The 57,671-nt window shown below is 73.2% G+C and carries 43 protein-coding genes (2 of these 43 only partly in view); 18 read left to right on the top strand and 25 right to left on the bottom strand.

Annotated features, from left to right (window positions below):
* The 4 genes from ABT048_RS01660 to ABT048_RS01645 form a co-directional block, all read left to right on the top strand.
* Nucleotides 1-5,568, top strand: part of the annotated coding region (locus tag ABT048_RS01660) for an amino acid adenylation domain-containing protein (RefSeq protein WP_502893951.1) (this coding region is incomplete at its 5' end). Its footprint begins 2,931 nt before the window's first position; 5,568 of its 8,499 annotated nt are in view.
* A complete protein-coding gene (locus tag ABT048_RS01655; RefSeq protein ID WP_350519261.1) occupies nt 5,568-12,776 on the top strand; it encodes a non-ribosomal peptide synthetase in 7,209 nt (2,402 codons plus the stop codon). The genes ABT048_RS01660 and ABT048_RS01655, both read left to right, overlap by 1 nt.
* 55 nt (nt 12,777-12,831) lie before the next feature.
* Complete coding sequence (locus ABT048_RS01650) at nt 12,832-13,056, top strand: MbtH family protein (protein WP_350519260.1); 225 nt, start codon at nt 12,832-12,834, stop codon at nt 13,054-13,056.
* Between the two features lie 183 nt (nt 13,057-13,239).
* Entirely contained in the window at nt 13,240-14,049 is an 810-nt protein-coding gene (locus ABT048_RS01645) for an alpha/beta fold hydrolase (RefSeq protein WP_350519259.1), read from the top strand.
* 181 nt (nt 14,050-14,230) lie between these two features.
* On the opposite strand, the gene ABT048_RS01640 is transcribed toward ABT048_RS01645, so the two are convergent.
* The gene (locus tag ABT048_RS01640) at nt 14,231-16,636 is read right to left on the bottom strand and encodes an MMPL family transporter (RefSeq protein ID WP_350519258.1); all 2,406 of its coding nucleotides are present in this window, start codon (nt 16,634-16,636) and stop codon (nt 14,231-14,233) included.
* A gap of 312 nt (nt 16,637-16,948) precedes the next feature.
* On the opposite strand from ABT048_RS01640, the gene ABT048_RS01635 reads away from it, so the two are divergent.
* Entirely contained in the window at nt 16,949-17,977 is a 1,029-nt protein-coding gene (locus tag ABT048_RS01635; protein WP_350519257.1) for an ornithine cyclodeaminase family protein, read from the top strand.
* 145 nt (nt 17,978-18,122) lie between these two features.
* On the opposite strand, the gene ABT048_RS01630 is transcribed toward ABT048_RS01635, so the two are convergent.
* Genes ABT048_RS01630 through ABT048_RS01620 form a run of 3 tightly spaced genes read right to left on the bottom strand, consistent with a single transcriptional unit; the run spans nt 18,123 to nt 20,733 of the window.
* Complete coding sequence (locus ABT048_RS01630) at nt 18,123-18,767, bottom strand: response regulator transcription factor (RefSeq protein WP_350519256.1); 645 nt, start codon at nt 18,765-18,767, stop codon at nt 18,123-18,125.
* On the bottom strand, nt 18,758-20,074 hold the full coding sequence (locus ABT048_RS01625; protein ID WP_402809836.1) for a sensor histidine kinase: 1,317 nt from the start codon (nt 20,072-20,074) through the stop codon (nt 18,758-18,760). Before ABT048_RS01625 ends, ABT048_RS01630 begins: the two co-directional genes overlap by 10 nt.
* Nucleotides 20,071-20,733, bottom strand: coding sequence for a DedA family protein (locus ABT048_RS01620; protein ID WP_350519255.1), 663 nt, complete (start codon nt 20,731-20,733; stop codon nt 20,071-20,073). Before ABT048_RS01620 ends, ABT048_RS01625 begins: the two co-directional genes overlap by 4 nt.
* Before the next feature lie 328 nt (nt 20,734-21,061).
* Between ABT048_RS01620 and ABT048_RS01615 the strand changes: the two genes are divergently transcribed.
* The 6 genes from ABT048_RS01615 to ABT048_RS01590 all read left to right on the top strand — a co-directional run bounded on the left by ABT048_RS01615 (nt 21,062) and on the right by ABT048_RS01590 (nt 25,748).
* Nucleotides 21,062-21,187 (top strand): lasso RiPP family leader peptide-containing protein, encoded by a 126-nt coding sequence (locus ABT048_RS01615; RefSeq protein WP_350519254.1) that lies wholly within the window; start codon nt 21,062-21,064, stop codon nt 21,185-21,187.
* A gap of 115 nt (nt 21,188-21,302) precedes the next feature.
* Nucleotides 21,303-23,225 carry an asparagine synthase-related protein gene (locus ABT048_RS01610; protein WP_350519253.1) on the top strand — a complete coding sequence of 641 codons (1,923 nt, stop codon included), beginning with the start codon at nt 21,303-21,305 and terminating at the stop codon, nt 23,223-23,225.
* Nucleotides 23,206-23,463 carry a lasso peptide biosynthesis PqqD family chaperone gene (locus tag ABT048_RS01605; protein WP_350519252.1) on the top strand — a complete coding sequence of 86 codons (258 nt, stop codon included), beginning with the start codon at nt 23,206-23,208 and terminating at the stop codon, nt 23,461-23,463. Before ABT048_RS01610 ends, ABT048_RS01605 begins: the two co-directional genes overlap by 20 nt.
* The gene (locus tag ABT048_RS01600; RefSeq protein WP_350519251.1) at nt 23,460-23,882 is read left to right on the top strand and encodes a lasso peptide biosynthesis B2 protein; all 423 of its coding nucleotides are present in this window, start codon (nt 23,460-23,462) and stop codon (nt 23,880-23,882) included. Before ABT048_RS01605 ends, ABT048_RS01600 begins: the two co-directional genes overlap by 4 nt.
* Nucleotides 23,879-24,796 carry a TauD/TfdA dioxygenase family protein gene (locus ABT048_RS01595; RefSeq protein WP_350519250.1) on the top strand — a complete coding sequence of 306 codons (918 nt, stop codon included), beginning with the start codon at nt 23,879-23,881 and terminating at the stop codon, nt 24,794-24,796. Before ABT048_RS01600 ends, ABT048_RS01595 begins: the two co-directional genes overlap by 4 nt.
* A gap of 289 nt (nt 24,797-25,085) precedes the next feature.
* A complete protein-coding gene (locus ABT048_RS01590) occupies nt 25,086-25,748 on the top strand; it encodes an NADH oxidase (RefSeq protein WP_350519249.1) in 663 nt (220 codons plus the stop codon).
* Nucleotides 25,749-25,762: 14 nt separating this feature from the next.
* On the opposite strand, the gene ABT048_RS01585 is transcribed toward ABT048_RS01590, so the two are convergent.
* From ABT048_RS01585 to ABT048_RS01565, 5 genes are all read right to left on the bottom strand, one after another.
* Nucleotides 25,763-26,374: a response regulator transcription factor gene (locus tag ABT048_RS01585; protein ID WP_350519248.1), complete on the bottom strand. Its 612-nt coding sequence runs from the start codon at nt 26,372-26,374 to the stop codon at nt 25,763-25,765.
* A 92-nt stretch (nt 26,375-26,466) separates the two neighbouring features.
* Nucleotides 26,467-27,741 carry a sensor histidine kinase gene (locus ABT048_RS01580; protein ID WP_350519247.1) on the bottom strand — a complete coding sequence of 425 codons (1,275 nt, stop codon included), beginning with the start codon at nt 27,739-27,741 and terminating at the stop codon, nt 26,467-26,469.
* Between the two features lie 240 nt (nt 27,742-27,981).
* Nucleotides 27,982-30,381 (bottom strand): TOMM precursor leader peptide-binding protein, encoded by a 2,400-nt coding sequence (locus tag ABT048_RS01575; RefSeq protein ID WP_350519246.1) that lies wholly within the window; start codon nt 30,379-30,381, stop codon nt 27,982-27,984.
* A gap of 29 nt (nt 30,382-30,410) precedes the next feature.
* Nucleotides 30,411-30,596: a hypothetical protein gene (locus tag ABT048_RS01570; protein ID WP_350519245.1), complete on the bottom strand. Its 186-nt coding sequence runs from the start codon at nt 30,594-30,596 to the stop codon at nt 30,411-30,413.
* Between the two features lie 197 nt (nt 30,597-30,793).
* A complete protein-coding gene (locus ABT048_RS01565) occupies nt 30,794-31,789 on the bottom strand; it encodes an ArsR/SmtB family transcription factor (protein WP_350519244.1) in 996 nt (331 codons plus the stop codon).
* Nucleotides 31,790-32,057: 268 nt separating this feature from the next.
* On the opposite strand from ABT048_RS01565, the gene ABT048_RS01560 reads away from it, so the two are divergent.
* Nucleotides 32,058-32,729 (top strand): DedA family protein, encoded by a 672-nt coding sequence (locus ABT048_RS01560; protein ID WP_350519243.1) that lies wholly within the window; start codon nt 32,058-32,060, stop codon nt 32,727-32,729.
* 78 nt (nt 32,730-32,807) lie between these two features.
* Here the strand turns inward: ABT048_RS01560 and ABT048_RS01555 are convergent, their stop codons facing one another.
* The 4 genes from ABT048_RS01555 to ABT048_RS01540 form a co-directional block, all read right to left on the bottom strand.
* Nucleotides 32,808-34,028, bottom strand: coding sequence for a hypothetical protein (locus tag ABT048_RS01555; RefSeq protein ID WP_350519242.1), 1,221 nt, complete (start codon nt 34,026-34,028; stop codon nt 32,808-32,810).
* Nucleotides 34,029-34,117: 89 nt separating this feature from the next.
* Nucleotides 34,118-35,317 (bottom strand): M20 family metallopeptidase, encoded by a 1,200-nt coding sequence (locus ABT048_RS01550; protein ID WP_350519241.1) that lies wholly within the window; start codon nt 35,315-35,317, stop codon nt 34,118-34,120.
* On the bottom strand, nt 35,314-36,528 hold the full coding sequence (locus tag ABT048_RS01545; RefSeq protein ID WP_350519240.1) for an acyl-CoA dehydrogenase family protein: 1,215 nt from the start codon (nt 36,526-36,528) through the stop codon (nt 35,314-35,316). Before ABT048_RS01545 ends, ABT048_RS01550 begins: the two co-directional genes overlap by 4 nt.
* A complete protein-coding gene (locus ABT048_RS01540) occupies nt 36,525-37,271 on the bottom strand; it encodes a sugar phosphate isomerase/epimerase family protein (RefSeq protein ID WP_350519287.1) in 747 nt (248 codons plus the stop codon). The genes ABT048_RS01545 and ABT048_RS01540 overlap by 4 nt, the downstream gene beginning before the upstream one ends.
* A gap of 94 nt (nt 37,272-37,365) precedes the next feature.
* On the opposite strand from ABT048_RS01540, the gene ABT048_RS01535 reads away from it, so the two are divergent.
* Nucleotides 37,366-38,013, top strand: a complete 648-nt coding sequence (locus ABT048_RS01535) for a dTMP kinase (protein WP_350519239.1) — start codon at nt 37,366-37,368, stop codon at nt 38,011-38,013.
* On the opposite strand, the gene ABT048_RS01530 is transcribed toward ABT048_RS01535, so the two are convergent.
* The 9 genes from ABT048_RS01530 to ABT048_RS01490 form a co-directional block, all read right to left on the bottom strand.
* Nucleotides 37,968-38,741, bottom strand: coding sequence for a class I SAM-dependent DNA methyltransferase (locus ABT048_RS01530; RefSeq protein WP_350519238.1), 774 nt, complete (start codon nt 38,739-38,741; stop codon nt 37,968-37,970). The genes ABT048_RS01535 and ABT048_RS01530 overlap by 46 nt on opposite strands.
* Before the next feature lie 77 nt (nt 38,742-38,818).
* Nucleotides 38,819-40,021, bottom strand: a complete 1,203-nt coding sequence (locus tag ABT048_RS01525; protein WP_350519237.1) for a hypothetical protein — start codon at nt 40,019-40,021, stop codon at nt 38,819-38,821.
* Between the two features lie 117 nt (nt 40,022-40,138).
* Nucleotides 40,139-40,303, bottom strand: coding sequence for a hypothetical protein (locus tag ABT048_RS01520; protein WP_350519236.1), 165 nt, complete (start codon nt 40,301-40,303; stop codon nt 40,139-40,141).
* Between the two features lie 73 nt (nt 40,304-40,376).
* Nucleotides 40,377-41,123 carry an SDR family oxidoreductase gene (locus ABT048_RS01515; RefSeq protein ID WP_350519235.1) on the bottom strand — a complete coding sequence of 249 codons (747 nt, stop codon included), beginning with the start codon at nt 41,121-41,123 and terminating at the stop codon, nt 40,377-40,379.
* A gap of 254 nt (nt 41,124-41,377) precedes the next feature.
* Entirely contained in the window at nt 41,378-42,337 is a 960-nt protein-coding gene (locus ABT048_RS01510) for a fatty acid desaturase family protein (RefSeq protein WP_350519234.1), read from the bottom strand.
* 70 nt (nt 42,338-42,407) lie between these two features.
* Nucleotides 42,408-43,673 carry a lysine N(6)-hydroxylase/L-ornithine N(5)-oxygenase family protein gene (locus ABT048_RS01505; RefSeq protein WP_350519233.1) on the bottom strand — a complete coding sequence of 422 codons (1,266 nt, stop codon included), beginning with the start codon at nt 43,671-43,673 and terminating at the stop codon, nt 42,408-42,410.
* A 132-nt stretch (nt 43,674-43,805) separates the two neighbouring features.
* Complete coding sequence (locus tag ABT048_RS01500; protein WP_350519232.1) at nt 43,806-45,008, bottom strand: ATP-grasp domain-containing protein; 1,203 nt, start codon at nt 45,006-45,008, stop codon at nt 43,806-43,808.
* Nucleotides 45,005-45,769 (bottom strand): hypothetical protein, encoded by a 765-nt coding sequence (locus ABT048_RS01495; RefSeq protein ID WP_350519231.1) that lies wholly within the window; start codon nt 45,767-45,769, stop codon nt 45,005-45,007. The genes ABT048_RS01500 and ABT048_RS01495 overlap by 4 nt, the downstream gene beginning before the upstream one ends.
* Nucleotides 45,770-45,804: 35 nt before the next feature.
* Nucleotides 45,805-47,097: an argininosuccinate synthase-related protein gene (locus ABT048_RS01490; RefSeq protein WP_350519286.1), complete on the bottom strand. Its 1,293-nt coding sequence runs from the start codon at nt 47,095-47,097 to the stop codon at nt 45,805-45,807.
* A gap of 687 nt (nt 47,098-47,784) precedes the next feature.
* Between ABT048_RS01490 and ABT048_RS01485 the strand changes: the two genes are divergently transcribed.
* Nucleotides 47,785-48,996, top strand: coding sequence for an MFS transporter (locus ABT048_RS01485; RefSeq protein WP_350519230.1), 1,212 nt, complete (start codon nt 47,785-47,787; stop codon nt 48,994-48,996).
* A 64-nt stretch (nt 48,997-49,060) separates the two neighbouring features.
* Nucleotides 49,061-50,026, top strand: a complete 966-nt coding sequence (locus ABT048_RS01480; RefSeq protein ID WP_350519229.1) for a GNAT family N-acetyltransferase — start codon at nt 49,061-49,063, stop codon at nt 50,024-50,026.
* A gap of 163 nt (nt 50,027-50,189) precedes the next feature.
* On the opposite strand, the gene pstS is transcribed toward ABT048_RS01480, so the two are convergent.
* A complete protein-coding gene (gene pstS, locus ABT048_RS01475) occupies nt 50,190-51,326 on the bottom strand; it encodes a phosphate ABC transporter substrate-binding protein PstS (protein ID WP_350519228.1) in 1,137 nt (378 codons plus the stop codon).
* A gap of 372 nt (nt 51,327-51,698) precedes the next feature.
* Here pstS and ABT048_RS01470 point away from each other — a divergent pair, with 372 nt between their 5' ends.
* A complete protein-coding gene (locus ABT048_RS01470) occupies nt 51,699-53,150 on the top strand; it encodes an APC family permease (RefSeq protein WP_350519227.1) in 1,452 nt (483 codons plus the stop codon).
* A gap of 144 nt (nt 53,151-53,294) precedes the next feature.
* Nucleotides 53,295-54,932, top strand: a complete 1,638-nt coding sequence (locus tag ABT048_RS01465) for an amidohydrolase (RefSeq protein WP_350519226.1) — start codon at nt 53,295-53,297, stop codon at nt 54,930-54,932.
* 129 nt (nt 54,933-55,061) lie between these two features.
* Here the strand turns inward: ABT048_RS01465 and ABT048_RS01460 are convergent, their stop codons facing one another.
* Nucleotides 55,062-55,796, bottom strand: coding sequence for a TetR/AcrR family transcriptional regulator (locus tag ABT048_RS01460; RefSeq protein WP_350519225.1), 735 nt, complete (start codon nt 55,794-55,796; stop codon nt 55,062-55,064).
* Between the two features lie 65 nt (nt 55,797-55,861).
* Nucleotides 55,862-56,950 carry a branched-chain amino acid aminotransferase gene (locus ABT048_RS01455; RefSeq protein WP_350519224.1) on the bottom strand — a complete coding sequence of 363 codons (1,089 nt, stop codon included), beginning with the start codon at nt 56,948-56,950 and terminating at the stop codon, nt 55,862-55,864.
* Nucleotides 56,951-57,223: 273 nt separating this feature from the next.
* Between ABT048_RS01455 and ABT048_RS01450 the strand changes: the two genes are divergently transcribed.
* On the top strand, nt 57,224-57,671 hold the 5' portion of the coding sequence (locus ABT048_RS01450) for a lipase family protein (protein WP_350519223.1). 374 nt of this gene lie beyond the right edge of the window; only the first 448 of its 822 coding nucleotides appear in the window; the start codon lies at nt 57,224-57,226; the stop codon falls past the right edge of the window.

Raw genomic sequence — 57,671 nt, 5'->3', positions numbered from 1 at the left:
CCGATCGCGAACACCCGGGTGTATGTGCTGGACGGTGGTCTGCGTCCGGTTCCGGCGGGTGTGCCGGGTGAGTTGTACATCGCGGGTGAGGGTGTGGTGCGGGGGTACTGGCGTCGGCCGGAGCTGACGGCGGGGCGTTTCGTCGCGGATCCGTTCGGTTCCTCGGGTGCGCGGATGTATCGCACGGGTGACCTGGTGCGGTGGACGCGGGGCGGGGAGTTGGAGTACCTGTCGCGGGTCGATGACCAGGTGAAGCTGCGTGGTTTCCGGATCGAGCTGGGCGAGATCGAAGCCGTTCTGAGTGGTCACGGGCACGTGGCGCAGGCGGCGGTGCTGGTCCGCGAGGACCGGCCGGGGGACAAGCGCCTGGTGGCGTATGTCGTGCCGTCCGGGGAGGGCCGTCCGGTGGCGGCGGAGCTGCGGGCGCTGGCGGCGGGCCGGCTGCCGGAGTACATGGTGCCGTCGGCGTTCGTCGTGCTGGACGTGTTCCCGTTGACGCCGAACGGGAAGCTGGACCGTCGTGCGCTGCCGGCGCCGGAGTACGGGGCGGAGTCCGCCGGGCGGGCGCCGCGTTCGCCGCGTGAGGAGATCCTGTGCGGTCTGTTCGCGGAGACGCTGGGCGTGGAGTCGGTGTCGATCGACGACGACTTCTTCCAGCTCGGTGGGCACTCCCTGCTCGCCACTCGCCTGGTGAGTCGGATCCGGTCGGTCCTGGACGTGGAACTCGCCGTCCGGCAGGTCTTCGAGGCCTCCACCGTCGCCGAACTCGCCACCGCACTGGATGCGGGAGCCGGTTCGCGCAGTCGGGTGGTCCGCGCGGTCAGGCCGGCCAGGGTGCCGCTGTCGCACGCCCAGCAGCGGCTCTGGTTCCTCCAGCACCTGGAGGGCCCGAGCGACACCTACAACATGCCGGTCTCGCTGAGCCTGACCGGTCCGGTGGACGAGCAGGCGCTCCGTGGCGCGTTGGCCGACGTGGTCGCCCGTCACGAGAGCCTGCGGACCGTCTTCGCCGAGGACGCCGACGGCGCCGCCTACCAGGTGGTGCTGGAGCCGGAGCAGGCGCAGGTGCCGCTGGCCGTCGAGCAGGTCGACGACGATGACGCGGTCGTGGACCGGATGATGCGGCGCGCGGCCGGGTACGTCTTCGACCTGGGCCGGGAAGTACCGCTGCGGGCCTCGCTGTTCAGGCTCCCCCCGGAGCCGGACGGCGAGGGCCGGGAGCGCAGCACGCTGCTGCTGCTGACCCACCACATCGCGGGCGACGCCTGGTCGCGCGGCATCCTGGTCCGCGACCTGACCGCCGCCTACTCGGCGCGCGTCCTCGGGGCGGCCCCGGCCTGGCAGGAACTGCCGGTGCAGTACGCCGACTACGGTCTGTGGCAGCGCGAGCTGCTCGGCTCCGAGACCGATCCGGAGAGCGAGGTGTCGCGTCAACTCGCCTACTGGCAGCGGACCCTGGACGGCCTGCCGGAGGAGCTGGCGCTGCCGTTCGACCGGCCGCGGCCGGCCACCGCCTCCTACCGGGGCGACCGGGTGGCCTTCGCGTTCCCCGAGGGCCTGCACGAGCGCCTGACCGCGGTGGCCCGCGAGCAGCGCGCGAGTGTGTTCATGGTGCTGCAGGCGGCGCTGGCCGCGCTGCTGACCAGGCTCGGCGCGGGCGAGGACATCCCGCTGGGTACGCCGATCGCGGGCCGCACCGACGATGCGCTGGACGACCTGGTCGGTTTCTTCGTCAACACCCTCGTCCTGCGCACCGACACCTCCGGCGACCCGACGTTCGCCGAGTTGATCGAGCGCGTCCGCACCCGGGACCTGGAGGCGTACGCGCACCAGGACCTGCCGTTCGAGCGGCTGGTCGAGGCGGTCAACCCGGAGCGCTCGCTCGCCCGGCACCCGCTCTTCCAGACGGCGCTCAGCTTCGACAGCGGCGCCCGCGCCGCAGCTGCCGGTCCCGCCGGTCCTGCCGGTGCCGGTCCCGCCGCTGCGGGCCCGGCCGGGCTCACGGTCACCGGGCGCCCGCTCGGCGCGCCCTCCGCGAAGTTCGACCTCTCCTTCGAGCTCGTCGAGCACGGTGCGGCGTCCGGTCGCACGCCCGCCCTGGACGGCGCGCTGGACTTCAGCGCCGACCTGTTCGACCGGGCCACCGCGCAGGGCATCGCGGACCGTTTCGTCCGCGTCCTGTCGGCCCTCGCGGAGGACCCGCACGGCCGGATCGGCGACGTGGAGGTCCTGGACGCCGACGAGCGGCACCGGATCCTCGTGGAGTGGAACGCCACGGCCGTCGAGCACCGCGACCGGACCCCGGTGCACGTGCTCTTCGAGGAGCACGCGGCGGCCCGCCCCGACGCGGTGGCCCTCGCGGGCGCCGACGGGACGGTCACCTACCGGGAGCTCAACGAGCGGGCCAACCGGCTCGCCCACCTCCTGATCGGCCGGGGCGTGCGCGCCGAGAGCCGGGTCGCCGTGCTGCAGGAGCGGTCGGCGGAGCTCGTCGTCTCGACGCTCGCGGTGCTCAAGGCCGGCGGCGTGTACGTGCCGATCGACCCGCACCAGCCCGCCGCCCGTTCCGAGTTCATCCTGCGGGACACCGCGGCGGTGGCCCTGCTCACCGACCGGGCCCCGGACGCCGTCGGGTTCGCGGTGGACGTGCCGGTGCTGCGGGTGGGGCCGGGCGGCGTGCTCGACCCGGCCTCCGGACCGGCCACCGATCCGGGCGTGGCCACGGACGCCGAGCAGCTGGTGTACGTGATGTACACCTCGGGCTCGACCGGGACCCCGAAGGGCGTCGGCAACACCCACCACAACGTGGTGCACCTGGCGGCCGACCGGTTCTGGCGCGACGGCAACCACGAGCGCGTGCTGATGCACTCGCCGTACGCCTTCGACGCCTCCACCTTCGAGATCTGGACCCCGCTGCTGACCGGCGGCACCGTCGTCGTCGCCCCCGCCGGGCGGATCGACGCCGGTGACCTCGCGACCGCGATCGCCGAGGGCGGGGTGACCGGACTGTTCGTCAGCGCCGGCCTGTTCCGGGTGCTCGCGGAGGAGCGGCCCGAGGGCTTCCGGGGCGTCCGGGAGGTCTGGGCCGGTGGTGACGTGGTGTCCCCGGCCGCCGTGCGGCGCGTCCTGGAGGCCTGCCCCGGCATCGTGGTGGCCAACGAGTACGGGCCGACCGAGACCACGGTGTTCTCCACGGTCAACCGGCTGCGTTCGCCGCAGGAGGTGCCCGAGGCGGTCGTCCCGATCGGCCGGCCGCTGTGGAACACCCGGGTGCACGTGCTGGACGCGCGGCTGCGGCCGGTGCCCTCGGGCGTCGCGGGCGAGCTGTACATCGGCGGCGCCGGTGTCGCCCGCGGCTACCTGGGCCGGGCCGGGCTGACCGCCCAGCGCTTCGTGGCCGACCCCTTCGCGGGCGGCGGCGAGCGGATGTACCGCACCGGCGACGTGGTGCGCCGACTCGGCGACGGGCGGCTGGAGTTCCTCGGCCGCGTCGACGACCAGGTCAAGCTGCGCGGCTTCCGGATCGAGCCCGGCGAGGTCGAGGCGGTGCTCGCGGCGCCCGACGAGGTCGCCCAGGCCGCCGTGGTCCTGCGCGAGGACCGGCCCGGCGACAAGCGCCTCGTGGCGTACGTCGTCGCGGCCGCCGGGGCGCCGGTCGACACCGACGCCCTGCGCGCCCGGGTCGCGGCCGCCCTGCCCGACTACATGGTGCCCTCGGCCGTGGTCGTGCTGGACGCGCTGCCGCTCACCCTGAACGGCAAGCTCGACCGGCGGGCCCTGCCCGCTCCCGTCTACGGGGCGGACCGGGACGGCGCCGGCGGGCGCGGGCCGCGCACCGAGCGCGAGAAGGCGCTGTGCGCGCTGTTCGCCGACGTGCTGGGCCTGGACGAGGCCGGGATCGACGACAGCTTCTTCGACCTCGGCGGCGACAGCATCATGTCGATCCAGCTGGTCAGCCGGGCCCGCCGGGCCGGACTCGAACTGTCGGTCCGCGACGTCTTCGAGCAGCGGACGGTGGCGGCCCTGGCCGAGGTCGTCCGGGAGACCGGGGGCGCGAGCGCCGAGGAGCCGGGCGCCGGGGTCGGCGAGGTGCCGCTGACGCCGATCATGCACTGGTTCCTCGAACGTGGCGGCCCCGCCGACCAGTACAACCAGTCCCGGCTGGTGCAGGTCCCGGCGTCCGTGACCCGGGAGCACCTGGCCGCGGCCGTCGGGGCCCTGCTCGACCACCACGACGCCCTGCGGGCCCGGCTCTCCCCGGCGCCCGAGCGGCGGCTGGAGGTCCGCGCCCCCGGCGCCGTGGACGCCGCCGCGACGGTCCGCCGCGTCGACGCGGCCGGGCTGGACGAGCAGGCGCAGCGGGAGCTGGTCGGCCGGGAGACGCGGGCCGCCCGCGAGCGGCTCGACCTGGCCTCCGGGAGCGTGTTCCAGGCCGTCTGGTTCGACCGCGGCCGCGACCTGCCCGGCCTGCTGCTGCTGATCGTCCACCACCTGGTCGTCGACGGGGTGTCCTGGCGGATCCTGGTGCCCGACCTGGCGGAGGCGTACCGGGCGGTGGGCGGCGGGCACGAGCCCCGGCTGCAGGCCGTCGGCACCTCGCTGCGGCGCTGGTCGCAGCGGCTGTCCGACGAGGCGGCGAAGCCCGCCCGGGCGGCGGAGGCCGGCTGGTGGCAGCAGGTGCTGCGGCCCGGCGACCCGCGGATCGGCCGGCGGGCGCTGGACCCGGAGCGGGACACCTACGCCACGGCGGAGCACCTGACGGTGACCCTGCCGACGGAGGTGACCGAGCAGGTGCTCACCCGGGTGGCCTCGGTGTTCAAGGCGGAGGTCAACGACGTGCTGCTGAGCGCGTTCGCGCTGGCCTGGGCACGCTGGCGGGGCAGCCCGGCCGGCACGGCCCTGATCGACCTGGAGGGCCACGGCCGCGAGGAGGACGTGGTCGGCGGAGCGGACCTGTCCCGGACGGTGGGCTGGTTCACCAGCCTGTACCCGGTGCGGCTGGACCCGGTCACCGCCGACCTGGCCGACGCGTTCGCCGGCGGCCCGGCCGCCGGGGCCGCGCTCAAGGCGGTCAAGGAGCAGCTGCGGGCGGTGCCGGACAAGGGCATGGGGTACGGCCTGGTGCGCCACCTCAACCCGGCCACGGCCCCCGGCTTCGCCGGACTGCCCCGACCGCAGGTGGCGTTCAACTACCTGGGCCGCTTCACCACGGCCGGGCCGCAGGGCGCGGGGAGCACCGCCGTGCCCGACTGGACCGTGCTGTCCACCGCGGCCGGCGCCGGCGGCACCGACCCGAGGGTGCCGCTCGCGCACCCGCTGGAGCTCAACGCCCGTACCAACGACGGGCCCGCCGGGCCCGAGCTGGCCGCCACCTGGACGTGGGCGCGGGACATCCTCGGCCGGGCCGAGGTCGAGGAACTGGCCGACCTCTGGTTCCAGGCCCTGCGGGCGCTGACCGAGCACGCCGAACGCCCCGACGCGGGCGGGCTGACCGTCTCGGACGTGTCCCTGAGCCTGCTGAGCCAGGACGAGATCGAATCGCTGGAAGACGAGTGGAGGACCTGGTAATGGCGACGCAGTCCGGACTGCAGGACATCCTGCCGCTGGCCCCGCTCCAGGAAGGACTGTTGTTCCACAGCGTGTACGACGAGGCGGCACCGGACGTGTACCTCGTGCAGCAGGCCATCGACCTGGAGGGCGCGCTCGACACCGAGGCGCTGCAGGCGGCCTGCCGGACCCTGCTGCGGCGGCACGGCAACCTGCGCGCGGCCTTCCGCTACACGGGCGTGCAGCGCCCCGTGCAGCTCATCCCGTACGAGGTGCGGCTCCCCTGGGAGGAGCTGGACCTGACCGGGCTGCCCGAGGGGGAGCGCACGGCGGCCGCGGACCGGGCCGTCGAGGAGGACCGCACGCGCCGCTTCGACCTCGGCCGCCCGCCGCTGATGCGGTTCACCCTGATGCGGCTCGGCGAGCGGCGGCACCGCTTCGTGCTGACCAACCACCACATCCTGCTCGACGGCTGGTCGCGGCCGATGCTGGTGCGGGAGCTCCTGGCGCTGTACGCCACCGCGGGCGACGACGGCGCGCTGCCCCGGGTCCGGCCGTTCCGCGACTACCTGCAGTGGCTGGCCGGCCAGGACAAGGCGTCGGCGCTGGGCGCCTGGCGCGAGGCCCTGGCCGGGCTCGACGGTCCCACGCTGGTCGCGCCGCACGCGGGCGAGCGGGCCCCGGTCGTACCGGGCCGGCTGGAGACCGAGCTGGACCGGGCCACCCACGAGGCGCTCACCGCGCTCGCCCGCGAGCGGGCCCTCACGCTCAACTCGCTGGTCCAGGGCGCCTGGGCGGTCGTCCTGAGCGGGCTGACCGGGCGGGACGACGTGGTCTTCGGCAGCACCGTCTCCGGCCGGCCGCCGGAGGTCCCCGGGATCGAGACCATGGTGGGGCTGTTCATCAACACCCTGCCGGTGCGCGTCGTCCTGCGGTCCGACGAGTCCCTGGTGGACACCGTCCGCCGGGTGCAGGACGAGCAGACCCGGCTCCAGCCGTACCAGCACACCGGTCTGGCCGAGGTGCAGCGGCTGGCCGGGGCCGGCGAACTCTTCGACACCACCATGGTGTTCGAGAACTACCCGGTGGACATCGGGGCCGAGAACGACCGGCCCGGCGGCATCCGTGGGGTCACCGTCACCGGCAGCCGCAACCGGGACGCCACCCACTACCCGCTCGCCCTGGTGGCGGTCGGCCGCGGCGGACTGCGGCTGCGCCTGGACCACCAGCCCGACCTCATCCCCGACGCGACCGCCCGGGCCGTGCTGGACCGGCTGGTCCGGGTGCTGCGCTCGGTCGCCGCCGAGCCGGGCCTGCCGCTGGCCCGGCTGGACCTGCTCTCCGACACCGAGCGCCGGGCCGCCCTGGTCCTCGGCCGCGGCGCGGACACCCCGGTGCCCGCGGGCGGCCTGCCCGAGGCGTTCCGGGCCCAGGCCCGGCGGACCCCCGACGCCGTCGCCGTGCGGTGCGGCACCGCCGCGTACGACTACGCCGCGCTGGACGCCCGCTCGGACGCGCTGGCGCGCCGGCTGGTCGGGCTCGGCGTGACGGCCGAGACGCCGGTGGCGCTGCTCATGGAGCGCTCGGCGGAGCTGGTGGTGGCGGTGCTCGCCGTCCTCAAGTCCGGCGGGGCCTACGTGCCGCTGCGCCAGGGGGACCCGGTGGACCGGCTGCGGCAGGTCGCCTCGCTGGCCGGGACCGGCCTCGTGCTGACCGACCAGGAGAACGCCGGCCGGGCGTCGGAGCTCGGCACCGGCCCGGTGGTCGCCGTCGACGACGACGGCCCGGAGCCGTCCCCCGCCGGGGCGGCGCTGCCGCGGCACGTCCCGGGGGAGCAGCTCGCCTACCTGATGCACACCTCCGGGTCGACCGGCACGCCCAAGGGCGTCGCCGTCACCCACCGCGACGTGCTCGAACTCGCCCACGACCGGTCGTTCGCGGGCGGCGCCCACCGGCGCGTCCTGGTGCACTCGCCGCACGCCTTCGACGCCTCGACGTACGAGCTGTGGGTGCCGCTGCTCTCCGGCGGCACCGCCGTCGTCGCCCCGCCCGGCGACCTCGACACCGAGGTCCTCGGCAAACTGGTCGCCGAACACGGCGTGACCGGGCTCTGGCTGACCTCCGGCCTCTTCCAGCTCGTCGCGGACGAGGCCCCGGACGCCCTCGCCGGCGTGCGGGAGGTCTGGACCGGCGGTGACGTGGTGCCCGCCGCGTCGGTCCGCCGGGTGATGGCCGCCTGCCCCGGGACGGCCGTCGTCGACGGCTACGGGCCCACCGAGACCACCACCTTCGCCGTCCGGCACCGGCTGCCCGCCGGCGGCCCCGTCCCGGACGCCGTCCCGATCGGCACCCCGCTGGACAACACCCGGCTGCTGGTCCTGGGCGCGGGGCTGCGGCCCGTCCCGCCCGGCACGGCCGGCGAGCTGCACATCGCCGGGGCGGGCCTCGCCCGCGGCTACTGGCGGCGCCCCGGACTCACCGCCGAGCGCTTCGTCGCCGACCCGTACGGGCCGGCCGGCTCCCGGATGTACCGCACCGGCGACCTCGTGCGGTGGACGCCCGAGGGCACCCTGGACTACCTCGGGCGCGCCGACGAACAGGTCAAGCTGCGCGGCTTCCGGATCGAACCGGGCGAGATCGAGGCCGTCCTGGGCCGCCACCCGGACGTCGCCCAGGCCGTCGTCACCGTCCAGGAGCCGCGCCCCGGCGACAAGCGGCTGGTCGCCTGCCTCGTCGCCGAACGGGGCACCGAGCCGTCCCCGGCCGCGCTGCGCGCCCACGTCGCCGCCGAACTGCCCGACTACATGGTGCCCGGCGCGTTCCTCCTCCTCGACGCGCTGCCGCTCACCGGCAACGGCAAGGTCGACCGGCGGGCCCTGCCGACGGTGGACGCGACGCAGCCCGTCACGGCGGACCGGCGCGCGCCCCGCACCCCGCAGGAGTCCATCCTGTGCGGGCTGTTCGCCGAACTCCTCGGCGTGCCGCAGGTCGGCATCGACGACGACTTCTTCGACCTCGGCGGCCACTCGCTGCTCGCCACCCGGCTGGTCGGCCGGGTCCGCTCGGTCCTCGGCGCCGAACTCGCCGTCCGGCAGCTCTTCGAGCACCCCACCCCGGCGGCCCTCGCCCGGGCCCTGGACGCGGCCGGCGACGCCCGGCCGGCCCTGGAGCGGGCCACGCCCCGCCCGGAGCGCGTCCCCGCCTCGTTCGCCCAGCGCCGGCTGTGGTTCCTGCACCGCTTCGAGGGGCCCGGCGCGACCTACAACATCCCCTTCGCGCTGCGGCTCACCGGCGACCTCGACCGGGAGGCGCTGCGGACCGCCCTCGCCGACCTCGCCGAGCGCCACGAGTCGCTGCGCACCGTCTTCGCGGAGGACGCGGAGGGCCCGTACCAGATCGTCCGCGAGGGCGCGGCCGGCCGGCCGGAGCTGACCTACGTCCCCGACGTGCCGGCCGGGCGCCTCGACGCGGAGCTCGCCGCGGCGGCCGGGTACGGCTTCGCGCTCGACCGTGAACTCCCGCTGCGGGCCTGGCTGTTCGGCACCGGCGCCGGGGAGCACGTGCTGCTGCTGCTGGTGCACCACATCGCGGGCGACGGCTGGTCCGTCCCGCTGCTCGCCCGGGACCTGGTCACCGCCTACACCGCCCGGCACGGCGGCACCGCCCCCGCCTGGCGGCCGCTGCCCGTCCAGTACGCCGACTACAGCCTCTGGCAGCGCACCGTGCTCGGCGCCGAGGACGCCGAGGACAGCCCGGCGGCCCGCCAACTCGCCTACTGGAAGCAGGCCCTGGCCGGCCTTCCGGAGGAGCTGGCACTGCCGGTCGACCGGCCCAGGCCCGCGGTCGCCGGGCACCGGGGGGACCGCGTCCTCTACGACGTCCCGGAAGCGCTGTACGGGCGGATCCGCGGCCTCGCCCGCTCCACCCAGTCCAGCCCGTTCATGGTGCTCCAGGCCGCCGTCGCCGCCCTGCTGACCCGGCTCGGCGCGGGCGAGGACATTCCGCTCGGCACGCCGATCGCGGGCCGCACCGACGACGCCCTGGACGACCTGGTCGGCTTCTTCGTCAACACCCTGGTGCTGCGCACCGACACCTCCGGCGACCCGACGTTCAAGGAGCTGGTCGCCCGCGTCCGCGAGACGGACCTCGCCGCCTACGCGCACCAGGACCTGCCCTTCGAACGGCTGGTGGAGGCGGTCAACCCGAAGCGGGCGCAGTCCCGCCACCCCCTGTTCCAGACCATGCTCACCTTCAACAACACCGACCAGCGCAGCGCGGCCGCCGACGGCGGCCTGCGGCTGCCCGGCCTCACCGCCGAACCCCTGTCGTCCGGCACCGGCTCGGCCAAGTTCGACCTGCTGCTCTCCTTCGCCGAACGGCACGGCCCGGACGGAACCCCCGACGGCCTCGGCGCCGGGCTGGAGTTCAGCACCGACCTGTTCGACCCCGGTACGGCGCGCGCCCTCGTCGACCGGCTGCTGCGGCTGCTCGACGAGGTGACCGCCGACCCGCAGCGCCGCCTCGGCGAACTGCGGCTGCTCACCGGCCCCGAACGGGACCGGATGCTGGCCCGCGGGAAGGGCGCCGAGCACCCCCGGGCCCGGGACACCGGCCCGGCCGCCCGCTTCGAGGCCGCCGCCGCCCGCGACCCGCTCGCCACGGCCGTGGAGGACGCCGCCGGCTCGGTCGGCTACCGGGAGCTCGACGAGCGGGCCGACCGCCTCGCCCGGCTGCTGCGCGAGCGCGGCGTGGGCCCCGAGAGCCTCGTCGCCGTCGCGATGCACCGGTCCGTCGACCTGGTCACCGCCCTCGTGGCGGTCCTCAAGGCCGGCGCCGGCTACCTGCCCGTGGACCCGGCCTACCCGGCCGACCGCATCGCGTACATGCTCGAAGACGCCCGGCCGGCCCTCGTCCTGACCACACGTGAGCTGGACGCCGTCCTCCCGGACCGGGCCGGGCCGCCGAGGCTGACGGTCGACTCCCCGGAGGTGTCGGCCGCCCTCGCCGCCCGGGGCGACGGCGCCGAGGCCGCGGCCGGGCACCGCGCCCCGTACCACCCGGCCCACCCCGCCTACGTCATCTACACCTCGGGCTCGACCGGCCGCCCCAAGGGGGTGACCATGCCGGCCGAAGCCCTGCTCAACCTGCTGGACTGGCACGAGCGGGAGCTCCCGGGCGGCCCCGGCACCCGGGTGGCCCAGTTCACCGCGGTCAGCTTCGACGTGTCCGTGCAGGAGATGCTCTCCGCGCTCCTGGCCGGCAAGACCCTGGTGGTCTGCCCGGAGGACGTCCGGCGCGACCCGGCCCGGCTGGCCGGGTGGCTCCAGGAGCAGCGGGTCCACGAGCTGTACGCCCCCAACCTGGTCCTGGACGCGGTGTGCGAGGCGGCGACCGCCCTGCGGCTGCCGCTGCCCGAGCTCACCGACCTCGTCCAGGCCGGGGAGGCGCTCACCCCGCACGGCGCCATCCGGACCTTCTGCGCGGCCCGGCCCGGCCGGCGCCTGCACAACCACTACGGCCCCGCCGAGACGCACGTCGTCACCGCCGTCCGGCTCGCCGACGACCCGGCCGACTGGGTGCCCACCGCGCCGCCGATCGGCGCGCCGGTCGACAACACGGCCGTCCGGCTGCTCGACGGCCGGCTCAACCCGGTGCCGACGGGCGTCCCCGGGGAGCTCTACATCGCGGGCGCCGCCCTCGCCCGCGGCTACGCGCACCGCCCCGACCGCACCGCCGAGCGGTTCGTCGCCGACCCCTGGGGCCCGCCCGGCACCCGGCTGTACCGCACCGGCGACCTCGCCCGGTGGACGGCCGACGGGCAGCTCCTCTACCTGGGACGCGCCGACACGCAGGTCAAGATCCGCGGCTTCCGGATCGAACCCGGCGAGATCGAGGCGGCCCTCGTCACCGCCCCCGGCGTCGCCCAGGCGGCCGTGGTGGTCCGCGAGGACCGGCCCGGGGACCGGCGCCTGGCCGGGTACGTGGTGGCGTCCGACGGCGCCCTCCCGCACCCGGCCGGGCTGCGGGAGCACCTGCTGCGCCGACTGCCCGAGCACATGGTCCCGGCCGCCTTCACCGTCCTGGCGGCGCTGCCGCTGACCCCCAACGGCAAGCTCGACCGGGCCGCGCTCCCGGCCCCCGACCAGGGCAACGAGGAGCGGTCGCGGCCACCGGCCACGCCCGAGGAGCACGCGCTGTGCGCCCTGTTCGCCGAGGTCCTCGGGGTGGCGGAGGTGGGCGCCGAGGACGACTTCTTCGAACTCGGCGGCCACTCCTTCCTCGCCGCCCGGCTGGTCGGCCGGATCCGTGAGGAACTCGCGGCGGACCTGCCGGTGCGCGCGGTCTTCGACGCCCCGACGCCCGCGGGCGTGGCCCGGGCCCTGGCCGGGGACGCGGCCGGCCCGGGGGAGGAGGCCGCCGCGGGCGGGCGGGCCACCCGGGGGCTGCTGCCGCTGCGGGCCCGCGGCACGGCGGCGCCGGTCTTCTTCCTGCATCCGGGCGGCGGCTTCAGCTGGTGCTACGCCGGCCTGGTCCGCCACCTCGGCCCCGACGTGCCGGTCTACGGCATCCAGGCCAGCGGGCTCGACGGCTCGGGCGCCCTGCCCGCCTCGATGGCGGAGATGACCGAGGACTACCTCGCCCAGATCCGCTCCGTCCAACCCGCCGGACCGTACCGGCTGGCGGGCTGGTCCTTCGGCGGCCTGACCGCCTTCGCGCTGGCCACCCGGCTGCAGGAGGAGGGCGAGCGGGTCTCGCTCCTCGCCCTGCTCGACGCCTACCCGCAGGCCGCGGACGCCGTCACCCAGGACCCGGTGCCGCACGAGGTCGTCGCGCACAACCTGCGGGCGATGGGCTTCACCTTCGACGACGAGGAGCTCATAGCAGACGAGAAGGCCGTCCTGCTGCGCTTCCGCGAGTTCCTGCAGTCCGGGAACCAGAACCTCCGGCACCTTGAGGCGCAGGACATCCTGGCGCTGAAGGACGTCTATGTGAACAATGTCCGGCTCATGCGGCGATTCCGGCCCGAATTCTTCGACGGCGACCTGCTTTTCGTCTCCGCCGAGGAGAAGTCGGAAGCCGACCGTTCGGGCCGGTTGGATGTCAGCTTGTGGCAACCCTTCGTGGGTGGTTCGGTCGAGGTGTGCCCGGTAGAGTCCACTCATGGAAATCTGATGACGGATGCCCGGCACACGGCCCGCATCGGGCGTTTCCTCGCGGAGCGGCTGTGACCTGCGAGTGGAAACGATCGGAAGAAAAAGAATTCTTCGAAAAAGGAGCGATCGCATGAGCAGCAACCCCTTCGAGGACCCCGAGGGCACCTACCTCGTCCTTGTCAACGACGAGGGGCAGCACTCCCTGTGGCCGGCGTTCATCGAGGTGCCCGAGGGGTGGAGCACCGCCCTTGAGGCGACCGCACGCGACGCGGCCCTCGACTACATCAACACCCACTGGACCGACATGCGCCCCGCCAGCCTGGTGCGGGCGATGGAAGGCGCCGACGCCTCCTGATCCTCCCGTGTGGCCCGCCCGCGAGCGCTCCTCGGCGCCCGGGGGCGGGCCACACGGCTGTCCGCGGCCGGACGCCGCCGGCGGACCCACGGCCGCGGACGGCGCACGGGCCCGGGCGCACATCCCGGACGACGCACGACCCAGACGACGCACGCTGCAGACGACACCAAGGGGGAATCCCAGATGCCGGTCGTTCCGGTCAACGGCATACGCCTTCACTACGAGGACACCGGCGCGGGCGAGCCGGTCGTGCTCATCCAGGGGACGGGCGGCGGCGCCACCGTGTGGCAGCTGCACCAGGTGCCCGCGCTCACCGCCGCCGGGTTCCGCGCGATCACCTTCGACAACCGGGGCATCCCGCCGACCTCGGAGTGCCCCGAGGGCTTCACCCTCCGGGACCTGGTGGGCGATGTCGCCGGCCTCGTGGAGCGGCTCGGGCTGGGCCCGGTCCGGGTCGTCGGCACCTCGATGGGCGCCTTCGTCGCCCAGGAGCTCGCCCTCGCCCGGCCCGACCTGGTGAGCCGGGTCGTGCTGATGGCCACCCGCGGCCGCACCGACACCCTGCGGGCGGCCCTCACCCGGGCCGAGATCGAGCTGCACGACTCCGGGGTTTCGCTGCCGCCCCGCTACGCCGCCGTGCTGCGCGCCCTGAAGTCGCTGTCGCCGCGCACCCTCGACGACGACGCCGCGCTGGCCGACTGGCTGGACCTGTTCGAGCTGGCGCCGCCGGCCGGCCCCGGCCTGCGGGCCCAGATGGAGGTGAGCCGGCTGGACGACCGGCTCGACGCCTACCGCGGCATCGGCGTGCCCTGCCAGGTGATCGCCTTCGCGGACGACGTGGTCACCCCGCCGCACCTGGGCCGGGAGGTCGCGAACGCGATCCCGGGCGCGGTGTTCGAGCTCGTCGAGGGCTGCGGCCACTACGGCTACCTGGAGGACCCGGACACCGTGAACAAGCTCATGGTGGAGTTCCTGCACGGCGGGAGCGACTGACCCACCGCGGCCGAGCGGTCGCGGCGATCCGCCGAACGCACACGAGCGTCCGGCCGGCCCGGGGAGAACCGGGGCCGGCCGGACGCTCGTGCGTTGCGGCGCGGTGCGCGGCGCACGGAGAGGGGGGAGAGGTGCCCGACGGGGGCCCGGGCGCCTCTCCCCCCTCGTTCGGGGGACCTGCCTACTGCTGGTAGGTGTCAGGTCGGTCGTGGCCCTGGGGCCGCGGCGGGGGCCACGCCTGCGTCAGGTGGGGCTGGCGGCCGTAGCCGTCGCCGCCCGACCCGTACGACTGCTCGGCCGGCTGGTAGGCCGGCGCCGGGGCGCCGTAGCCGTTCGAGGCGCCGTCGCCGCGGTCCGGCACCGCGTAGGGGACGTACGGCTCCGCGAAGGGCGGCTCGTCCACCAGCTCCGGCTCCCGGTGGCCCCGGCCGGCGAGCGCCGCGCGCTGTCCGCGACGGCCGCCGGGCAGGCCGCCCGGCCACCAGTTCCACGAGCCCAGCGCCGCCATCAGGGCCGGCAGGACGAAGATGCGGATGACCACGGCGTCCAGCAGGATCGCCGCCGCCAGGCCGACGCCCAGCTGCTTGAACTCGACCATGCTCAGGGTTCCGAAGATCGCGAACACCCCGACCATGACGACCGCCGCGCTGGTGACGACCCCGGCGGAGCGGGTGATGCCGTCGCGGACGGCCTCCTTGACGTTCACCCCGCCGAGGGCGGCCTCACGGATCCGGCTCACCACGAACACGTGGTAGTCCATCGAGAGGCCGAACAGCACCACGAAGAGGAACAGCGGCAGCCAGGAGACCACCGCGCCGGTGCTGTGGAAGTCCAGCAGCTTCTCGGCCCAGGTGTGCTGGAAGACCGCGACGAGCACGCCGAACGCGGCGGCGGCCGACAGCAGGTTCAGCAGGATCGCGGAGAGCGCCACGGCGAGCGAGCGGAAGATGTACGCCATGGTGACGAAGGTCAGCAGCAGGATGAAGCCCACCACCCACGGCATCCGGTCCTTCAGGTGGCCGGTGAAGTCGATGCCCTGCGCCACCTTGCCGCCCACGCCGGTCTCGACGCCGGGCACGCCCTGGACGGCCTCGGGCACCCAGGTGCGCAGCAGGTCGAGGGACTGCCGGGCGCCGTCGCTCTTCGGCGAGTGCGGGGTGCCGACCTGCACCACGTGCACGGTCCGGTCCTGCGACTCGCGGACCTCGGGCGTCTGGTCGTGGGCGAAGAGCGGGTCGGCGGCGGTGCGGGCGAGCAGGCCGCCGAGGGCGGCCTTGACCTTGTCGGCCTGGTCACCGGGGGCGCGGACGGCCACCTGGTGCGTGGTGCCCTTGCTGGGGAACGCCGCGGTGAGGCGGTCCATCGCCTGGACGACCGGGATGTCGCGGGACAGGTCGTCGGACCCGGGCTGCTTCAGGCTCATGTCGAGGGCGGGCAGGGCCAGGGCCAGCAGCGCGCCGACGGACACCACGAGCGTGAGCACGGGCCGGACCAGGGCCGGCTTCAGCAGCGCGCGCCACAGCTTGGACTCGCCGGAGCGCATCGTCAGCCGCCACAGGAAGGGGACCCTGGGCCGGTCGACCCAGCGGCCGAGCTTGGCGAGCAGCGCGGGGAGCACGGTCAGCGAGGCCAGGACGGCGACGGCCACGACGATGATGGACCCGGTGGCCAGCGAGGCGAAGGTGGCCTCCTGGGCCAGGTAGAGCCCGGCCATCGACACGATCACGGTGGCGCCGGACACCAGGACGGTGTGGCCCGAGGTCTCCGCGGCGATCTCGATGGCGTCGATCCGGGACGCGCCCTTCTGGCGCTCCTCGCGTTCCCGCTTGAGGTAGAAGAGCGAGTAGTCCACACCGACGGCCATGCCCATGAGCAGGATGACGTTGCTCACCGCGCTGGTCTCGGGCAGCACGTGCGAGGCCAGCGCCGACAGGCCGGTCGCGGCGCCGACGCAGGAGATCGCGAGGACCACGGGCACGCCGGCGGCGATGATCGCGCCGAAGACGACCAGCAGGATCAGCATGGTCAGCGGCAGGCTGATGAACTCGGCCTTCTGGAAGTCCTTGCCCAGGGTCTCGGTGAGCCCCTTCGCCGTCGAGCCGGTGCCGACCTGGTCGACCCGCAGGCCCGGGTGGGCGTTCTGGACCGCCGTGCTGGCGTCGAGCAGCGGCTGGATGCGCCGGTCGGCGTTCTCGGTGTCCCCCTTCATGGTCACCGGGAGCAGCAGGGCCTTGCCGTCCGGGGAGGGCACCGGCTTGCCGACGCTCTCGACCTCCGGCAGGGCCTTCATCCGGTCGGCGAGCTCCTGGGCCGCCTGCTGGGCGGCCTTGGTGTCCAGCGCCCCGCCGGCGCCGGCCGTGATCAGGACGTTCTCCTCGGGCTTCTCGGTGAAGTGGCCGGAGGCGACGATCCTGCCCGAGCGGCCGGACTCGCCGACCCCGGACTCCTGGTCGCTGATCTTGTTGCTCCCGGCGGCCCCGCCCAGGAAGAGGCAGGCCGCGACGAAGACCACCCAGAGCCCGATGGCGGACCACGGATGTGTGGCACTCCACCGCGCGACCCGTACCGTTGCCGGCTTCTTTCGCACGTTCTGCTTCCTTCCATTGCTGCGGAAACCGCTCGGGCGGCTGCCGTCGTGGCGATGGGGAAAACGCTAGTTCCGGGCGCCGGTCCGGGACACGAGGTAAACCGCCGGGGTGCCCCCAGTTTTCCGCAGTCCGTGGCCTGCGGGTTCCCGTAACGCGGGCGGTGCGGTTTCCCGTAATGCGCCCGACGGAAATCTTGACCGGACTGAATCCGGCGGCTAGCTTCAGTTTCCGGTTCGCCCTTTCGGATCGCACGGCTCGGTAAATCCGTCGACAGGAAGATGCCACTCCGTGGCATTAGGCAAGGGGAAAAAATGGAAACTGTGGTCCTCACCCGGCAGCATATTGCCAAGATCGTCAAGGAAAAGGGCTTCGATCATTTCATGGACCGGATGATCTCCCGTCTGGGCGAGGCGTTCCGGGCCGGCGGGCACGGCGGCGTGACCCCGGCCCGGGAGGGATTCCTGCGCGGTCCGGGGGACACCGCGATCATCGAATGGATGCCGCACCATCGGCCCGGCGACTCCGTCACCATCAAGACCGTGGGCTACACGCCGTACAACCCGGAGGAGCACCGGCTGCCCACCATCATCGGGTCCATGACCCGGTACGACGACGTGACGGGCCGTCTGCTGGCGGTCTGCGACGGGATCCTGCCCACGGCCATCCGGACCGGCGCCGCCTCGGCGATCGCCAGCCGGCTGCTGGCCCGCCCGGACAGCCGGGTGCTCGGCCTGGTCGGGGCCGGCGCACAGGCCGTCACCCAGGCCCACGCCCTCAGTCGGGTCTTCCCACTGGAGCGGATCGTCGTCCACGACATCGACCCGGCCCACGCGCGGTCCTTCGCCGAACGCGTGGAGTTCCTCGGGCTGGACGTCCGGGTGGCACCGGTCGCCGAGATCGAGGCCAGCGCCGACATCATCTGCACCGTCACCTCGGTGGCGGTCGGCGGCGGCCCGGTGCTGCTCGGCGAGCACCTGCTCCCGCACGCGCACGTCAACGCCATCGGGGCGGACCTGATCGGCAAGTTCGAGGTGCCCCTGCACGTCCTGCGGTCGGCCTTCGTCACGGCCGACCACCGCGGGCAGGCGCTGCGCGAGGGCGAGTGCCAGCAGCTGGCGGAGGGCGACCTCGGGCCCGACCTGATGGAGCTGTGCGCGGACCCGGCCCTCGCCGAGGCGCACCGGGACGGCCTGACCGTCTTCGACTCCACCGGCTTCGCGCTGGAGGACCACGTGGCCTTCGACGTCCTGCTGGAGCTCGCCGCCGAGGGCGGGATGGGCGACCACGTCCAGATCGAGCACCTGCCCGAGGACGCGCTGAACCCCTACGCCTTCGCGTAGCGGCGGTCCCCGCGGCACCGGACCCGGGCCGCCCCCGTGCCGTCGACCCGGCACGGGGACGGCCCGTTCGTCCGTTTCCGGCTCCGGCAGGCAGGCAGGCAGGCAGGCAGGCGGTCGGGCGGTCGGGCGGTCGGTCGGGCGGACCTCAGGACTCCAGGTACCGCAGGACCGCCAGGATCCGCCGGCTGTAGCCGGTGGTGTGGCTCAACTCCAGCTTGTCGAAGACGGTGTTGAGGTTCTTCTCCACCGAACTCAGCGAGATGTGCAGCTTCTGCGCGATGGCCGTGTTGGTGTGCCCCTGCGCCAGCGCCTCCAGCACGGTGCGCTCGCGCGGGGTCAGCCGGGCCAGCGGATCGCCGTGCGTGGTGCGGATGACCAGCTGCCGGATGACCTCCGGGTCGATCGCCGCCCCGCCCGCGTGGATCCGCTCCAGCGCGTCGAGGAACTCCTCGACCTGGGCCACCCGGTCCTTGAGCAGGTAGCCGACCCGCTCCGCGTTGGACGCCAGCAGCTTGGCCGCGTAGTTGCGCTCGATGTGCTGGGAGAGCACCAGCACGCTCACCTCCGGCCAGCGCTCGCGGATCTCCACGGCCGCCCGCAGCCCCTCGTCGGTGTGGGTCGGGGGCATCCGGATGTCGAGGACGACGACGTCCGGCTTCTGCGCCTCGACCTCCTGGAGGAGCGTCGTCGCGTCGCCGAGGGCGGCCAGGACCTCGTGGCCCTCCTCGACGAGCAGCCGGACCAGGCCCTCCCTGAGCAGGGTCGAGTCCTCGGCGAGGATTACGCGCATGGGATCTCCGCGGTGATGGTGGTCGGTCCCCCCGGGGGGCTGTCGACATGCAGGACGCCGTCCAGCGCGGCCACCCGGCTGAGCAGCCCGGTCAGGCCGCTGCCGGCCGGGTCCGCGCAGCCCGTCCCGTTGTCCTCGACCCGGACGGTGAGCAGGGTGCCGCTGAGGGTCAGCCGCACCGAGATGGCGGTGGCCGAGGAGTGCTTGGCGGCGTTGGTCACGGACTCGGACACCACGAAGTAGGCGGCGGTCTCCACCGGCTTGGGCAGCGCCGCGCCGACCTCGAACTGCGTGCGCAGCGGAATGCTGCACCGCTCGGCCACCCCGCCCAGCGCCTCTTCCAGGCCGAGGCTGTCGAGCGCCGACGGGTACACCCGCCAGGCCACCTCGCGCAGTTCGGTCAGCACGCCCTGGGACTCCTCGTGGGCCTGCAGCAGCAGCGCGCCCGCCTGCTCGGGGTTGCGGCCCCGGCGGGCCCTGCCCAGCAGCATGCCCAGCGCCACCAGCCGCTGCTGGACGCCGTCGTGCAGATCGCGTTCGATGCGCCGGCGCTCGGCGTCCACGGCCTGGACCACCGCGGCACGGCTGGTGGCGAGTTCGTCGATCCGCCGCCGGAGCAGCTCCTGCTCGGAGGGCCCGAAGCACTCGCGGGCGATCCGGGTGTCCAGGGCCGCCAGCGAGTACAGGCCCTGCAGGTCGAGGAAGAGCAGGACACCGCCCAGCAGTGCCTGGGTGAGGAGTTGGTCCCAGTCGAGCGTCCCGCGGGTCGCCCCGTTGACCATCAGCCCGGCCAGCAGGACGCCGAAGCCGAGCAGTCCGATGACGACGGCGCAGAGCAGCCCGGTGTAGCAGCGCACCGCCAGGTAGCGCAGGAGCTTCTGGTCGGACGCCTTGTAGTGCTCGGGGAAGCGGTCGCCGAAGAAGACGGAGCGGCGGGTGCGTTCCAGGAGCGTCAGCCGGCGGGCCCCGGCCATCAGCACCTCCAGGGCGCTCGGCCGACTGCGCGGCCAGAGCAGGAAGGGGCCGAGGGCGGCACCGACGACGAGGAAGTGCAGCGCGCCGAGCATCGCGGTCAGACAGCCGATCAGCACTCCCAGGCTGCGGCGCGGCCAGGAGGGGGCCGGTGCGACGGCCTCGTCCTCCGCGACGCCCCGACCGTCCGGAAACCCCGTCGGGTGGTGGGATGCCGCGCCCGCTGAATCTCCTCGCACGAGGCCCGAGCCTAGTGCGGCGGCGCAGCCCGGGCAAGATCGCCAGGACGGCGCGGCGGCCTGGACGGTGCGCTCCGGCAGCACGGTCCCGGTCATGAACTGCGCCGCTGCTGCGACTGGTTGCGGTTGTGCAGCCGGAGCGTCAGGTAGCCGGCCAGGGCCACCACGACCACGGCCAGGACGACCTTGGACAGCACGCCGACGTACGTCTCCACCGTCTCCCACCGGTCGCCCAGCCAGTAGCCGGCCATCACCAGCACGCTGTTCCAGATGAGGCTGCCGAGGGTGGTGAGCATGATGAACTGCGGCAGGGCCATCCGCTCGACGCCGGCCGGCACGGAGATCAGACTGCGGAAGATCGGCACCATCCTGCCGAGGAAGACCGCCTTGGTGCCGTGCCTGGCGAACCACTGTTCGGTGCGTTCCAGGTCCGAGACCTTCACCAGCGGCAGCCGCGCCCAGATCGCGTGCATGCGCTCGCGGCCGAAGAGCAGGCCTATCCAGTAGAGGACCACCGCGCCGACGACCGAGCCCAGCGTCGTCCAGAACAGGGCCGACACGAGGCTGAGCACCCCCTGGCCGGCGGCGAAACCGGTCAGCGGCAGGATCACCTCGCTGGGCAGCGGCGGGAACAGGTTCTCCAGGGCGATCGCCAGGCCGGCGCCGGGGCCGCCCATCGTGTCGACGAGGTCGGCGGCCCAGCCCGCGATGCCGTCCGCGGGTTCCTGGGGCAGCGCCAGGAGCATGGGGTTCATGGTGGTCTCCAAGGCCGGCGGGGTCGGTCGGCCGGGGCGGCTGCCCCGATGCCCCTCCAACCTAGGAAGCGCTGTTCAGCGGCGGTATGAGGATTGCCGTCCGGTCCGGTGGTGTTCTCCGCAGGGCCGGTCCTGCGGAAACCCGGAGGGTCCGCGCGCCCGGCCCGGGCCGGGCGCCGCGGTCACCGGAATGCGCGGCAAACGCCGCTGACCCTTTCCTGCCAACCCGCTCGGATTTCCTTTTCCGGGTTGTCGGTCCGGGGCTACGTTGGATCTCGTTCGAGCGGTTCGTTCGAGCGAATCCATCCCTCACAACCGGAGGTCAGACATGGAGAAGGAAATCGAGACCGGTCTCGTCTACGAGGCCCCGGAGCTCTCCGAGCTCGGCGACTACGACGAGCTGACCCGTGGTGTCGGCTTCCCGCTGGCCGACTTCTTCATCCACTTCGACTAAGCCTCACAAAGGCCGGTCGTTGATCGGATGAATTGAACGGTGCCAGACGGCGGCGGAATGCGGGGGATTCCCCCCGCATTCCGCCCGCCGCTGCTCCCGGAATCGCGGAGGAACCATGCAAGAGAACCCGGATCCCCCTGGTCCCTGGTTCGTCGTCCTGCCCGACTGCGCGTCCGCGCTCCCGGTGGCCCGGCGACTGGGCGGCCACGTCGGATTCACCCTGAACCATGCCTCGGGGCGTCCCTGGGTGGTCGGACGGGCCCCGGACGGGAGCACCGGTGTCGCCTCGGCCGTCCACGCCCGGCACGGCACCACCGCGCTGCTGGTGACCGGCACCCACGCGCTGACCGCCGATCAGCTGGAGGGCTGGGCCAAGCGCGTACGGCACCCGGCCGACCTCGACGCGCTCGCCCGCTCCCTCGCCGGCAGCGCCCACCTGGTCGCGAGCATCGACGGCGAGATCCGCGTCCAGGGCACCGCCACGGGGGTGCGCCGCGTCTTCACCGCCACCGTCGACGGCTGCGCCCTCGCGTCCGACCGCGCCGACCTGCTCGCCGCCCTGGCCGACGCCCCGCTGGACCCGGTCCGCCTCACCGCGCGGCTGCTGGCCATGACCCCGTCGTCGCTCACCGAACCGCTGTGGACCGGTGTCGACCTCGTGCCCGCCGACAGCTGCCTGCTGATCGCCGCGAACGGCCGCTCCACGGTCCGGCCGTGGTGGCAGCCGCCGCCGCAGGACCTGGACCGCACGCAGGGCGCGCCCGCCCTGCGCCAGGCCCTCGCCGAGGCGGTCGCGGTCCGCGTCCGGGACGGCGCCGTGGTCGGATCCGACCTGTCGGGCGGCCTCGACTCCACCCCCCTCAGCTTCCTCGCCGCCGAAGCCACCGGCCGCGCCTCCGGCGGCCTCGTCACCGTGCGCATCGGGGTGGCGGACCCCACCCACGACGACCACATCTGGGCCGCCAAGGCGCAGGACCTGCTCGACGGCGACCACATCACGCACACCGTCTTCCGGCCCGGCGAACTGCCCGACATGTTCGAGGACGTGGCGAGCCCGATCACCGGCCTGGACGAGCCCACCCGCTGGATCCGCCCGGTCGCCAGGCTCAAGGAGACCGCCCGCCGGCTGGCCGCCGTCGGCGCCCGCGTGCACCTCACCGGACACGGCGGCGACGAAGTGCTGGCGGTCAAGCCCAGCTACCTGCACGACCTGACGCGCCGCCGCCCCGGCCTGGCCCGCGAACACCTCGCGGGCATGCGCGCCATGCGCCGCTGGTCCGCGTCCGCCACCGTCCGGGCCCTGGCCGACCGGCGCCCGTACGGCGTCTGGCTGGCCGCCGAGGCCGAGGACCTGACCAAGCCCTTCCCGCCGGCCAACGCGCCGCTGTTCGGCTGGGAGTACCCGCTGCGCCTGCCGCCGTGGGTCACCGCCGACGCCGCGTCCGGCCTGATCGCCGAGATGCGCCGACGTGCCGACGGGGCGCGGTCCTACGCCCCGACCCGCTCCGCGCACACCACCATCGACCTGGCCCGCCAGCTCGGCGCGGCGGTGCGCCTCGCGGAGTTCGTCACCGGCGCCGAGGGCGCCGTCCTCCAGGCCCCCTACCTGGACGACCGGGTGATGGAGGCCTGTCTGGCGGTCCGCCCGGAGGAGCGCAGCTCCCCGTGGACGTACAAGCCGCTCATGGTCGAGGCGATGCGCGGCACGATGCCCGAGGGGTCGCTCAACCGGGCGACCAAGGGCGAGTTCTCCGACGACTTCTTCCGCGGCCAGCAGCGCCACCGCGGCCAGCTCGCCGAACTGTTCGAGCAGCCGCTGCTGGCCGGGCTCGGCCTGGTCGACGCCGCGACGCTGCGCCACATGGCGCTGTCCGCCTACCCGCCCGGCCTGCCCTGGGGCGCCCTCGACTCCACCATGGCCGTCGAGAACTGGCTGCGCGCCCGGGCCCGGTGGAACCTGGCGCCGGCCGACGCCCCCGCAACCGAACCGACCGATTCGAACCACGGGAAGGACGACCGTGTCCCTCAACCTCGCTGACGGTGTGTCGATCGCCGAGACCGACGACGGCGCGGTGCTGCTCGACGAGCGGTCGGGCCGCTACTGGCGGCTCAACGGCTCGGGCGCGCGCGTCCTCCAGGGCCTGCTCGCCGGGCGCGACGCCCGGGAGGCGGCCGTCGACGCGGCCGGCGGTGCCCGGGTGGCGCCCGAGCAGGCCGCGCAGGACGCCGCCGGCCTCCTCGCCAAGCTGCGCGCGGCCGGGCTGGTGACGCCGTGAGTTCGCCCGTCGCCATCACCGACCGCCCCCGGCTGGCCGCGCACCGGCGCGTGCTGCCGTGGCTGGCGACGGTGGTGGCCCGGGCCCTGATGCACCAGCCGCCGGCCCGGATCCGCACGGTCCTGGAGTTCCTGCGCCGGGGCGCCCGGCCGTCCACCGTCCGGGAGGCGAGCCGCGCCCGGTCCGCGGTCGTCGCGGTGAGCGTCAGCTGCGCCGGCGAGGGCTGCGTCCAGCGCTCCCTGGCCACCGCCCTGCTCTGCCGGCTGCACGGCCACTGGCCCACCTGGTGCTCGGGCGTGCGGGTGGTCCCCTTCCTGGCGCACGCCTGGGTGGAGGTCGACGGCGAACCGGTCGACGAGCCGTACCCGCGCGGCTACCACACGACCCTGATCCGGGTGCCCCCGCTGGAGCGGTCATGAGGACGACGGAACTGACGGACTTCGGCCTCGGGCTGCGGATCGACGGCTTCGAGCCCGGCTCCCACAGCCCGCGGATGCTGCGCACCCTGCTGTGGGAGTACGGCGTGCTGCACCTGACCGGGTTCCCGCGCGACCCGGCGGAGTTCAGCGGGCTGGCGCGCTGGTTCGGCGAGCCCGAGACGGTCTTCCCCGCCGAGCACCGGGCGCCCGGTCACCCCGAGGTGCGTCTCCAGACGAACGTCCGCGGGCTGGGTGCCAACGCGGGCGGGCAGTACTGGCACGCCGACGGGTCCTTCGCGCCGACGCGCTCCCTGGTCACCCTGCTGACCTGCGACGAGGCCCCGCAGGAGGAGGGCGAGACGCTCTTCGCGGACCTGCGTGCCGGGTACGCGGACCTGCCCGAGGAGCTCCGGGCGGAGGTGTCCGGCCTGAACGGCGGCTTCCCGTGCCGGCAGATCGCCGAGCAGGACATGCGGCGGGCGACGGCGATGCGCACCGTGGTGCTGTCCGAGGAGGAACGGCGGCGCAAGCTCGCCGAACTGACCGACTTCGTCCGGCCCCTGGTGGCGACGCACCACGCCACGGGGCGGGAGGTCCTCGTCCTCAACGAGCACTGGCTGCGGGACGTCCCGGGCCGCTCGCCGGCCGACGGCCGGCGTCTGCTCGGGCTGCTCTACGGCACGGTGACCCGGCCGGCGAACGTGTACCGGCACCGCTGGGCGGTCGGCGACGTCCTGGTCTGGGACAACACCTCGGTGCTGCACAAGGCCGTGCCGGCCGCGCCCGGCCGGCGGAAGATCACCCGGCGGATCACCAGCGCCGCGCCGCAGCCGGTGCCGCAGCCGCTGCCGGTGCCGGTGCCGCAGCCGGTGCCGCAGCCGCTGCCGGAGCCGGTCCTTCCCCTCGTGCCCTGACCGCCGGGCCCCTGATCGCCGAGGCCTTCGCCGTCGCCCCCCGACGACGGCGAAGGCCTCGGGCGCAGCGGCCGGCCGCCCGCCGCGTCGGTTCCCCCACGACCGCCGCGGTCGGCCTCCGGCTGCGGCGGCCCCCACGACCGCCGCAGCCGGCCGCCGGCCCCTGAACTGCCCGCTCCGTGCGGGCGGATGTGAAATCTTCACGCGGACGCCGTGACCCCGGAGGTGTCTGCGCCGGACCGGCCGCGCCATACTGGCGGCGACATCAGTTTCGGCCGGGAAGGCCCCAGTGAGCGACACGAGTGAGCATCAGGTGGTGCACCTCTGGTCGCTGGACGAGGACGTCGCCGTCGTCCCGGGCGACGGCGAGACGGAGACCGTCCTCAGCGGTCGGTGGGGTGTCCAACGGCTCCGGGTGGACGGCTACGGCCTGGTGCGCGAGGCCCTGCGGCGGATGCAGCTGGGGCCGGTGCGCCTGAGCAACGTGGAACACCCGCCCGGCACCGGCGGGGGCGTGCCGCCGGACCGGATCCTGCTGCCGGCCCTGCGGCAGGTCGCCCACCTGGTGGTGCGCACCCTCGCGATGGACGACCTGGTGGGCCCGCTGCTGTCGGTGTACCCGTTGAGCCCCAAGGCGGCCTTCACCCTGGTCGGACTTCCGGTGCGGCGCCTGCGGCTGGTGCTCGGCGCGTCCCTGGTGGTCCGGACCGAGGGCGTGGTGCTGGAGACGCCGACCAGCCCGTACCGGGTGGTGGTGCACCGTCCCGAGGCGTTCTGGGTCATCGGCATGCTGGCCCGGCCGTGCCTGCTGGAGGACGCGGTGGCCGCGCTCCCGTTGCCGCCGGGTGTCACCCGGGGCGTCATCGGGTACCTGCGGGCGGCCGGGATGGCCGTTCCGGCCGACCCGGTCCGTCCGCCCCGGGACGACGCCCTTACGGGCCCGCCCCGGTGACGGACGGTCGGGTCCTACAGCAGCCAGCCCGCCTCGCGGGCGGCGCGGATCGCGTCGACCCGGTTGCGCGCGTTGAGCTTGGAGACGATCGTCGTCAGGTAGTTGCGCACGGTGCCCGCGGAGAGCCGCAGCAGTTTGGCGATCTCGACCGGGTCGTGGCCCTCGGAGGCGAGCTGGAGGACCTCGGTCTCCCGTTCGGTCAGCGGGGTCTCCTCGCTGTTCCAGGTGTCCAGTGCGAGCTGCGGGTCGATCACCCGCTGCCCGGCCGCCACCCGGCGTATCGCGCTGGCCAGTTCACCGGGCGGCGCGTCCTTGAGCAGGTAGCCGGAGACCTGGGCCATCAGGGCCCGTCGCAGGGTGCCGGGGCGTCCCAGGTTGGTCAGGATCAGGGTGCGGCACTCGGGCAGCCGCTCCCGCAGGCGGGCGGCTGCCGTCAGCCCGTCGACGCCGGGCAGGTCGATGTCGACGACGGCCACGTCGGGCCGGTGCTCCAGGGCCGCCTGCACGATCTCGTCGCCGCGGGCGACCTCGGACACGACGGTGAGGTCGTCCTCCAGGTCCAGCAGCGCGACGAGCGCGCCGCGCACCATGTGCATGTCCTCGGCCAGCAGGATGCGGATCTCCATGACACAACACTCCTCTGCGGCCGCGCGGGCCTGGGGTGGGGGCGGGAGGATCCGGACGTGGGGGGTCCGGAGCGGGCTCGGGTGGCGGGCGGTCAGGCGGCCGGGCCGCTGTGCGGCAGTGCGGACGGCTCCCCGGTCTCCCAGGGCTCGGTGTCCTCCGCGGCCTCCCGCTGCCCGGGGACGGCGGAGACCGGGGCCTCCGCGACGACCCGGAACGTTCCGTCGCACCCGTGGGCGATGGTCAGCCGGCCGGAGACGGAGTGCAGTCGCATCCGGAGGTTCTCCAGGCCTGCGCCGCTGTGCTGCGAGGTGTCCCGGTAGTCCGGGTCCACCCCGTCGTTGGTCACCACGAGCCGTACCCGGCCGCCGTTCTGGACGGCCTCGATGGAACAGCGGCCGGCCCGTGAGTGGCGCAGCAGGTTGGTGATCGCCTCGCGCAGGACGGCCGCGAGCACCGTGTTGACCTGCGGGCCGAGCTCGCCGAGCCGCACGCTGGTGGTCAGCTCCACGTCGGTGGCTTCCAGCAGGGCGACGACCGAGGAGAGTTCGCTCTCCAGGGACATCTCGCGCAGACCGCGCGAGACCCGGCGGACGTCGGCCAGGGACTGCCGGGACAGCGTCAGGACGTCCTCGACCTCCGCCTTGGCGCGCTGCGGCTGGGCCAGGACGAGCCGGTGGATCAGCTCGCTCTTCAGGGTGATGGCGGACAGGCTGTAGCCGAGCAGGTCGTGCAGGTTGCGCGAGATGCGCAGCCGCTCCTGGATCACCGCCAGCCGGGCCAGTTCGTTCTGCGTCTCGTGCAACTGCCGTACCAGGGCGGCGAGCCGGGACAGCCCGTAGACGACGAGGCCGGTCAGCAGGGTCGACTGCGAGAGGTAGATGCTGTCGAGCAGCGGGCGTTCGTCGATCGCCGGAGGCACCAGCATGCTGAGTCCGACCACGCCGTACAGCGGCCAGCCGGCCCGGGGCGGCAGGAGCAGCAGCAGCGATCCGGCCAGGAACCCCGCCATGGCGCCCCACTGGGCGTTGAAGACCGGCATCGGCAGGTAGGTGAGCAGTGCCTGGATGCCGAGGGTCGTCCACTTCTGCGCGGCGGGCGCCTGTTCGGCCCCCGGCCGGGAGTGCTTCAACTGGAGGCAGAAGATGGCGACCAGGAAGAGCAGGCAGACCGCCATGTTGACGGGGGCCAGCTCGGTGCCCGCGATGTTGAGGGCCGTGATGCCGAGGTAACTCAGGAGCGCAGACGTCAGGATGAGGAGGGCGAAACGCGGGGCGGGCGGTGTGCGTTGGCCTCTCTCCGTTCCCTGCCCTCCGCTACCATCCGGTCGACTGCTGTCGTCGTGGCTGAGCTCATCGGGAACTTGCATTGTCTCCGCGGCCTTCTCTGCTCACATCCCCCTGCGAGCACGTCCGTCGATCATATCTTGGCGTACGGATGAAAGTTGACTAATCAACACATCCGATGACCTGCCCGGCGCGCGGTCGTCGATGACCCCGGGACGGGCACCCCGGCACGCGAACGCGACCCCTGGCCGGTCGAGGGCTCCGGGAGACCCGACCGGCAGGGGCCGCAGGTGCACGCGTCCGGGCGCACCCGTCCTGCTCTGCTAGACGAACAGCGGTACGGGGTTGAGTTGTTCCCGTCGAAGGGGCTCGCTCCGCCGCCCCAGGGCCACCGGCACGTCGAAGAGCCGGCCCGGCGCGAACCTCGCCCAGAACTGCCGCATCCCCGGCACGATCACCTTCACCACCGGGATCCCGAGGTCCTCCCTCGTCTGGTCGAGCACCAGGAGCTCCAGGCCGCGGTCCCGGACCAGGCCGGTGATCGCGGTGACGTCGTCCAGGAGGTCCCCGGTCGGCGCGTACGCCCAGTCCCCGGGGCGGCGGGGCGCCACCGCCGGATCGGGCGTCAGGTAGCGCTTGCCCGCGAGCGTCGCGGTGCGCCACCAGTCGAGCGCGTCCGGGTCGTCGATCCGGTACCCGGTGCCCTCCGCCGTCACCGCGCCGACGGCCGGGAGGAGCTGTCCCATCTCGGTCAGCGCGCGGCGCAGCGCCAGCCGCGGGTCGAAGTGGGCGCCGAACCCGAAGACGACGTCCTCGACGGGCTTGTCGGTGCGGCGCGACAGGGCCGCCATGACCGGGATCCCGAAGTCCGAGGTGAGGTCGAGCACGTGGACCGACCGGTTCAACCCGCGGTAGCCGTCCAGCAGTTCCGGCAGGTGGTCGTCGTCGAAGGCGGCCAGGTCCACCCCGGGCTGCCGGGTGCGATTGTACCACCACAGGGCGACGGCGTCCCGCTCCACCAGCTCCAGGAACCCCTGGACGAGCGCGTCCTCGGGGGTGCTGCCGGCCGCGTTGCCGTTGGAGTCCGCCCACAGGCCGTCGGGCGCGGCCTCCGCGCCGAAGTACAGCATCGACGTCGGCAGCAGCCGGTGGGTGCGCCCGGTCACCGACCAGACCTGCGTCCACTCGGTGGGCCGGGCCGGGTCGAACGGCACGGGCACGTACTGGAAGCGCGAACCGCGCGCGTTCCACCGGTCCCGCTCCCGGAACTGCTCCTCGCCGTACAACTGGACGGCGTTGGGGTGCAGGGCCGCCGGCCCGAGCCCGCGCAGCGAGTCGCGGACCACCGGCTCGTCGCCGTGCCGGGTGCCGCTGTGGCGCTCCACGGCCTCGCACAGGGCGCTCACCCGGGCCTCGGTCTCGGTCAGGCCCTTGCCGCCGCTCAGGCTGCGCAGCCCGGCCCGCAGGCCCGCGAGCGAGCGGCCGGGCATGGCGAGGTTGGGCCCGGACAGGAACGCCTGGAGGAAGTCCGGGCTGCCGGGAGCGCGCCGGATCTCCTTGACGATCCCGGTGACCGGGTCCACCAGGTGGCCGTGGCGCTCCAGCATCTGCCGGGGCGTCAGGGCGCGGTGCCCGTTGCCCGTTCCGGCGGCCTTGGGGCGCGACACCGGACGGAAGGGCGCCCGGACCCGCCGCGCCACCAGGCCCCGGTCCCCGCAGGACGGGCACTGCGGGATCCGGGAGACCGGATGGGCGGTGGTGGCCAGCGTCGCGGTGTCCAGGGTGCGGACGGAGGAGTGCTCCGGGCCGCGCAGCCCGCCGAGCCACTTCGCGGCCTCCAGCGCCGCCAGGTGCAGGGCGAGCATGCGGACCACGGGCAGGCTCGCGGGCGGCAGCGGCACCGGGTCGGGCCGGCCGAGCGAGTACCGGAGCAGCTCCTCCGAGTGGCGGTGGCCGCGCAGCCGGGACGCCAGGCAGTGCCAGCAGGGGCCCTCGCCCGGGCGGAACACCGGCCCGAACCACGGGTTCGACCAGCCCAGCCGGACCGGCAGCCAGGCCGTGCCGTCCCGGCGGTGCGCGGCGTCCACGTCCGCGAGGCGGGGGGAGAGGTAGTCGTCGCACAGCACCACGGACAGGTCCGCCGGCGCGTCCCCGTCCGCCGCCGGGTTCAGCCCGGCGCCGCTCAGGGCCGCGCGGGCCTCGGCGGGGTCCGTGTCGGTGCCGGTCAGTGCGAGGACCCGCACCCGGGCGCGGGCGAGCGAGGCCGGTACCCGGCCGCCGTCGAGCCCCAGCAGGTCCCAGAACGCCTCGGCGGCGGGGCCGGCGGGGCCGGCGTTGGCGGCGTCGGCGACGGGCGGCGGGCTGGACCGCGCGCGGTGCTCCGCCGGGCCTTCGGTATCCGTCCCGGTCCGGTGCTCCGCCCGGTTCCCGTCCGCCCCGTCGTCGCCGGCCTCGTCCGCCCACGCGGGTCGCACCCGGAGCAGGCCCGCGGAGGCCAGCGCCCGCAGGGAGCCGAGGGTCTCCTCGGCGGCGAGCGCCGGTGCCGCCTCCCGCAGTACGGCGGCCGTGCTGCGGCTGCCGTCCAGCAGCGGCGCCAGCACCTCGGCGTGATCTCCGCGCAGTGTGGTCAGCCCGCGTTGGGAGACCAGGTACACCGCCTGCCCGGGCACGGTCTCGGGCCGCAGGTGGCTCTTGAAGCCCACCCGGTCCGTGTCGCTGGTCACCAGCTGCAGTCTCTTCCCCCGTGTGTCGGTCATGCGCCGGGCTGGCCCCCGGTGGTCGAGGCGGGGGCCGGCTGGGCCGACATGACGCAGACGGTGAACAGGGCCACGCTCTGCGGCGCGACGGTGTCGACGTCCTCGATCACCAGGCCGGGGGTGGAGGCGGTGCCGAAGGCGGAGTCGCCGGTGACGGTGCCGAAGGTCAGGAAGGTGCTCATTGCTGCCGGAACTCCTAGGTCGTTGCTCTCGATCAGTTGCGAGGCCCACGCTGTTGCGGGGCCCGCGCCAAGATTCTGCGAAACGGGGAAATGGCGGGGACAGTGCTGCGGTCACTTCCGGCGTGTGAAGACGTCATACCGGCCGGCCGACCGGAGGGTCGACGGACGGCGCGAGCCGGGCCGGCCGGCGGCCCGGCTCAGGCCGAGCGGACGCCGGCCGGGCCCTCGTACGGGGCCCGGACCGGGCCGCCGTTCGGGCCGCCGGGGGCCGTGAACGGCAGGACCTTGCGCGACTGCCCGCCGAGCAGGGCCATGCCCAGCGGGGTCACCGTGTGCAGGGCGCTGCTGCCCACCCGCCGGGTGCTGATCAGCCCGGTCTCCCGCAGCACGGTGGCGTGCCGGCTCGCGACCCCCGGCGACACCCCCAGCCGGGCGGCGAGCTGGGAGTTGGTGGAGGTGTCGGTCAGCAGGCGCAGGGCGGCCGCCCTGGTCTGCCCGACGAGCGCGCTCAGCGCCTGGCACTCGCCGTCGTCACCGGCGTGGCCGTCCGGGGCCGGGGCGTCGTCCCACCCGGAGACCAGGCCCGGCGCGGCGGCGAAGACCAGCACGGCCTGGCCGCTGTCCCGCTCGTGGGCCACCAGCCGGCCGGCCTCCCCGGGCAGGAACACCGACGGCTTGAGGACCAGGCCGCGCCCGTCGAGGGCGAGGTCCACGTCCGGCCCGTCGTCCACCTCCAGGACCGGCGCCTTCCAGGAGATCCGCGGGTGCAGCGTCGACAGCAGCTGCTCCACCCCGCCGCCGGCCGCGACCCTGCCGTGCGCCTCGCACACCGCCTCCAGCCGTTCGAGGATCCGCGCCCAGTACGGGGACACCCCGGCGCGCCACACGTCCAGCGCCAGCCGGGTGCCCTCCGCGCGGGAACCGGGCGTCCGCTGCGCCGTCTCCTCGCGCCCGGCGCGTTCGAGCAGCCGCAGCGGCAGGTTCTCGGCGCCCCGGGTGAGCGGCACCGGCAGCGCCGCCCGGGTGCCGGCCCGCAGGGCGTTGCGGACGGCGACGCACCAGCGCACGCTCGCGTCGTCGCGCCAGGGCCGGGTCAGCAGCCGCAGCGCGAACACGCCCTCCATCAGGGGCCCCAGGCTGCTCTGGAGCCGGACGCGTGTCAGATCGGTACCGGTGAAGTGAATCCGCTGCATCGAGGCCGCCCCGTTACGTCGCTGTCGTGGTACCTCGACACTGTGCTCGCGGCGCCCGCGGGAACAGTGCCTGGCTCCCGTGGGCCGGGTGCGTACGTCACGTCGGCGGGCATGAGAATCTCAGGCGCGCGACCCGCGCGCGGGCGACGGTCACCGGCCGGGCGTCACGTCACCGACCGGGCTTTGGTCATGGTTACGGAAAACCGCAGCAGGACCGGGCGGTTGACCTCATGGTGGCGCCCCGCTCCCGCGCTCTAGCGTGAACGGCATGATCGCAACGTTGGCTTCCGCGTCGCTCGCCACCGCTTCCGCCGAGCCCGCAGGCGGCATCGCCGGATGGGCCGTCGACGTCATGACCACCCTCGGCGCCATGGGCGCCGGCCTGACCAACCTGGTCGACACCGTTCTGCCGTTCATTCCCAGCGAGATCATCCTCCCCGTCGCCGGGTTCGCGGCCGGGCAGGGCAAGCTGAGTCTGCCGGCCGTCATCGTCTGGACCACGATCGGCTCCATCGTCGGCTCCTGGATCGTGTACGCCGCGGGCGCCCTCCTGGGCCTGGAGCGGACCCGCGCCCTCGCGGCCCGCATCCCGCTCATCAGTGCGCACGAGATCGACAAGGCGGACGCGTGGTTCCAGCGGCACGGCCGCAAGGCCGTCTTCATCGCCCGCATGGTGCCGGTGGTGCGCAGCCTCATCTCCGTACCGGCCGGGATCCAGCGCATGCCGCTGCTGGCCTTCACCGCCATGACCGCCGCCGGCAGCCTGATCTGGAACACCGTGTTCGTGCTGCTCGGCTACTGGCTGGGCGACAACTGGCACCTGGTGGAGGAGTACGGCGGCTGGGTGTCGAAGGGCGTCGTGGTGGTGGCGGTGCTGGTCATCGCCCGCTGGTTCCTGGTGCGGATGCGCCGTCGCCCGAGCGCCCGGCACCGCGGCTGAACCCCGCGCCCCGCGCCCCGTACCCGCACCCCGGAGACCCGCGCCGCACACCGGCGCGGGTCTCAGTCCTGGGACCGGTCAGGAGTCCGTGCCGGCGCCGCGCCGTTCGCACTCCCGCAGGAACGTCAGCTTGGACAGCAGGCTGCGCTCGGCCCGGACACCGAGGTCCTTCAGGTGTTCCTCGACGAACCCGGTGAGCCGCTCCAGCTCGGTGTCGAGCAGGGCGTGGTCGATGCCCTCGTGCACGCGGGTCTTCAGGTACTCGACCTCGGCCTGGCGCAGCTTGTGCCCGCCGGCCACCGTGACGTCGTCGATCTCGATGCTGAAGAGGTGCCCGGTGGCGGCCGACTCCAGGTTGACGTCGAAGCGTGCCCTGACCAACGGGGGCAGGCGGTGGAAGGAGAGCTCGGGGTACTCGCGGGCCAGGAAGGCGTCGAGGTCGTCGCCCGGGATGTCGAGGTTCAGCCGGAACTTCTCCCCGCGCCGGAGGGCGTCCTGCTCGAAGGTCTTGATCTTCATCAGGTACCTGCCGTCGGGCATCTTCGTGAAGCCGAAGTAGCCGGCGTGCTCGCGGGGGGCGAGCACCTCGAAGGTCTCCTGGCCGTACTGCCAGCGGGTCAGTTCGTAGCCGGGGTCGAGGAAGAAGCCGGGGTACCGGCCCTGCTCGGCGGCCTCGCACATGGCCTGGGCCAGCGTCCAGATGCTGACCTCGTCGAGGAGGTTGACCTTCTGCTCGATCTCGATCTCGGGTTCGAGGACGGTGAAGGCGCTGCCCTCGAAGACGACCGAGTCCGCCAGCTGCGAGGAGTACCCGAGGGCCTCGCGGACCAGGTCGGACGGATCGGTCACGGCGGCGTGCGGGAACCGCGCCACCCGGACGAAGAGCACGCCCACGGACCGCACCCGGGAGCACATCATGACCTCGGTGAGCCGCTCCGCGCCGGACCCGTGGGTGCGGAGCAGCATCAGCGGGGCCAGGGCGGCGAGGTCGTCCCGGCCGAGGGCGCTGAGGGCCGGACCGGGCCCGAGGCCCGCCCACACCGGGGCGGCGGGGTCGGCCGGGGCCTGCACCGGCCGGCCGCCGTCACCGTCCAGGACCAGGACGCTCGTGGCGACCGTGTCCTCGGGGCGCAGGTGCGCGGTGGCCAGGTGGGTGCCGCCCGGTTCGGGGGCGAGCTCGACCACCAGGGTGGGCGTGTTCCCTCCGAGGACCTGGTACTGCCGCGAGATGTCGCCCAGGACGAGGTGCCTGGTGACGGTCGCGGCGGTGGGCTCGGTGCGGGTCTGGGGGGTGTTCATCGCTGGATCACTCCTTCGCTGCCCCGCGGTCGGCGGGGCGGGTGGGTCGTACGGGGTGGGCCTGGCGGGGGCGTCGCGGACCGTTCGGCTCACTCCCGCAGCAGGCTCAGGCACAGCTCGGCGGCGGCCCGCAGCTCGGAGACCGGAACGCGTTCGTCGACCCCGTGGGCGAGGCGCTGCTCCCCGGGGCCGCAGACGTAGGTGGGGACGGCGAACCGGCGGCGCAGGGTGCGGGCGTCGGTCGGTCCGGGATAGACGGGGTCCGGGTGGGCCGGGGAGCCGGCGTCGCCGCAGGCGGCGACCAGCCGGTCCCACAGCGGCGTCACCGGGCTCTCGGAGGCGTCGGCCGTCATCAGCAGCTCGCTGCGCCAGGTGACGTCCTCCTCGGCGAGGCAGTCCGCGAGCAGGGCGCGGACGGCCTCCTCGGTCGCCTCGGGGCTGCCCGGAGGCAGCCGCAGGTCCCATTCCGTGCGGCAGCTCCCCGGGACGGCGTTCACCCGGGTGCCCCCGGTGATCCGGCCCAGCGTCGCGGTGACCGGACCGCCCGCCGGGTTCCCGGCGAACCGGGCCGCCGCGGCCGCCGGCAGCCGCTCGGCGAGCCGGCAGGCCGCCAGCACCGCGGAGACGCCGTCCTGCGCGCGTGAGGCCGGGGCCTCGCGCCCGTCCAGGTCGACGCCCAGCCAGGCCACACCGCGTTCCATGCGGTGCGGGACCAGCCCGGTCGGGGCGAGCACCACCGCGCCCTCCAGGGGTGGCAGCCGCAGGGTGTCGGCCAGCGCCTGCCAGCCTGCCCGGCCGCCGCGCTCGCCGTCGGCGGTGAACACCAGCAGGAGGTCGCGCGGGCCGGGGCGTCCCGCCGCGTGGTGGGCGAGGGCGGCCTCGACCGCGGCGGCGATGCCGCCCTTCATGTCCGTCGAGCCGCGTCCCCACAGCTCGCCGTCGGCCACCACCCCTTCGAAGGGCGGCCGACGCCAGTCCTCCGGGACGGCCGGGACGGTGTCGGTCGCGGCGGTGAGCAGGAGGGTGGGCCGCGATCCGTCGCACGGGCCGTACCGCGCCAGCAGATTGGGGCGCTCAGGCACGTCCTCGACGATCGTGAGCTCGTCCGCCGAATCCGCGAGCACGTCCGCCAGGAGGCGTACCACGGCCTGTTCGGTGGTGAGCGGGTTGTCGCTGCGGGTGCGGACGAGTCGCCGGGCCAGCGAGACCAGTCGCTGCTCGTCCACGGCCGGTTCGGCGGGGGCGGGGCCGGCTGCGGGGCGGGGGAGGGGAGGGGGCGGTGTCGTCATGCCATGAGTCCCGGGTCGGTGCCCTCGCCCGAGGCGCGGACGAACTCGGCCGCCTGGGAAGGGCCGTACGGCTGCATGTACTGCCCGGCCCGCGCGTCCCGCAGGATCCGGGCGGCCGGGTGCCCCCACCGGTAGGCGGACGCCCCGGCGGCCGACAGGGCGAGGTCGGAGAGGGCGAGCGCGGTGTCGTGCGAGCGCAGCCGGCACAGCTGCCACTCCCGGGCGAGGGCCAGGGTGCCCCGGCCGTCCGCGGGGTCGTGGTCGTCGAGCCGGCCGAGGAAGAGCTCCACCAGGGCGCGGGTGCCCGCGAGTTCCCGCTCGGAGCGCAGCGCGGCCGCATCGAGCCAGGCCCCCGGGCGGTCGGCGCCCGCGCGCCGGAGCGCGGCGAGCAGGGTGCGGTGCGCGGCGGTCGCCAGGCCCAGGTAGATCCCCAGCATGGCGCCGGAGCTGAGCATCCGGCCGCCGAGGGCGCGCGGGTCGTAGGTGCCCCAGGGCCCGCGGACCGCGAGGCTCCAGGGCAGGGCCTCGGCGTCGTGGAAGTGCACGGTCCCGCTCGCCGAGCCCCGCATCCCGAGGCCGTCCCAGTCGTCGGCCACCGTCGTCGCCGCCGAGCGTGGCACGATCGCGCTGCCGAGGCGGTCGCCGTCGGGGGTGCGGACGCGGAGCCGGACCGCGAAGTGGGTGGCCGCGGGGGCGCCCGAGACCATGATCTTCCGGCCGCTCACGGTGGCCGTCCCGTCGGCGCCGGGGTCGGCCGAGGTGCGCACGGTGAAGTAGCCCGCGCCCGCCTCGGTCGCCGCGCCCGCCACGAAGGCCGAGCCGTCGGCCATGGCACGCAGCAGCCCCTCGGACCCGGGGTCCGAGGGGCCGGCGGCCAGGCCCAGGCCGCGGGAGAGCTGCATGTGCAGCACCAGGGCCGCCGAGGCGTCGGCGGAGGCGATCCGTTCGAGGCAGGCGGCGGTGTCGAGGAGGCTGCTCACCCCCAGGCCGCCGTGGGCCGGGGGCACGGTGGCGCCCATCAGCCCGGCGGCGGCGAGGGCGCGGTGCGCCTCGGTGACGTAGCTGGCCTCGCGGTCGTGGCGCTCGGCGTCGGCGGCCACGGCCGCGAGGCAGCCCTCGGCCCGTTCGACCGCAGACCTTCCCCGGGGCGTACGGGGCTGCAGGCACCACGCGGCGTCGGCGCCGGGCGCATCGGGCGGCGCGGCCGTCACCGGGCGCCTCCCGCGGGTGGGAAGGGATGGATGCCACGGGTGCGCAGGAAGTCCACCGAGGGTTCCAGCCGTTCGTTGTCGTGGTCGATGCCGACGCCGACCATCACGTCCGCGTGCGGGGCGTACCGGCGCAGGCAGCGGTCGAGCTCGGTCCAGTCCACCGTGCCGGAGCCCAGTGCCAGGTCGGAGTCCTGGTCACCGTGGTTGTCGCCGTACTGGACGTAGGCGGTGGCCGCCCCGGCCAGGCGCAGCCAGTCCTCCAGCGGCACCGACCCGTGGACGTTCCAGTGCGCGACGTCGAAGCAGAGCCGCAGTCGGGGGGAGTCGAAGTCCTCGACGAGGGCGAGGCTGAGCTCGGGGGTGCGGTCCCACATGTTCTCCAGGAGCACGGTGACGTTCCCGAGGTCCTGGTCGCGCAGGAAGGACAGCCAGCCGCTGCGCCACTGCCGGTCGTAGGCGGGCTCGTTGAGCATCGGCAGGTGGTTGCTGTGCAGGATGAGGAACTCGGCGCCGAGCCGTTTCGCCCATTCGATGGACGCGGATATGCGGAGCGCGGAGGCTTCCCGGACGGCGCGGTCCGGGGAATGGACGGATATATCGATGTAGGGGCCGTGGACCACCTGGACGAGATCGGCGCCGCCGGAAGACTCCAGGAAATCCGCGAAGTATTCATCCAGCATGTCCAGATTTTGCGGGTATGCCGGTTCGATCAGTTCGAACCGAAAATCGTTCGATCTGGCCACGTTGACATAACGGGAAACGTCGTGCAATCTTGGCTGAATAGTGACGCGAGGCACTTTTATCCATTCATGCGGGTCGTCGTGGAGGTGGCGAAAAGTGGGGTCCGAGATTCGGAGCGGCTATCTGGTCGCGGTGGTGGGAATCGACGGTGCCGGCAAGACGAGCCAGGTGGCACGGCTGGCCGAATGGCTTGAGGGACTGGGGAGCCCGACCCGGCTCTTCCTGAACCAGACGCAGCTCCCGGTCCGTCAGGCCTTGGACGCGATCGCTCGGGAGGACGGCTTCCCGGGACACCTGGACATGATCGGGGCCGACACGATCAGGCTCATTTCGGCCTGTGCGAAGCTGTCCGCGCTCGCTCCCGTCGGCGACGTCCTGAACACTCCCCGCGCGGTGGCGCTCGCGGACCGCTACACGGTCTGCCAGTACGCCGCCGTCCGCCTGCAGAAGGCGGACAACGAGGAATTCCTGCGGCGCCTCAACCGGGGCCTTCCGGAGCCCGACATCACCCTTTTCCTGGACGTCGAGCCGGCCGTCGCCCAGGAAAGGATCAGGCGCCGCGGAATCGACGAGGAGACGCTTGAGTTCCTCGTCGACTACCGGGAGGCCTACCGCTCCCTCCCGGAGTTCGACGATTTCGTCGTGGTCGACGGGAACGGATCGTTCGACGAGGTCCAGGAACTCCTCCGCAAGGAGATTCAGCGGGCCCTGCCGGAGGCGGTGGCCGCGTCCGCCGCGGTGTAGACGCTGAGGTGGGAACGGGAGTCGGCGGTGAACGGGCGCCGGCTCCAGTTCTCCCACCGGTCCTCCAGGCGCAGGCCCGCGCGCTCGGCCATCGCGTCGAGCTCCTGCGGCCAGCTGTAGCGCACCCGGGTCGGGTACAGGGCGAACCCGGCTTCCGTCACCTCCAGGTCGAGGGACTCCACGACCTGGGTCTGCGCGTCGTGCCGTGACACCTGCAGGAGCAGGCTGGCGGCGCCGAAGTCCTTCACCCGCAGGGCCGCCGGCCCGTCGAACTGCTCGGGCGCGGGCACGAACGCCTCGACGACGAACCGCCCGCCCTCGGCCAGGTGGCCGGCGACGGTACGGAAGCAGGCCTCCTGCTCCGCCGGGTCGTCGACCAGGAAGAGGGAGTTGAAGGCCACCCAGACCAGCGGGAAGGACCGGTCGAGGGCGAAGTCGGTCATGCTGCCCAGCACGCCGGTCACCCGGTTGCCCCCCGGCGCGCGGTCGAGTTCCGCGAGCATCTTGGGCGAGCTGTCCAGCCCGTGGACGGCGACCCCCTTCTCGGCCAGCGGGATCGCCAACCTGCCCGTCCCCACCCCGAGTTCCAGCGCGGGACCGGCGCCGGCCAGCTCGGCGAGCAGGCCGACCGCCTCGGGCACGTCGTTGCGCCCGGCCACCTGCCGGTCGTACACCCCGGCCCGGGAGTCCCCGTACGAGGCCGCATCCCACCCCTGAAACGCGTTCACAGCACACTCTCCTCGATCGGCGTCTGCCGTCCTCCCGGCGGGGAGGACGGCAGACGAAGCGGGCTTGCCGACGGCTCTCAGGCCTCGACCTTCGCCAGGAACTCCTGCCAGCGCGTCTTCTGCGCCTCGGTGGAGCCCTCGCGGCAGACGTGGTCGCGCAGGTCTTCGTCCCAGGTGATGGGCTCCGGGTCCTTGTCCGCGAGCTTGGACATGCCGTCGAGCAGCGAGTTGTCCATGCCGGGCAGCAGCTCCGGGATCCAGTACGCGAGGTAGTAGAAGACGCTGCGCCCGGGGCTGAAGCTCGGGTTGCGGTTCTCGTAGTTCTCCAGGCTGAACGCCGGGTAGGCGCCGTCGCCGATCTTCTTCGGCACCTTCCAGATCGGGTAGCAGAAGGTGACGTCACCGATCTTGCGGAAGGGGGCGGGCAGCGGGAGCAGACCGCGGGAGACCCGCGCGATGTGCTCGGCGACGATGTCCTCCCGGTTCGCGCCGGTGGCGACGAACTTCATGCCGCGCTCGACGGCGTAGCGGGTGAGGACGCGGCGCAGCAGCCAGGTGCCCATGAATTCGAGGTCGGCGTCGGGGAAGTACTCCCGGAACACCTCCTTGACCGAGGCGAGGTCCTTCAGACCGGACAGTCGCGCGGTCTCCGACTCCTCGACGACGTTCAGCTCGATGCCGTGCGCGGAACACAGCGCGCGGGCGTTGTCGACCTGGGCGTCCCAGTCCGGGATGCCGAGCATCATGACCGGCACCACGCGCTCGGGCTCGAAGTAGCCGGACTCCATCAGGGTGGAGAGCAGGACGTTGGAGTCGCCGCCGCCGGACGTCCCGACGACCAGGCCGTTGCTGCGGTCGCCGGGCCACTGCTTCAGCACGTCCGTGACGCTGGCCCGGACGAACTCGAAGCACTCCGCGGCGGACATCTGGGTGTGCACGCGCTGGAAGGCGCCGCTGTCCTCGGTGGGGAAGGTCCACTCGGTGGTGGCCTCGTCGTGGAGCCGCGCGCTGGAGGCCTCCACGCCGAGCAGGCCGGGAAGGTTGATGTTGCGGGTGACCCGGGCGAACACCTCACCATCGCCGCCGGCGTCGCCGGGGCGGGCCGTGGACGCGGGAACGAAGACGGCCCGCCGGTGCCCGTCGCCCCCGTGGCCCTCGATCCGGTAGGTCCACACCGCCGAGAGCGGGATTCCGTACAGCCGCAGCAGTGCGCCGACGGTCGGTGCGCTCTCGTGTTCCAGGAGGTACTCACCGTGGTTGGTCTGCAACCGGACTCGCATATGCCGTTCCGTTTCGTCAGCGGGTGGATCATCGTCAATGCAAGTGCCGCTGGTGAGGCGCCGAAGCGCCTCACCAGCGGTCTCAGGACACCGAGGAGTCCCGATGAGTGGCTACGGTCAGCCGGTGGCGACGATCGAGTTGCAGCAGGCGACGGACTCCAGGCCGCTGTCCGTCGTGGCCGCGTCGCGCGCACCGAGCACGCCCAGGTTCAGGGCCGCAACCGGCTCGAACTCGACGAGAACGGCAGCCGGGGCGTTGACCAGACCAAGTTCGGTCTTCATGGTTCTCAGCTCCTCTCTAGTTGGATGGTGCATCCGTCAACCGCGCCTGGCGGCGCGGCTGTTCATGGGGGCGTCAGGACGCCCGGTAGGGGAGGAAGACGGGCTCGGGGTCCGGGGCGCCGGGGCGCAGCTGCCCCTCGGCCTGCTCGGCGATCCGCCGCGCGATGTCGCGGCAGTCGCCGATCCGGCCCTGGCGGGCCCGTTCCCGCATCTCCCGCGCCTCGGGGAACTCGCTCTCGGGCAGCTCCCACAGGGAGCGCTGCATGGCGGTGTCCATGGCGCCGGGGGAGACGCAGAAGGCGCGCAGTCCGGCGGCCCTCTCCTCCGCGGCAACGGCTTCGGTGAGGCGTTCCACCGCGGCCTTGCTTGCCGAGTACGCCGCCCAGCCCGGGCGCGCCGAGCGCGCCGAGCCGGCGGTGAGATTGATCAGTACGCCGGCGCCCGGACGGCTGCGGACGTGTCCGGCGAAGACGGAGCTTCCGTTGATCACGCCGAGCAGGTTGGTGCCGAGGATCCGGTTCCAGCGCGCCAGGTCGCCGTCCGCGACCCGGAACACCTCCATGACGGCGGCGTTGTTCACCCAGACGTCTATCCGGCCGTGCCGGTCGACGACGGATTGCGCGAATTCACGCACCCGCTGCTCGTCCTGTACATTCACCGAAGCATGTTCCGCCAAACATTCCGAATTTTCGGAAGGAATGCTCCGCGATGCTCCGGCCACCAGGAATCCGCGTTCTTCGAATTCTGAGCAGAGAGCTCGACCGAGACCGCGACTTGCACCGGTGATCACACAAACTGGCTGGTCAGAGTCGTTCGACATCAACACTAACCCCCGTTGTGTGATGAATTAAGCGCGACTTGGCAGGTATTCTCGGTGAAGCGGAGACATCGCTCCGAAGCTTCTCCCGGATGCTGCTCCCGAGTGTTTCACCCGGGCTGCTTCCCTTTGCCTCGAATGAGTCTAGGACGCTCTCCGCGGCGGCGGCAAGAGTTTCCCGGTGCTTTTCTCGGAAGATTCCCGGCGGATCCGCAAGGTTTATAGTCGAAGAATCCGGAGAATGCCGCCGAAGCCGCTCAGGGACGGGACGGCCCGGCTGCGTCCACGATGCGCCGGCGCTTCCCGTTGCGGCGCACCTCACGGAGGACCTTCCGGTAGAAGGCCGGATAGCTGACCTCGGAGTGTGCGGCGTACCGCCGGGCGAGCGGATGCCGCTCGGCCAGTCTGTTGACGGGCACCACCATCGCCGCATGGTGCTCCACGTGGAAGTTGTTGCCGTTGGTGAACCAGCGGCTGAACCTGCTCCCGCTGATCGTCCGGGTGTTGCGCAGGACGTCCGTGCTGCCGCCGGTGTCGCACAGGACGTGCTCGGGGAGCTCCAGGAAGAAGTGGATCGGGATCGAGAGCAGGAGTGGGAGCCCCCACAGCAGCAGCACGGCTCGGCCGTGCCCCAGGCCGGCCGCCGCGCCGGCCGCGAGCACCGCGACGCCCAGCAGACGGTACTCGCCCATGACGTGGCGTCTGGCGCGTTCCCCGATCTGCCCCCGGGCGTACGTCCACGTCCCCGCGCAGCTGCGGGCGACGTCCGCCGCGACCTGCACCAGCCGGCCCGGATCCCCGGCGCCGCGCAACAGGGCGCTCCAGGTCAGCGGTGCCCGTGGGTCGAAGCCGAAGAACTCGCTGTCCTGCGCCGTGCCCAGGTACTTGTGGTGCTGCAGGTGCTGGACCCGGTAGTGGCTGTAGGCCGAGAGGAGGGGAATCCCGATCAGCACGCCGACCGGCCGGTGCGGCGCGGCGCTGCGGAAGGCCGAGTGGTGCAGGCACTGGTGCTGCAGCTCCACCAGGTGCGTGTACATCGCGGCCAGCAGGATGACCCCGCCGGCCGCCGCGGGTCTCCAGCCGCTCAGGGCGAGCCATCCGCCGAGACAGCAGAGGGCGACTGCCGCCGCCAACTTGCCGACGAAGACGAACTCGTCCTTGCGCGAAACTCGCGCCCGCTCGAACAGTAACGCCGACGCGCCCCTGCTGGTGTCCACGTCACTTCCCCCGTCCACGCCGCCTCCCCCGTCCACGCGACCTCCCCGGTTTCCGCCTCCCGGCCCGGCGCTACTCCCAGGCCACGGTGGTCTCGTCGGGATCGGTCCGGTAGACCTGACGACCCGTCAACGAGTTGACGATCCGTGCGCTGCGCCAGGCCACCAGCGACAGCAGCGTGTCGTTGATCCCGTGGCCCGCCTCCGAGAACCCCTGGCTGTAGACCCGCAGTGCCGCCGGTCCGTCGAAGTCCACCGAGTAGTCGGAGTTCACCTCGAACATCCCGTCCCGAAGCGCGAGTTGGCCCTGAATCGGCTTGAGGTACTCCGGGATCCGCTTGTGGTAGCCGGTGCAGAGGATCAGCAGGTCGGCCGGCACCGACTCGGTGGTGCCGCGGTTCCCGTCGTGCAGGGCCAACCGGTACCCGGGCCCGTCCTGCGTCAGGTCCACGGCCCGGCGCGAGGTGAGCAGACGGTGCGGCATCCCCGCCCGCAGCACGTGGTCGAGGTGGTAGAGGCGGCGGTAGACCGCGCCGAGCAGCTCGTCCGTGATCCCGTCCCCGCCGGCGTTCAGCTGCTCGGTGACCAGCTCGCCGCGGCGCCGGGCCGACAACCCGTGGAAGTACTCGGCGTACGCCGAGGAGAACCACTCGTTGGTGAACGGCGAGTCGTCCAGGGGCTGGAAGCCGGGGCCGCTGGAGGTCCAGGTGAGGGAGGCGGGCAGCGCGCGCTCGTCGGACAGCAGGTGGTGGACGACCTCGGCGCCGCTCTGACCCGCCCCGACGACCACGACCCGGCGGCCCGCCCACTCCGGGCGCACCCGGGTGAAGTCGCTGCTGTGCAGCACGTTCCTGCCCTCGTACGCCTTGGCGAAGGACGGCAGCCGCGGTTCGGCACCGGAGCCGACGGCGATCGCCCGGGTGCGGTGGGTCTCGCCGCCGGCGCAGGTGACCTCGAAGCGGTCGCCCGAGAGCGCGACGGATTCGACGCGGGTGCCCCACCGCAGCGAGGGCAGCTGCGCCGCCGCCCACTGGTAGTACTGCTCGAACTCGCGCCGCGAGCAGCTCAGACCGTTGGCCTCCAGGAACCGGAACGCCCTGCCCTCCTGGACGATGAAGTTCAGGAAGGAGAACCTGCTCCTCGGGTCGACCAGGGTCACCAGGTCGCGGAAGTGCGTGACGGTCAGCTGCGAGTCGGAGAGCATCAGCCCCCGGTGCCACTCGAAGCCGGGCTTGTCGTCGAGGAACAGCGTGCTCAGCTCGGACAGCGGCTCGGTCAGGGCGGCGAGGCTCAGGTTCGCCGGCCCCACACCGATTCCGATCACGTCGTGGTCAGGCATCGTGGATCTCTCCCTCGGGGACGGCGGCGGGGCGGCTGGGTGCTGCGCCCGGGCGGCCGGGCGCAGCGGTGGGGCGGTCGGGTGCTGCGGCCGCGACCTCCGCGGTGGCGGCTGGGCGTGGCGGCCGCTGGCTCACCGCCAGTACTCGTTCTGGATGCCGGCGATCCCGGCCATGAGCGTGGCCTCGTCGGGAGCCCTGAGCACGTACGAGTCGAGGAAGTCGGTGGAGTGCCGCACCCCGCCCCGCCCGTTCCCGGCCCCGTGGTGCTCGATGTGCTCCACGACGCCGAGGTCGGCGAACCGCCCGGGGTCCACTCCGCGGGCTTCACCCCCGCCGGGGTAGAACGCGATGAAGCCGCAGGTCCCGGTGGCGGGGCCGGTACCGAGCGTCACCGGAAGCCCGGCGTCGAGGCGGATCTGGGTCTCGACGATGTTGAACCCGTACTGCCACTGGATGACCGGCGGAATGACCCCGCCCGGGGGGCGGCCGGCGACCTCGCAGAAGACGAGCTCGTCGGAGTCCGTGCGGAACAGCTCCAGGTGCGTGGTGCCGTCCTTGAGGCCGAGAGCGGCCAGGACGGACGCGTTCATCGCGCGGATGCGCCGCAGCAGGTCCGGGTCGTCGACCAGGACGGTGCCGAAGACGCCGCCCGGCGAGTAGCCCGCCGGGTCCGTCAGATAGGTGCCGACACTGGCGAACCGGATCTCGCCGTCCACGACCACCGAATCGCAGTGGTAGATCCGGCCCTTGACGAACTCCTCGATCTCGTAGTGCGAGCCGGACAGGTCCAGGCCCGCCACCACCGCGCGTGCCTGGTCGAGGGAGTCCACCATGTACAGGTCCTTGGCGGCGAGCCCCCACCGGCTCTTGATCACCTTCCGGCCGGTTGTCCAGTCCACCCGGTCGAGGTCCGTCGGCCGGTCGAGCGCCGCGAAGGCGGGCAGCGCGGCCGCCCCGGCCTCCCGGATGACCTCCTTCATGCGCAGCTTGTCGCGGAAGCGCACCGCGGTCTCGTAGTCCATCCCGGGCAACGAGAACGTCGAGCGCATCTCCGCCGCGAGCAGCACGGCCCGCTCGTGCACGGCGATGACCCGGTCGATGGGGTGGTGGCGCAGGGTCCAGGAGCAGAGGTCCCGCCAGCGGTCGAAGTCCTCGGTCTCGCAGACGGCGACGTGGGGAAGCGGGTGGTCCGCGAAGCCGTCGAGTCCGCCGTGGGCCCGGTAGCGGGTGACCAGGTGGATGTCGACCTCGGTGACCGGCAGGATGTGCGCGCCGCCCCGGCTGAAGTGCGAGTAGTGGTGCTTGTTGATGAAGAGCGCGGCCGGCTTGCTCATCGCCCCGCCTCCCCGGCGTTCCCCGCGGCGCACGGTTCTGCGGGGGTGGGCGGCCCGGCGGCGGACGGTGCTGCCGGGACGGCGAGCGGTCGGCGCAGCGAGCTGCTCATCAGGTCGAAGCCCGTCAGTCGTCGGATCAGGTCGTTCTCGTCGTCGGTCCCCGTGCCGTGGCTCGCGGTGAGGATCCGCACGCCGCCGTCGCGCAGGGCCAGGCGGACGAGTGCGGGACCGGCCGGCAGGCCCGATGCGTCGAGCAGTCCCGTCAGTGCCGCCAGTGCCGGGCCGTACTCCTCGGGCGGCAGCGCCCGCTCGGGGAGCACCTGCTCGGGCCGTGTGGGGGAACCCCCCTCCTCCATCGCGGCGACCCATCGGTGCGCCCCGTCCGTTGTGAAGGTGTGGGCGCGCAACACCCGCTCCCCGTCGCCGACTTCGGGATCACCGGCCGCGGCCAGGGCCTTCACCGCGTCGACCGGCGTGCCCGGGGTGCCGAGCAGGGCATTGGCCGTCGCCGCCGCCAGGGCTCCGGCCCCGGTCAGCGAGAGGACCGTCACCGGGTTCAGCGGGCGCAGTACGGTGTCGACGAAGTCGGTGAAGTAGGCGGGGTCGGCTGAGGGCCGGGTCTCGAAGTCGACCGAGTAGTAGTCGGTCTCGTCCCCGGCCAGCTCGTGCACCGGTGAGCCGGGCCGCTGCACCAGGGCGACGCGGCAGCCCAGAGCGTGCGCGGCGCTCGCCACGGGCGCCGTCGCGTCGATCAGGACCACGGTGCGACCGTCGGCCTCCCCGGCTGTGCTCGCCGCTACCATTTCGTTCCCCCGATGCTGTCGTCGATCCCGTCGCCGATCCGCTGTCCGGCTGCGCCCCCGCCCCCGCCCCCGCCCCCGCCCCCGGTGGGGGGCCCGTCGCCGATCCCGCCGACCGGGTCCGCGGCGAAGTGCGCGGCCTCCTCCCGCACGCCGGCCAGTTCCCAGTCCTCCCGGCTGCGGACGTACCGGGGGTTCTCGGCGACGATCGACTCGGTCGTCGTCCGGCCGTCGGCCAGCCGCCAGCGGACCGTCCCGGTGACGGGGCCGGCGAGCTCGGCGGCGAACGCCTGGCAGGCGGAGCGGAGTCGGCCGAACCACCGGCCCTCCACCGCCTCGCGCACCCAGAGCTGCTCCAGGTGCAGCTTCTCCCTGAGCGTCTCGGCGTCGAGGGTGGCGGTTTCGAGGTGGCGGTGCGAGGCCATCAGCAGCCAGGCCGCGGGGGCCTCGCGCACTTCCAGGACCTTCGCCCCGCCGGGCAGGTGCTCCAATCCGGTGTGCCGGCCGAGTCCGTGGGCGCCGACGATCCGGTTCAGGGTGCCGATCAGCTCGACGAGGTCCATGCGCCGGCCGTCGACGGCCACCGGGACACCGGACTCGAAGGCGACCTCCACCGTCTCCGCTCCGGCCGTCGGCCGCCGGGCGGTCCAACGGAAGCAGGACTCCGGGACCTGGTGGTTCTCGGGGTCGTCGAGGATCCCGGACTCGAACTCCCGGCACCACAGGTTGGAGTCGGCACTGGCCGAGCGTTCCGCCATCTCCTCCAGGCCGATGGCCCGCAGCTCCTTGGTCTTCTTCTCGCGGTGCACCGGCTCCAGTTCGTACGGGCTCCCGAACCGGCCGCGGAACCCCAACTGGTCGAGCGCGCCGTTCAGTCGGCGCAGGGTGTTCTGCGAGCGGTTGGCCGTGTGCAGGATGACCTCGGCGCCCAACTCCTCGGCGGTGCGCAGAGCCGCGCGGGCGAACAGCGGCCGGCTCAGCGAGGAGCTGATGGGGTACGAACCCAGGTAGACGGCGTGCGCGGCGATCGCCGGAGCGACGAACTCGCGGGCGAATGCAGCGCGTTCGTCGAGAACGTGCAGTCGGACGCCGAGGCTGTCGGTGATCCGGCCGAGCTCCTGCCGGCTCTCGTCGCCGCCGACGTCCACGCTGACGGCGTGGACGTCGGTGGCCCCGGCCTCCACCAGCCGGTACAGGAGGTAGGAGCTGTCCAGGCCGCCGCTGAACAGCGTCACGACAGGGCGCCGCCAGTCGACCTCGCGAGGTGTGATGTCGCGAAAGGAGCGCACTGTCCTCGTTCTCACGTCACGTCCTTCTGGTTCAGCCGCCGGGGAAGGGGTGGTGTCCGCTCGCGAAGAGCAACCGAAAGTCGAAGTCGACACGGGAAGCGGTTCGCCTGGAGCCCCGAGAGGTCCGGAACGCCCGGGACGGGTCGACTCCTCAGGGGGGGGGCTTGCGTACACCGACTGACGAGGGGAAAGCGCCGCCTGAAGCGCCCTCTGGAGAGCCCTCTGAAGTGCTCTGCTGTGCGTCCGGATGGAATGCTCGATGATCAATTCGCGGCGTTGAGCATAGGCAGACCCGGCTTTGGGAGTCAACAGATCTATGTGAGAACGGAGTTGGCCAGGGGGTGGTCGACCGCAAAGCTGGCGCATGGGACGGAAACTCGCCAAAGCGGGGCAGAGCTGGGGTGTTCACCGGCTCCGCACGGTTCTGTCACGCCTGCCCTGTCGGGCGATGCTTGACATGTCACTGCAGGCGTGGTCATGATGGGTGCGATCTTGCTCGGGCTCTGGTTGCTTTCACCAGCCCGAGTGCGTCAGTCGAAACCGGGGGGTTCGAGTGAGGTGCATTTCTCTGCTCTGCTCGAATTCCGTCCCCGCTTCGGCCGGGCTCTCCGACACACCTTCCTTATCCCCGCACCGTGACCGCCACCGGCGGCACGGTGCTTTCGCGTGGCACGTCGGAGGTGCACTGTGACCGGGAATCCCGCGCCCGCCGGCCGGACGTCGGACAGCAGGGTGCTGCGCGTCCTCATCGCGTCATCGGTGCTCTCGAAGGTCGCCGACTGGCAACTGGGGATCGTGGTCCCGCTGGCCGTGCTGACCGAGTCCGACTCGGTGGCCATGTCCCTGGCCCTCTTCGCACTCCGCGGCGTGAGCTACGTGGCGTCCCCGTTCGTGGGATCGGTCATCGACCGGTTCGACCGGCGGACGGTGCTGGTTCTGGGGCTCCTCCAGCAGACGGTCTGCCTGGCCGTGCTCGCCCTCACCCTCTCCAGCCCGCCGGCCGTGGCGCTCCTGGTCCTGCTCTCCGGCGTGGGCAGCGTGGCCTGCACCATCACCGGCCAGTTCGTCCTCATCCCGTTGCTGATCAGCGCGCCGGCCCGTCCCACGGCGGTCGCCAAACTGAACTCGGCGGTGGAGCTGTCGAAGGTGATCGGCCTGCTCCTGGGCGGCGTCGGCTTCGCGGTCTTCGGCCCGTCCGTCGCCTGTCTGTGCATCGCCGGCCTGTACGTGCTGGCAGCCCTGGTGGCCATGGTCCTGCCGAGGGTCGCCGCCACCCAGACCGTGATGGAACTCCGCCGTGACCTCGCGGTCGGATTCCGCTGGGTGGCGAAGCGGGACATCCTCTGGCTCGTGGTCACCATGTCGCTCATCAACATCTCGATCGGCCAGCTGGAGCCGGCACTCATCGCCGAGTTCGCACGTCAGAAGGTCAACACGAGCGTCATCTCGATGCTGATGGCCACGGGGCTCTTCATGGGGGCTGTCGCCAGCCGGTTCGCTCCTTCCATTCTTCCCCGGTGGAGTACGGAACGGCGCATCCTGGCAGTGCAGGTCGCAGCATTCGGAGGCCTCGCGCTCGTCGCCGTCCCCGTTCTCCCGGTGCGCATCGGTGGATTCATGGTGGAATGCTTCGCCGTCGCGGTGAGCAATGTCGCATCCATCACCTATCGGCAGGAGGCCATTCCTCCCGAATTCGCCGGCCGGGTGAATGCGACCATTCGCATGTTCATCACGGGTGCGGTGCCGCTGTCCGGCTTCCTGTACGCCTGGGCGAGCCGGTTCGACGGTTACTACCAATGGCTGCCGACCCTGGCCCTGTGGGCGATCGCGATCGCGATCTGGGCCGTTTACACCAGGCGCCGGGAAAGGGACGCCGTCCTGATTCCGGTCCCGCAGTGACCACGAACCGCACTTCCCCGGTTCATGAACCGCACCGTACGAATCGGACTGTAGGGGTGGCGCGTTGGAGATCGTCGAACAGGACCACCTCGTTGTCGCTTCGGTCGACCTCGAAGAAGCCGAGGAACGGGCTTGGGAGAGGGCGGGCGCGGCCGTCGACGTGGTCCGGCTGCTGGACTCCGAGGGCGTGCCGGACGGCGTCATCGCCCGACTGGGCTTCATCGCACGCCCGCGGTGGCTGAACTGGTGCGCCCCGGTCCTCGGCTCCGAGGAGGAGTTCGCCGACGGGCTCTCCGGCACCGAACGCCGGAACATCCGCCTCGGCCGCCGCTTCGTCCAGGAGTACGGACTACGGCTGACAGTTCGGCCCGGCCTCACGGCGGACTACATGGACGACTTCCTGGCCGTCTACGACCAGCAGATCGCGGACATGCCCCGAGGGAAGAACTTCGCCCGCCGCCACCGGGACCGCCTGCTCGCGGCGGCCGACGAGCACGTGAACGTGAGCCTGTGGGAGGGCACCACCCTGCTCGCCGGCTCGATCTGGTGGAAGCGGCCCGGGCTCTCGGTCCTGCAGATGCGCTTCTCGGCCGCATCGCCCGGAGCGCGGTCCGGCCGCGCGCTGCGCGCGCTCTACGCGGAGGCCATGGCGTACGCCCGCGGGCAGGGACTGACCTACGTCTCCCTCGGCAACGACCCTGCGCTCTTCGGGCACGTCGTGCAGCCGGGACTGTTCACCTTCAAGAGCCGCATGGGCTTCACGCCCGTGCCCTCCGAACTCCTCGACCCGTCCCTCGCGGGCGAGTTCGCCGACCGCATCCTCACCCTGCGGTCACTGCCCGACCCGTCCCTCCTGGTCACCTGGGGAGGCCACCGCGGACACCCGCCGGCCTGGCCCGATGCGGTGCGGGGCGGCATCCACGACCTCCTCGTCCTCACGGACTTCCCGCACGACGAACTCCTCGCCCGGTTCCACGGGTCCGGATTCCGCCGGTCGCGGACGCTCGCCCCGAACGCCTCCACTCCCTGACCCACGCCGCCGCCCTCAACGCCTTCGACATCGCCTTCGACGGACGCCTGTCAGCCGGACGGGCGTAGGCCACCCGGCCCACGCCCGCCAGGAAGATCAACACCTAGCCCAACCGGGTGCCGTACACCTAGATCGTGATAGTCCCCCGGCGGGCGGGGGTGGGTCAGGCGAGGGTGGTGACGGCGGTCTTGACCTGGCTGCTGATGGTGCCGGGGAGGGGGACGTAGCCCTTGTCGCCGATGGCCTTCTGGGCGTCGTCGCTGATGGTGTAGGTGAAGAAGGACTTCAGGGTGTCGAGGCTGTCGGGCTTGTTGCCCTTGTCGCAGACGACCTCGTAGGTGACCAGGACGATCGGGTAGGCGTTGTCGGCCTTGGTGCCGTAGTCGAGGGAGAGCGCGAGGTCGCCTTCGGTGCCCACGACGGTGGAGGTGGCGAAGGTGTTGGCGGCGTTGGCGGCGGTGGCCTCGACGGGCTGGGCGGCGCCGGTGGAGATCTTCGCGGACTTGAGGTTGTTGATCTGGGCGTAGGACAGCTCGACGTAGCCGATGGAGTTGTCGACCTGCTTGATCTGGGCGGAGACGCCGGCGCTGCCGTTGGCGGACTGGCCGCCCGTGCCCTTCCAGGCCTTGTCCGGGGCCGCGGGCCAGGCGCCGCCGGAGGTCTTGGCGAAGTACGAGGTCAGGTTGTACGTGGTGCCGGAGTCGTCGGAGCGGTGGAAGGACTGGATCTCGGCGTCCGGCAGCTTGGTGCCCGGGTTGAGGGCGGCGATGGCCGGGTCGTTCCACTTGGTGATCTGCGAGTTGAAGATCTTGGCGGCGGTCGGGCCGTCCAGGACGAGGTTGTCGACGCCGTTGATGTTGTAGACGAGGGAGACGAGGCCGCCGACCATCGGCAGGCCGATCGCCTTGCCGCCGGTGCAGACCGCCTTGGAGGCTTCGACGTCGGCGGGCTTGAGCACGTAGTCGCTGCCGGCGAACTGGACCTTGCCCTGGGTGAACTGCTGGATGCCCGCGCCGGAGCCGCCGCCGCTGTAGTTGATGGTGGTGCCGGGGCAGGCGGCCGAGTACGTGGTCTTCCACAGGTCCATCGCGTTGGCCTGCGCCGTGGAGCCGGCGCCGAGGAGCGTGCCGCCCTTGCCGCAGGTCACCGAGGGGGTGCCGCCGGTGGCCGCGGAACCGTTCGCGGTGGTGGTCCCCGTCTTGTTGTCGTCGCTGGCGCACGCGGTGAGCGACAGGGCGCCGGCCAGCGCGACCGCGCTCAGGCCGAGGGTGGTGGCGGACCGGCGGTTGCGCTGGAGCATCGGTGGTTCCCTCTCGTTGACACAGCATCGTCGACGGGGTCCCGTCGACGGGGTCGACGGCCGTGAGCGGAAGGAACGTCGACAACCGAGGTGAACGCAGCTTCCGTCCGCACGTGAATCCTCGGTGTCGGGAAGGCGGACGGAGGGCAAAGCCGCGGCGTGTCGGGCTTATGACAACAGCATTGACGTGTTTCGGCGTCACCGGTTTCATGACTCGCACCTTCCGCACACGCCTTCCCGGCGCGTGCGTCCCCCTCACACGTGCTTCCCCCACACGTGCACCCCCACGACCTAGGCGGTGATCCGTTGGCATCGACGGTGAAGGACACGGGCAGCGGCCCGAGAGCGAGCGCGAGCAGTTCCCACGTCGCGATGCGACAGTCCCTCGGCCTGCTGGACGGCGCGGTGATCGCCGCGTCCAGTACGGCCGCCACCAGCAGCATCGGGATCGGCCTGGGCCTGATGGCCGGCGTGGTCGGCCTGCACCTGCCGGCGATCATGCTGCTGGCCTTCCTGCCCGTGCTCGCCATCGCGGGCGGGTACGGGCGGCTGAACGCGGTGGAGCCGGACGCCGGCTCCAGCTACCGCTGGGTCGGCCGCACCCTCAGCCCCTGGCTGGGGTTCCTCACCGGATGGGTGAACACGGTCGGCACGGTGGTGTTCATGGCGTACACCACCACCGTCACCGGCTCGTCGGTCATCCAGCTGCTCGGCGAGGCGCACCTGCGCAGCGTCGCCGGCCTGCGGCTGGACGCGGACTCCACCGTCCAGTGCACCCTGCTCGGCCTGGTCATCCTGATCGGCGCCGCGCTGGTCGCCGTGCGCGGGCTCGACATGGCCGCCCGGCTCCAGAAGGCACTGCTGGTGTTCGAGTACGCCGTGCTGCTCGGCTTCTGCGGGTACGGGCTGTTCGCGGGTGACCAGCCCTTCTCGCCGCAGTGGTTCAACCCCTTCGACATCCCGTCCTTCGACGCCGTCGCGCAGGGCATGGTGCTGGCGGTGTTCTGCTACTGGGGCTTCGAGTCGGTGTTCAGCGTGGGCGAGGAGGTGCGCGACCCGCGCGACGCCTCCCGGGCCGGCACGCTCGCCCTGGTGGTGATGCTGGCGTTGTTCCTGCTGGCCGGCACGGCCTTCCAGCGGGTGCTGCCACTCGGCGAGCTGGCGGACAATGGCGCGCACGGGCTGACCTACTTCGGCACCAAGCTCGCCCACCAGCCGCTCGCCGCACTGCCCTTGATCGCACTGATGTTCTCCGCGGTGGCGTCCCTGCAGTCCTCGGTCATCCCGACCGCCCGCGGCCTGTACGCGATGGGCCGCGACCGGGTGCTCGGACCGGTCTGGACCCGGCTGCACCCCCGGCACGCCACACCCGCCGTCGGCACCCTGCTGATCACCGGCGTCGCCGTCGCCCTGGCCCTGGCCTCGATCGCCATCCCTACCGTCAACGACCTCATCTCCGCCGCCGTCAACGCGATCGGCGTCATCGTCGCGCTCTACTACGCGCTGACCGCCGTCGCCGCCGCCGTCCGGTTCCGCGGACTGCTGCGTACCGACCCGGTGCAGGGACTGCGCGCGGTGGTCGGCCCGCTGCTGGGCGCGGGCGCGCTGCTCGCCGTCGGCGGCTACCTCGCCTGGACCTTCTACGACTCCACCGACCACTTCGAACTGGCTGCCGACAACGGGTGGTTCGAGCTGACCGTGGTGACGCTGATGATCGTCACCGGGCTGCCGGCGGCGGCCTGGGCCCGCTGGCGGCGGCGTTCGCCGTACTTCCCGCAGAACGAGCCGACGGCGTGCGACGCGCCGGCCGCGCAGGAGGCCTAGCGTGGGCGAAGGCGAAGGCGAAGGCGAAGGCGAAGGCGAAGGCGAGCGCGAGGACGAGGACGAGGACGAGGGCGGAAGGCGAAGGAGCCGGAGCCGGAAAGCCCGCAACGACGAACCGTGCGACACGAGAACGGAGCACCACCCATGACCGAGGCCGATCTGGTCTTCACCCGCGGACCCGTCCACACCGGTGACGCCGCCCGGACGAGGGCGACCGGCCTGGCGGTGGTCGGCGAGCGGATCGCCGCCGTCGGGCACGACGAGGTCCGGGAACTGATCGGGCCCAGGACCGAGGTCGTGGACCTCACCGGCAAGCTGCTGCTGCCCGGCTTCCAGGACGCGCACATCCACGCGGTCTTCGGCGGAACGGAGTTGGCCACCTGCGACCTCACCGGGACGGTCGGCGTCGCCGACTACCTGGAGCGGATCCGGGCGTACGCGGAGGCGAACCCCGGGCAGGAGTGGATCACCGGCAGCGGGTGGTCGATGGAGAGCTTCGACGGCGGACTGCCGACCCGGCACCTGCTCGACTCCGTCGTCCCCGACCGCCCGGTGTACCTCACCAACCGGGACCACCACGGCGCCTGGGCCAACACCCGGGCACTGGAGCTCGCCGGCCTCACCCGCGACACCCCTGACCCGGCCGACGGGCGGATCGAACGCGAGGCCGACGGCACCCCGGGCGGAACGCTCCAGGAGGGCGCCACCGCGCTGGTCGCCCGGCTGATCCCGCCCTCCACCGCCGCCGACCGGCTGGACGGGCTCCTGCGCGCCCAGCAGCTGCTGCACTCGCTCGGCATCACCGGCTGGCAGGACGCACTGCTCGGCGAGTTCAACGGCCAGCCGGACCCGTCCGACGCCTACCTCGCCGCGGCGCGCTCCGGCGCCCTGACCGCCCGGGTGACCGGCGCGCTCTGGTGGCGACGCGACCGCGGCGCCGAGCAGATCCCCGAACTCGTACGGCGGCGCGAGGAGTTGAGTCACGGACGGTTCCGGGCCGGATCGGTGAAGATCATGCAGGACGGCATCGCGGAGAACTTCACCGCCGCGATGACCGCCCCCTACCTGGACGGCTGCGGCTGCGCCACCGCCAACTCCGGCCTCAGCTTCGTCGATCCGGTCGCGCTGCGCGGGTACGTCACCGAACTGGACGCGCTCGACTTCCAGGTGCACTTCCACGCGCTCGGCGACCGGGCCGTCCGCGAGGCGCTGGACGCTGTCGAGGCCGCCCGCGCCGCCAACGGGCGGCGCGGCGCCCGGCACCACCTCGCCCACCTCCAGGTGGTGCACCCGGACGACCTCGCCCGCTTCGCGCAGCTGGGCGCGATCGCCAACATCCAGCCGCTGTGGGCCGCCCACGAGCCGCAGATGGACGAGCTGACCATCCCCTTCCTCGGCCCGGAACGCGCCGCCTGGCAGTACCCGTTCGGCGCCCTGCAGCGCGCGGGCGCCACCCTGGCGGCGGGCAGCGACTGGCCGGTGAGCAGCCCGGACCCGCTGGCCGGCCTGCACGTGGCGGTCAACCGGATGGAGCCGGACGCCACCGACGGACGGGTCTTCCTGCCCGAACAGCGGCTCGACCCGGGCTCCGCGATCGCCGCGTACACGGCCGGGTCCGCCCACGTGAACGGGCACGACGACGCGGGCGTGCTGGCGGCCGGGTGGCTCGCGGACCTGGTCGTGCTGGACCGGGACATCCTCACCGGGCCGACCGAGGAGATCGCGCACGCCCGGGTGCTGCGGACGTACGTGGGCGGGGAGTTGGTGCACGCGGCGGACTGAGCCGGGTGACGGCCGCCGGTGGTGGGCGCACGGCGCCCGCCACCGGCGGAGCCGTGCCCGCCGAACGCTGTGGGCCGGTGCCGGTCGTCAGCCCGTAGTCCTCAGCCGTCAGCCGTCAGCCGTCAGCCGTCAGCCGTCCTGGCCGGGCTCCGCCTGGCCGGGCTCCGCCGTCCGCAGGCGGGCCTCGGCGGCGTCGAGGAGGAGGTCCAGCGCGTACGGGTAGCCGCTGCGGCGCATGTCGCGGGTGAGCAGGCCGGCGGTGGCGGCGATGTGGGGGTGGGTGGTGGCGTCGAGGCGGGCGTAGGACGCCTGCCAGACCCCGAGGTCCGCGGCCGCCGCGGGGGCCGGGAGGGCGAGGGCAGCCGCGTCCAGGGCGGCGAAGCCGAGGCTCTGGTCGACGAAGGCGTGGTAGATCCGGACGGCTTCCGGGTCGGGGAAGCCGGCGGTGCGCAGGATGCCGAGGATGGTCTCGACGGCGGCGGTCTCGTGGGCGCGCCCGGTGGTGCGGTGGGCGGCGAGCAGGGCGGCCTGCGGATGGGCCTGGTACGCGGAGTGGATGCGCAGGCCGATGGCGCGCAGGTCGGCCCGCCAGTCGCCGGTGGACTGCCAGCCGTGCTGGGCACGGCCGATGAGCTCGTCGGCGATGGCGATCAGCAGGTCGTCGGTGCTGTGGAAGTAGCGGTAGACCGCGCTCGGGTCGGCGCCGAGCGCGGCCCCGAGCCGTCGTACGGTGAGCGCGTCGGCGCCGTGCTGTCCGATCAGGCGCAGCGCGGTGTCGACGATCAGCTCGGCGGAGAGGACGACGCCCTGCTTGGTGGGGCGCCGACGCCTCCGCTGCGGTTCGGGGACCACGCGATCGGTCATGCCCGCAGGTTATGCCAACCGCGTTGACGTAGAGAAGGGGGCGGGCGCGGCGGGCCGCCGGCCGGTCAGAGCACCCGCCGCAGCCAGCCGTGCCGGTCCTCGGCCCGCCCGTACTGGATGTCCAGCACGTGCGCGCGGATGTCGAGGGTGTGCTTGCCGGGCGCGCCGCCGCCGACGGTGAACTCGTAGCCCTCGCCCTTGAACGCGACGATCGGGGTGATCACCGCCGCGGTGCCGGCCGCGAACACCTCGGTGACGGTGCCGTCGGCGGCGCCGGCGCGCAGCTCCGCGAAACCGACCGTGCGCTCGACCGGGGTCAGGCCGAACTCGGCGGCGAGGGTCAGGATCGAGTCCCGGGTGACGCCGTCGAGGATGGTGCCGAGCTCGGGGGTGACGAGCTCCCCGGCCGAGGTGACCAGGCACAGGTTCATCGTGCCGGACTCCTCCAGGCCGCCCTCGCCGCCGGTGTCGTCCAGGAACAGCACCTGATCGCAGCCGTGCTGCTTCGCCTCGATCTGCGCGGCCAGGCTGGAGGCGTAGTTGCCACCGCACTTGGCCGCGCCCGTGCCGCCCCGCCCGGCGCGGGTGTACCGGGTGCTGACCCAGAGCGTGATGCCGGTGACCCCGCCGGCGAAGTACGGCCCGGCCGGGCTCGCGATGACCGAGTAGGTGACCTCCTCGGCGGGCCGGACGCCGAGGAAGGCCTCCGAGGCGAACATGTACGGCCGCAGGTAGAGGCTCGCCTCGCCGTCGGGGGCCGGCACCCACGCCTCGTCCGCGCGGACCAGCTCCTCGACGCTCGCGAGGAAGTCCTCCTCCGGCAGCACGGGCAGCGCGAGCCGCTCGGCGGACCGGGCGAAGCGGCGCGCGTTGAACTCGGGCCGGAACAGCCAGACGCTGCCGTCGGCGTGACGGTAGGCCTTCAGCCCCTCGAAGATCTCCTGCGCGTAGTGCAGCACGGACGCGCTCGGGTGCAGCGAGAACGGCGCCAGCGGGCCGACCCGGCGCTCGTGCCAGCCCTCGCCCGGCGTCCAGGTGGCGGTGGCCATGTGGTCGGTGAAGTGCTTGCCGAAGCCCGGAGCGGCGAGGACGGCGCGTCGTTCCGCCTCCGGAACGGGGGCGGTCGTCCGAACCAGAGGGAATGCGCGACCCATCGTCAACTCCTCAGCTCCGTGGCGGAATCCGCCCACCGGACACCGACTTCCGGCGCCTCACCCGTCATGCTAACGGCCGTCAGTCGGACGGTATACGTCGCACGGGGACGTCGCCCGAGGCCGCCGGACCGCCGCCGCCGCGGGCCTGTTCGAGTGAGTGGGGCGTGGCGTCGCGGGGGCAGCCGGGGCGGCGGCGGTTACGAAGAGAGGCAGTCCCCCCTCGCGGGCCCGGCTCAGGCCGCCCGCCCGCCCTCATCGAACGGAGCGCCCACCGTGGCCGTACCCACCACCTTCGACCACAGCGCGGCCGGCTACAGCCTGCCGCACGCCTACTGCCTGGCCAAGGCGGCCGAACTCGCCTACCAGGACGACACCGTCGTCGACGAGCAGGCCCGCGCCTGGGGCTTCGACGACGTGCGGCACCACCGGACCGCGTTCACCCCGCCGTTCCCGCTGCAGGACACCCAGGCGTACACCATGAGCAGCGACCGGATGATCGTCGTCGCGTTCCGCGGCACCGAACCGCGCGAACTGCGCGACTGGCTCACCGACTCCACCACCCCGCCCTGGCCCGGCCCCGCGCGAACCGGCTACGTCCACCACGGCTTCGCCGAAGCCCTCGAATCGGTCTTCCCCGACGTCGCCAAGAGCATCGGGGAACTCCGCACGCACGGGCAGAACCTCTGGTTCACCGGGCACAGCCTCGGCGGCGCGCTCGCGA

The organism is Kitasatospora sp. NPDC096140 (genome assembly GCF_040303045.1).
Taxonomy (GTDB): Bacteria; Actinomycetota; Actinomycetes; order Streptomycetales; family Streptomycetaceae; genus Kitasatospora.
This window is presented reverse-complemented; position numbering and strand designations above follow the sequence as displayed.

Bases quoted from the DNA above. Each gene is read 5' to 3' on its own strand.
- ABT048_RS01655 (WP_350519261.1), top strand. From the start codon at position 5,568: ATGGCGACGCAGTCCGGACTGCAGGACATCCTGCCGCTGGCCCCGCTC.
- ABT048_RS01650 (WP_350519260.1), top strand. From the start codon at position 12,832: ATGAGCAGCAACCCCTTCGAGGACCCCGAGGGCACCTACCTCGTCCTT.
- ABT048_RS01645 (WP_350519259.1), top strand. From the start codon at position 13,240: ATGCCGGTCGTTCCGGTCAACGGCATACGCCTTCACTACGAGGACACC.
- ABT048_RS01635 (WP_350519257.1), top strand. From the start codon at position 16,949: ATGGAAACTGTGGTCCTCACCCGGCAGCATATTGCCAAGATCGTCAAG.
- ABT048_RS01630 (WP_350519256.1), bottom strand. From the start codon at position 18,767: ATGCGCGTAATCCTCGCCGAGGACTCGACCCTGCTCAGGGAGGGCCTG.
- ABT048_RS01625 (WP_402809836.1), bottom strand. From the start codon at position 20,074: ATGACCGGGACCGTGCTGCCGGAGCGCACCGTCCAGGCCGCCGCGCCG.
- ABT048_RS01620 (WP_350519255.1), bottom strand. From the start codon at position 20,733: ATGAACCCCATGCTCCTGGCGCTGCCCCAGGAACCCGCGGACGGCATC.
- ABT048_RS01615 (WP_350519254.1), top strand. From the start codon at position 21,062: ATGGAGAAGGAAATCGAGACCGGTCTCGTCTACGAGGCCCCGGAGCTC.
- ABT048_RS01610 (WP_350519253.1), top strand. From the start codon at position 21,303: ATGCAAGAGAACCCGGATCCCCCTGGTCCCTGGTTCGTCGTCCTGCCC.
- ABT048_RS01595 (WP_350519250.1), top strand. From the start codon at position 23,879: ATGAGGACGACGGAACTGACGGACTTCGGCCTCGGGCTGCGGATCGAC.
- ABT048_RS01585 (WP_350519248.1), bottom strand. From the start codon at position 26,374: ATGGAGATCCGCATCCTGCTGGCCGAGGACATGCACATGGTGCGCGGC.
- ABT048_RS01580 (WP_350519247.1), bottom strand. From the start codon at position 27,741: ATGCAAGTTCCCGATGAGCTCAGCCACGACGACAGCAGTCGACCGGAT.
- ABT048_RS01570 (WP_350519245.1), bottom strand. From the start codon at position 30,596: ATGAGCACCTTCCTGACCTTCGGCACCGTCACCGGCGACTCCGCCTTC.
- ABT048_RS01565 (WP_350519244.1), bottom strand. From the start codon at position 31,789: ATGCAGCGGATTCACTTCACCGGTACCGATCTGACACGCGTCCGGCTC.
- ABT048_RS01560 (WP_350519243.1), top strand. From the start codon at position 32,058: ATGATCGCAACGTTGGCTTCCGCGTCGCTCGCCACCGCTTCCGCCGAG.
- ABT048_RS01555 (WP_350519242.1), bottom strand. From the start codon at position 34,028: ATGAACACCCCCCAGACCCGCACCGAGCCCACCGCCGCGACCGTCACC.
- ABT048_RS01550 (WP_350519241.1), bottom strand. From the start codon at position 35,317: ATGACGACACCGCCCCCTCCCCTCCCCCGCCCCGCAGCCGGCCCCGCC.
- ABT048_RS01525 (WP_350519237.1), bottom strand. From the start codon at position 40,021: ATGCGAGTCCGGTTGCAGACCAACCACGGTGAGTACCTCCTGGAACAC.
- ABT048_RS01520 (WP_350519236.1), bottom strand. From the start codon at position 40,303: ATGAAGACCGAACTTGGTCTGGTCAACGCCCCGGCTGCCGTTCTCGTC.
- ABT048_RS01515 (WP_350519235.1), bottom strand. From the start codon at position 41,123: ATGTCGAACGACTCTGACCAGCCAGTTTGTGTGATCACCGGTGCAAGT.
- ABT048_RS01505 (WP_350519233.1), bottom strand. From the start codon at position 43,673: ATGCCTGACCACGACGTGATCGGAATCGGTGTGGGGCCGGCGAACCTG.
- ABT048_RS01500 (WP_350519232.1), bottom strand. From the start codon at position 45,008: ATGAGCAAGCCGGCCGCGCTCTTCATCAACAAGCACCACTACTCGCAC.
- pstS (WP_350519228.1), bottom strand. From the start codon at position 51,326: ATGCTCCAGCGCAACCGCCGGTCCGCCACCACCCTCGGCCTGAGCGCG.
- ABT048_RS01470 (WP_350519227.1), top strand. From the start codon at position 51,699: ATGCGACAGTCCCTCGGCCTGCTGGACGGCGCGGTGATCGCCGCGTCC.
- ABT048_RS01465 (WP_350519226.1), top strand. From the start codon at position 53,295: ATGACCGAGGCCGATCTGGTCTTCACCCGCGGACCCGTCCACACCGGT.
- ABT048_RS01460 (WP_350519225.1), bottom strand. From the start codon at position 55,796: ATGACCGATCGCGTGGTCCCCGAACCGCAGCGGAGGCGTCGGCGCCCC.
- ABT048_RS01455 (WP_350519224.1), bottom strand. From the start codon at position 56,950: ATGGGTCGCGCATTCCCTCTGGTTCGGACGACCGCCCCCGTTCCGGAG.